Raw genomic sequence first — 57,127 nt, 5'->3', positions numbered from 1 at the left:
GGAGGAAGACGGCCGCGGCCCGTCCATCTGGGACACCTACAGCCACACGCCCGGCAGGACCGACGGCGGCGACACGGGTGACGTCGCCTGCGACCACTACCACCGCTACCCGGAGGACGTGGCGCTGCTCCGCGACCTGGGTGTGGAGTCGTACCGCTTCTCCATCGCCTGGTCCCGGATCCAGGCCACGGGCAGCGGGGCGGTCAATCCCAAGGGGCTGGACTTCTACTCCCGGCTCGTCGACTCGCTCCTGGAGGCGGGCATCGAGCCGGCCGCCACCCTCTACCACTGGGACCTGCCGCAGGCCCTGGAGGACAAGGGCGGCTGGCGCGTACGGGAGACGGCAGAGCGCTTCGGCGAGTACACGGCGATCGTCGCCGAGCACCTGGGCGACCGGGTGCCGCGCTGGATCACCCTCAACGAGCCGTGGTGCAGCGCCTTCCTCGGCTATTCGGTCGGCCGGCACGCGCCGGGCGCCCAGGAGGGCCGCGGGGCGCTGGCCGCCGCGCACCACCTGCTGGTCGGCCACGGGCACGCGATGACCGCGCTGCGCGCTGCCGGTGTCCGCGAGGCGGGCATCACGCTCAACCTGGACCGCAACGTCCCGGCCACGGAGTCGGACGCCGACCTCGCCGCCGTCGTCCGCGCGGACACCCAGCACAACCTGGTGTGGACCGAGCCGCTCCTCGCGGGCCGCTACCCGGCCACCGAGGAGGAGACCTGGGGCGAGCTGATCACCGGCCAGGACTTCCGCCGCGAGGGTGACCTGGAGCTGATCTCCCAGCCGATGGACTTCCTGGGCATCAACTACTACCGGCCGATCGTCGTCGGCGCCGCCCCGCACCGCGAGGCGGACCCGGCGCTCCGTGTGGCCACCGACAACCGGTACGCGGAGGGGACCTATCCGGACGTCCGCAGGACGGCCATGGGCTGGCCGGTCGTCCCGGAGTCGTTCACCGATCTGCTGACCGCGCTGAAGCAGACGTACGGCGACGCGCTGCCGCCGGTCCACATCACGGAGAACGGCTCGGCGGAGTTCGACGGCGTCGAGGCGGACGGCTCGGTCCACGACGCGGACCGGGTGGAGTACCTGCGCACCCATCTGACGGCCCTGCGCGCGGCCATGGACGCCGGTGTCGACGTCCGCGGGTACTACGTGTGGTCGCTGCTGGACAACTTCGAGTGGGCGCTGGGCTATGCGAAGCGGTTCGGGATCATCCGGGTCGACTACGACACCCTGGAGCGCACCCCGAAGGACAGCTACCGCTGGTATCAGCAGCTGATCGCGGCCCACAAGGCCTGACCGGCAGCCCGACTCCCGCCCGGGGGCGTACGCGTGGACTCCGCGCGTACGCCCCCGGTCCGCGTCCGGGGCCGGGAACCCTGCTCGGACGGCCCTCGGGAATGGCTCGATTCCCCTGGTGGACACCACGGGAACGCACCCCCAGGTGTACGTTCATGGCGCCTCGGGGGCGGGCGTGGCGTGCGAGGCCGTCGCCGGCCGTCCCGAGCAGTGGTCGAGTCACGCCTCAACACAAGGAGAACCCCCGTGCCCGTCACCACCGCACTGAAGACCTCGGTCACCCTCACGGCTGCCGCACTCCTCACCGCGGGCCTGTTCGCACAGACGGCGGGCGCCGCCGTCGCCCAGAACCCGTGGGCCGCAGCCGGCACGGTCGCCGACGTGGCCGGCGTACAGGCCACGGGCACCTGGCTCGCCGCCCCCGAGATCCGCACCTACTCCGTCGGTGCGACCGTCAAGGACACCGCGGACGACGGTTACGGCGCCCGCGTGAACATCCGTTCCGAGAGCGGTGACGGCGGCGAGGTCCTCACCAGCGTCAGCGCGTCGGGCAAGGGGGCCGTCACGAAGGAGAGCTTCACGCTCATAGGCAAGGTCAGCGTTCAGGAGTGCCTCACCGACCAAGGCGTCGACGTCGTGTGCGGCGAGCCCTTCCGCATCATCTGACCCTCTCGTCCCGCCGGCGGAACCCGGCCCTCACCGCACGGCGAGTGCGGCCGGGTTGTCCAGCACGTCGTGCACCACCCGGGCCGCCGCACCGCGGGCGGCGTCACCGGAGAGGGACGAGGCCCGCAGCCGGCTGCCGCTCTCGTGCCAGCGGCCGGAGACCACCCGGGCGGTGAGCTGGGCGTCCGCCGGGCCCTCGAGCCACGGCATCAGGCCGCGGTAGATGCCGCCCAGCACGACCGCCTCCGGATCGAAGAGGTTGACCGCACCGGCCAGGACCACGCCCAGCCGGTCCCCCGCCTCGTGCAGCGCGGTGACGGCCCGTTTCTCCCCGGCCGTCGCCCGCTGCTCCAGCTCGGCGATCCCGCGCACGCCCGTCCCGGGGTCGATGCCGGCTGCCCGCAGCAGGGCGGCGCGGCCCGCGTACTGCTCCAGGCAGCCGTGCGCGCCGCACCGGCAGAGCGGGCCCTGCGGGTCGACGACGACGTGGCCGATCTCGCCGGCGAACCCGTGGGCGCCGCGCAGTATCTCGCCGTTCACCACGAGGGCGCCGCCGACGCCGGTCTCACCGGTGAGATAGAGGAAGGTACGCACGTCGCCCAGCCCGCCGAACCACAGCTCGGCCAGGGCCGCCAGGTTGGCCTCGTTGCCGGAGCCGACGGCCAGTGCCCGGCCGGCCGGGCGCAGGGTGCTGAGCGCCTGCCCGAAGATGCCTTCGGCTGCGACTCTGCTCCAGCCGAGGTTGGGGGCCTGCCGGACGACTCCGCCGGAGACGAGTCCGGGAAGCGCCAGTTCGACGCCGACCACGCGCAGTTCCTGTTCCCGGGTGGAGGCGATGACACGGTTGGTGAGGCGTGCGGCATGGGCCAGCACCTCGGCGGGCGGGACGTCGCGGTGGTCGGTGTGCTCGGTGACCCGGACCCGGTCGGTGCCGGTGAGGTCGACGGCGCACACCGACACGTAGTCGATGTTGATCTCCACCCCCAGCCCGGCCGGCCCCGTACGGGACAGCTTGAGCACGGTGCCGGGGCGCCCGGCCGATCCGCTGGAGGTCTTGCCGGACTCGCTGAGGCAGTCCAGCGAGAGCAGTTCCTCGACGAGGGAGGAGACGGCGGCCCTGGTGAGCCCCACGAGGCCCGCAACCCGGGCCCGGGTGACCTCGCCCTCGTCACGGACGGTCCGCAGGACCAGGCTGAGGTTGTGACGCCGCACGGACTCGTGTCCGGCCTTGGCCGCCGGCGAGGTGAGGTTGTTCTTCATCAGACCGTCGAGCCTAACGGCGAAGGGCCGCACCCCCGGGGTGCGGCCCTCGCTCACTTCGCGGTGCGTCAGCTGCGGATCAGGCTGCGGAGCACGTACTGCAGGATGCCGCCGTTGCGGTAGTAGTCCGCCTCGCCGGGGGTGTCGATGCGTACGACGCCGTCGAACTCCACACCGGTGTCGGTGGTGACCTTGACGGTGCGCGGCGTGGTGCCGTCGTTCAGCTCGGTCACGCCGGTGAAGGAGAAGGTCTCCTCGCCGGTGAGGCCGAGGGACTCGGCGGTCCGGCCCTCCGGGAACTGGAGCGGGAGGACGCCCATGCCGATGAGGTTCGAGCGGTGGATGCGCTCGTAGGACTCGGCGATGACGGCCTTGACGCCCAGGAGCGCGGTGCCCTTGGCCGCCCAGTCACGGGACGAGCCGGAGCCGTACTCCTTGCCCGCCAGGATCACGAGCGGGGTGCCCGCGGCCTGGTAGTTCTGGGAGGCGTCGTAGATGAACGACACCGGGGCGTCGTCCTTCGTGAAGTCGCGGGTGAAGCCGCCCTCGGTGCCCGGCGCGATCTGGTTGCGCAGGCGGATGTTGGCGAACGTGCCGCGGATCATGACCTCGTGGTTACCACGGCGCGAGCCGTAGGAGTTGAAGTCACGGCGCTCGATGCCGTGCTCCGTGAGGTACTTGCCCGCCGGGGTGTCGGCCTTGATGGCGCCGGCCGGGGAGATGTGGTCGGTGGTGACCGAGTCGCCGAGCTTGGCGAGCACCCGGGCGCCGGTGATGTCCTCGACCGGGGTCGTCTCCATCGTCATGCCCTCGAAGTACGGGGGCTTGCGCACGTAGGTGGACTCGGAGTCCCACTCGAAGGTGTTGCCGGTCGGGATCGACAGCGCCTGCCACTGGGCGTCGCCTGCGAAGACGTCCTGGTAGGACTTGTTGAACATGTCCTCGCCGATGGAGTTGGCGACGACGTCGTTGACCTCGGCCTCGGTCGGCCAGATGTCCTCGAGGAAGACGGGCTTGCCGTCCTGGTCGACGCCGAGGGCGTCCTTGGTGATGTCGACCTTCATCGAGCCGGCGATGGCGTACGCGACGACCAGCGGCGGGGACGCCAGGTAGTTCATCTTGACGTCGGGGTTGATCCGGCCCTCGAAGTTGCGGTTGCCGGAGAGCACCGAGGTGACGGCCAGGTCGTGGTCGTTGACCGCCTTGGAGACCTCTTCCGGCAGCGGGCCGGAGTTGCCGATGCAGGTGGTGCAGCCGTAACCGACGAGGTTGAAGCCGACCTTGTCGAGGTACGGGGTCAGGCCCGCCTTGTCGAAGTAGTCGGTGACGACCTTCGAGCCCGGGGCGAGGGTGGTCTTGACCCACGGCTTGCGGGTCAGGCCCTTCTCGACGGCCTTCTTCGCCACGAGCGCCGCGGCGACCATGACGTACGGGTTCGAGGTGTTGGTGCAGGAGGTGATCGCGGCGACGGTGACGGCGCCGTGGTCGAGCTCGTACGTCGTGCCGTCGGGGGCGGTGACGGTGACCGGGTTCGACGGGACGCCGTTCGAGGCGGCCGGGGCGTCGGAGGCCGGGAAGGACTCCTTGCCCGCCTCCTCGTCGTCCGCGACGTAGTTGCGCACGTCCTGGGCGAACTGCGCCTTGGCGTTCGCGAGGACGATGCGGTCCTGCGGGCGCTTCGGTCCGGCGATGGAGGGGACGACCGTGGACAGGTCGAGCTCCAGCTTCTCGGAGAAGTCGGGCTCGGCGGCCGGGTCGAGCCAGAGGCCCTGCTCCTTGGCGTACGCCTCGACGAGCGCGACCTGCTGCGCGTCGCGGCCGGTCAGGCGCAGGTACTTCAGCGTCTCGTCGTCGATCGGGAAGATCGCGGCGGTGGAGCCGAACTCGGGCGACATGTTGCCGATGGTGGCGCGGTTCGCGAGGGAGGTGGCGGCGACGCCCTCACCGTAGAACTCGACGAACTTGCCGACGACGCCGTGCTTGCGGAGCATCTCGGTGATGGTCAGCACGAGGTCGGTGGCGGTGGTGCCGGCCGGGAGCTCGCCGGTCAGCTTGAAGCCGACGACGCGCGGGATGAGCATGGAGACCGGCTGGCCGAGCATCGCGGCCTCGGCCTCGATGCCGCCGACGCCCCAGCCCAGCACACCGAGGCCGTTGACCATGGTGGTGTGCGAGTCGGTGCCGACGAGGGTGTCGGGGTACGCCTGGCCGTTGCGGACCATGACCGTGCGGGCCAGGTGCTCGATGTTGACCTGGTGGACGATGCCGGTGCCCGGGGGGACGACCTTGAACTCGTCGAAGGCGGTCTGGCCCCAGCGCAGGAACTGGTAGCGCTCCTTGTTGCGGCCGTACTCCAGCTCGACGTTCTGGCCGAAGGCGTCCTTCGTGCCGAACTTGTCGGCGATGACGGAGTGGTCGATGACCAGCTCGGCCGGGGCCAGCGGGTTGATCTTCGCCGGGTCGCCGCCGAGCTCCTTCACGGCCTCACGCATGGTGGCGAGGTCCACGACGCACGGGACACCCGTGAAGTCCTGCATGATCACGCGAGCCGGCGTGAACTGGATCTCCTGGCTGGGCTGGGCCTGGGAGTCCCATCCGCCCAGCGCCCGGATGTGGTCGGCGGTGATGTTCGCGCCGTCCTCGGTACGGAGCAGGTTCTCCAGCAGCACCTTCAGGCTGTAAGGGAGGCGCGCGGAGCCCTCGACCTTGTCCAGCTTGAAGATCTCGTACGACTCGTCGCCCACCTGCAGCGTGCTGCGGGCGTCGAAGCTGTTCGCCGACACGACAGTCTCCTTCTTCAATGTGCGCGTTCAACCGCGCCGCGCCTCATGTGCGGCCGGCGCCGCCTGCGGCCCCCACGATCCGCTAAGGTAAGGGTTAGTTAGGTAACCCTTACTGAGCGGCGGCTGCGGTGCGCCTCGGCAGATATCTCGATGTCGAGATAACTCTAGTACATCGCCGCCGCGCGGTCATGCCCGGGAGTCCGTGTCCGGCGCCACTCCGCGATGACGCACGGCCACGACCAGGGGCCGGACGGATCCCGTCCGAATCCGACGGGGCCACGTCCTCGGCGGTGCGGGCGGACCGGTGTGCCCGAGCGTGACGAGCGCTCACCGTGCGCAGCACCCCGGCCCCCCGGACAGGCAGCCGCACACTCACGACGACCACCCCCGCCCAGAGAAGGCCGGCATGTTGTTCACCACCACCTCCGAGGCCGTGCGGGCGTGGGTCCACGGCTGGGCCCTCTCGCGCGGCGCCGGCGAACCGGGCGTGAAGCCCTGGGGTTTCACGGTGACGATCGGACTCCCCGGCCACCGCGTGAGCCACGTCCTGCCCGCCGCCGACGAGGCGACCGTACGGGAGCTGACCGCGAGCGCCACCGGCCCGGGCGACAGGCTCAAGGCCTTCGTGCCGGCCGAGTCGCTCGCCACCTGGATCGCCCCGGGCTGGACCCTCACCGGCACGCCCGGCTTCCTCATGTCCACCGCCCTGCGTCACGACGCCGTCCGCACCCCGCCGCCGCTCCCCACCGGCTACCGGCTCCGCACCTGGACCCGCTCCGGCGTCGCCCACGCACGGGTGCACGATCCCGACGGCACCACCGCCGCGCACGGCCAGGTCTCGGTCGACGGCACCACGGCCGTCGTCGACAGGGTGGAGACCCACCCGGCCCACCGGCGCCGCGGGCTCGGCCGGGCGGTCATGAGCACCCTCACCGGAACGGCCGCCGAACGGGGCGCCACGGTGGGCCTTCTGGCGTCGACGACGGCGGGCCGCGCCCTGTACGAGGCGACGGGGTGGCACGTGGCCGCGCCGCTCGCCAACGCCCTGCGGGGACCGGACCCCAGCCGGAGGGGTATCGCCCGCAGCGGCCCGGACGACACCGGCAACCCGCCCTCGGCCGGCATGAGCACCGGCCACCGCGCCTGACGGACCCCCGCTCCGCGGCCGCGTCCGCGTCCGGCGCGTACACGTTCGACGGCCGCGCGGGGCCGGTGCGCGCGATCCACCGGGGGCTGCGGCCGCGATCCCGGGTCGGCGCACACCTGGCGCCCGACGCGCCGGCACCGCTCCCCCGGCACGTCGCCCCTCCGCCCGCGGGGGCCCGAAGGGCCCGAGCAGCCGACCGCGACCGGGCGCCCGCCAAGCCGGGCCGCACCCTCGCAACCGTGCACCTACTCCGGCGTACACATCAACTCGCCCCTCCAGCAGGCGACTTACCGATGCGGCACGCCTCAAAGCCGAACAGCGCAGCGAATGGTGACACTCCACCGCCGCTCCTCCTCCGCGCACACCTCGACGCGCCCGCCCCCGATCGGCGACCGACCAATACGTGAACAGGGGTTGAATCGCGCCATCGTGCGAAGTTAATCTCCACCAGTCGATATCGATGCGGCGGAAAACTCCACCGCACCTCGTCCGTGTCCCCTCCGTTCCCCGGAGACCCGGCCTTCCTCGTCCATGCCCCCCATGCCCCCTGCCCCGACATCTCCCCCAGCGGTGAGTCGCACTCCTCGGAGGTACGTGTTGTCGTCTGTGAGCCCAGCCAGGAAGAAGCCATGGTTCCGGCAGTTGGGCCGGGAGCAGTTGCGCGCGCTTCTGGCCGCGTGGATCGGCTACATGCTCGACGGCTTCGATTTCGTCCTGCTCACCTACGTCCTCAGCGACATCTCGGCCGAGTTCGACGTCTCACTCGCCACCGCCAGCACCCTTCTGGTGGCGACCTTCGGCTCCCGCTGGCTGGGCGGCGCCCTCTTCGGATCCGTCGCGGACCGGTACGGACGTAAATCGGCCATGGTCTGGTCGATCGTGCTCTACTCGGCCGGCACGTTCCTGTGCGGGCTCGCCTGGAGCTTCGCCGCCATCTTCGTCTTCCGCCTGGTCGTCGGCATCGGGATGGCAGGTGAGTACAGCGCGAGCAGCACCTACGCGGTGGAGAGCTGGCCCCGGCACCTCAAGAACAAGGCGAGCGCGTTCCTGATCACGGGCTTCGCCGTGGGGGGCCTCGTCGCCGCCCAGGTGTACGCACCCGTCGTGGAGAACTTCGGCTGGCGCGCCCTCTTCTTCCTCGGCATCCTGCCGGTGTTCGTCGCGGTCTACATCCGCCGGTCGGCGCCGGAATCCCCTGAGTGGGAGGCCGCCACCCGGGAGCCCGGAACGGAGCACAGGTTCTCCGCGCTCGCGCTCTTCGGACGCCGCAGGCTTCCCGTCACCCTGATGCTGATCGTGGTCGTCTTCCTGGCCTTCTGCACCAACTGGCCCGTGTCCGGGCTGATGCCGGCCTATCTCGAGTCCATCGGCTACGACCGCGGGACGACGGGCGACATCATGTTCTACGCCGGGCTCGGCACCGTCATCGGCACCGCGGCCTCCGGCTTCCTCGGCGACCGGTTCGGCACGGCCCGCACCTACGCGGGCACCCTCTTCGTCTCGCTGGCCTTCCTCTTCCCCGTCTTCGCCGTCGGCGCCGACCACACGATCGCGCTCGTGGCCCTCCTCTTCTGCTTCATGGGGACCAACTTCGGCATCTCCGGCCTGCTCCCCAAGTACCTCTACGACTTCTTCGACGCCCGCACCCGTGCCTCAGGCATGGGCACCGTCTACAACATCGGAGCCGTCGGGGGCGGTGTCGCCCCGTGGTTCGGGGCGGTGCTGGGCGACTCCTGGGGCCTCGGCACGGCCATGGCCACGCTCACCGCGATCGGCGTCGTCACCCTGGTTCTGCTGGTCGCGCTCGACGTCCCCGGACGACTCCTCCGGCGCCAGGCGGCGCAGGACGCCCCCGGAGCGCACGAACCGGCCGACACGCCCGCCGTCGTGTCCGCGAGGAAGAGCGTTGATGCACACCACCGCTGAAAGTAATCTCCGCCGCATGAACGACAAGACGTCAGAAAATTCCGTCAACACACCCGGTGGCGAACGCCTGGAGAGCCGCATCCGCGCTCTGCTTCCCAGTCTCAACCCCTCCAGCGTCCGCATCGCGAAGATCCTTCTCGACGACCAGGCCGGAGCGTCACGCCGGACCATGGCGGAACTCGCGGAGATGGCCGGGACCAGCGAGTCCTCGGTCGTGCGCACCACACGGGCACTGGGGTTCCGCGGCTACGCGGAGCTGCGCCTGGCCCTCGCGGCCGAAGCGGCCCGCGGCACGGCCGGCCCCCAGGTCACCGGAGACATCACGCCGGCGGACTCGCTGGCCGATGTGGTCGCGAAGCTCGCCGGCGAGGAGATGCAGGCCATCTCCGACACCGCGGCCCAGCTCGACGTCGACGCGATGCGCAGGATCATCGACCTGATGATCGGCGCACGGCGGATCAACATCTACGGTTCCGGGGCCTCCGGACTCGTGGCCATGGACCTGCACCACAAGCTGGAGCGCATCGGCTTCCCCAGCCACGTCTACTGCGACGTGCACGGCGGGCTCACCAGTGCCGCGCTGCTCGGCACCGAGGACATCGCGGTGGGCATCTCCTTCTCGGGCGAGACCAACGACGTGATCGGGGCCGTGCGCCAAGCCGCGGACGCGGGCGCCGCCACCGTCGCCATCACCAATCATCCGCGCTCACAACTGGCCACACTCGCGGACCACGTCCTGCTCCCGGCCGGGGCCGAGACCGCGTTCCGTCCCGGCGCCCTGGCCAGCAGGATCAGTCAGCTGCTGACGATCGACTGCCTGTTCGTGGGCATCGCCCAGCGCACCTACGACCGGAGCATGCGGGCCCTCTCACTCACGCACGCGGCCCTCCAGAGCCAACGCACCCCGCCCAGGAAGCACCGCACATGACTGATCCGATCACCGGCACACACACGGGGACACAGGGTGACGCCCGCGCGCCGGGCGACTGCGTGGCCGCCGTGGACATCGGAGGGACCGGCGCCCGGGTGCGGCTGAGCGACGGCCGGACGGCCGGCGAGGTCGTCCGGGCGCCGGGACGGACCGTGTCGGCCGCGGGCATCGATTCCGACGCCCTGCTGGCCGGACTCGCCACGGCGCTGGACACCCTGCGCACCGCTCATCCGCACCTCCGGGTCGAAGCGGTGGGAGCCGGCATGAGCGGGCTGCTGGGACTCACCGCGCGGCCCGACGGCCTGCTCGGCCGCCTGTCGGCTCTCTTCCGCGCCCCGCGCGTGGTGCTCGCCTCGGACATGGTCACCTCGTACGTCGGGGCACTCGGCATACGGCCCGGCGCCGTCGTGGCCGCGGGTACCGGTGCCGTCGCCCTCGGGACGGACTTCCGCGACCAGTGGCTGCGCAGCGACGGCTGGGGACATCTCCTGGGCGACGAGGGCAGCGGGGCGTGGATCGGCGCCGCCGGCCTGCGAGCGGCCATGCGGGCGCACGACCGGCGGCCGGGCGGCTCGGCGCCCCTGCTGGAACTCGCGGTGGAGCGGTTCGGGGAACCCGCCGGCCTGCCGGGCCGGCTCTACCCGCACGGCGACGTCGCCGGCCGGATGGCCGCCTTCGCACCGGACGTCGCCCGCGCCGCGCACCGGGGCGACTCCGTCGCCCACGACATCTGGCGGCGCGCTGCCGTACACCTCGCCCGGACGGTGAGTGCGGCCCTGCCCTCGGGTACGGACCCCGTCGTCTCCTGGTGCGGGCAGCTGTTCTCCGCCGGGGACCTGCTCACCGATCCCTTCCTGGAGGCGCTGAGGACAGCCGCGCCCCACGCCCGCCCCGTCCCGCCCGCAGGGTCCTCCCTGGACGGTGCCGCCCACCTGGCGCGGCTGTCCGTGGAGAGACCGGACGAACTCCCGGACACCGCCCCCTACATACGTTCCCTTCCGCCCGCGTCCGGGACATCCCGGACTCCGGGCTCCGTCTGACCATCACTCCCCCGTCACACGCAAGGACTGAACCACCGTGAAGACCCAACGTTTCGCCCTGATCGGCGCCGGCCTCTTCGGCGAGCGGCACGCCCAGGCCTACAGCCGCTCCCCCTACGTCGACTTCGCCGCGGTCTGCGACATGCGTGCCGAGCGCGCCGAGGAGATCGCCACCACCTATGGTGCGGGCAGGGCGACGACCGACTTCCGTGACGTGCTCGCCGATCCCACGATCGACGCGGTCTCCATCGCCACCCCTGACCACCTGCACCGTGAACTGGCCGTGGCCGCGGCGGAGGCCGGCAAGCACATACTCGTCGAGAAGCCACTCGCCACGACCGTGGAGGACGCCGTCGCCATCGACGACGCCGCCCGGGCGAACGGCGTGAAGCTGATGGTCGACTTCCACAACCGGGTCAACCCGATGATGGTCTCCGCGAAGCAGGCCATCGACCGCGGTGACATCGGCTCGCCCGCGTACGTGTACTCGCGCCTGAGCAACACCATGGCGGTCGCCACCGGCATGCTCTCCTGGGCGAGCCACTCGTCGGCGCTGTGGTTCCTCGCCAGCCACACCATCGACGCCGTCCGCTGGATGCTGGACGACGAGGTCGTCCGGGTGTACGCGGTGAGCCGCGACAAGATCCTCCGCGAGCGGGGCGTCCCGACCGCGGACTTCCACGTGGCGACCGTGGAGTTCGCGAGCGGCACCGTCGCGGTCTTCGAGTCGGCGTGGATCCTGCCGGACACGCACTCGACGGTGAAGGACCTCAAGCTGGAGATCCTCGGCGACAAGGGCGCGGTCAACATCGACGGCTCCCACAACCGCACCCTGGAGATCTACACCTCGGAGCGCAGTTTCTTCCCGGACCTGTACGCCCCGCCGACCGGCGAGCACCTGACCGGCTTCGTCCTGGACGCCATCGCCTACTTCGTGGACGCGGTCGTCTTCGACAAGCCGGTCCTGGCGACCGGCGAGGACGGCATCGAGATCACCCGCATCCTGTGCGCCATCGAGGACTCGGTGCGCGCCGGCATGCCGGTCGACCTGAAGCCCCGCACACGGCGGTGACGTGACGGTGCGGGGCGGGCGGCACTGTGCCGCCCGCCCCGCACTCCGCCCTCCCTCACACAGAGAACCGAGATGCTCCCTTCCCACGTATCACCCCTCACGGCCGAGGAACTCAGCTCCCTGGCCACCGAACAGCACCGTCCGGACCGCGCGGACATCGACCTGCTCCCCACCTCGGAACTGGTCCGGCTGATGACCCGGGACGACGCCCGGGTCCCCGAAGCGGTGCACGCCGCAGCGGACGCCATCGCCCGGGCGGCGGACGTCACCGCCGAGCGGCTCGCGGCGGGCGGCAGGCTGGTCTACATGGGCGCCGGCACGGCCGGGCGCATCGGCGTCCTGGACGCAAGCGAGTGCGTCCCCACCTTCAACACCCGCCCCGGTCAGGTGGTCGGGCTGATCGCGGGCGGCCCCTCGGCGGTCACCCTGCCGGTCGAGGGTGCGGAGGACGACGAGGCCATGGCCGTCGAGCACCTGGAGGCCATCGGGCTCACCGCGCGGGACGTCGTGTGCGGGATCGCCGCGAGCGGGCGCACCCCCTACGCGGTCGCCGGAGTGCGCCACGCGCGCGCCCTCGGGGCAGCCACCATCGGCATCTCCTGCAGCCCGGACTCCGCACTCGGACACGCGGCCGACATCGCGGTCGAGGTGGTCGTAGGGCCCGAGTTCATCACGGGCTCCACCCGGCTCAAGGCCGGAACGGCCCAGAAACTCGTGGTCAACGCCCTGTCGACGGCGACGATGGTCCGGCTGGGGAAGACCTACGGGAACCTGATGGTCGATCTCCAGGCGACCAACGAGAAGCTGCGTAAGCGCTCGCACCACATCGTCGCCCTCGCCACGGGCGCGGAGAGCGAGCAGATCGACGCGGCGCTGGAGGCCGCCGGCGACGAGGTCAAGACCGCCGTGCACATCCTTCTCGCCGGTACCACGGCCGAGAAGGCACGCGCTGCCCTGCGAACCCACGGGGGTTCCCTGCGGGACGCGCTCGGAGAGCACGCGGGACGATGAGCCCGCAGCCCCTGCCCGTCTACCGGCGCATCGCGGAGATCCTGCGCCGCGACATCCTCGACGGCCGGCGGCGGGCGGGCTCGCTGCTCCCGTCGGAGCGTGAGCTGTGCCGGCGCTTCTCGGTGGCGCGCGCCACCGTGCGGCACAGCCTGCAGGTCCTGGTGCACGAGGACCTCGCCGTACCGGTCCAGGGTGTCGGCTACGTCGTCGGGACGACCGGCTCCCCGGTGCACTGTCACCTTCCAGTTCTCCGCGGACAGCCCGTGCCCGAACTCCCGGCGGTGCACGTGCCGGTCGCCTTCCTGAACACCGCGATCGAGATGCTGGAGACGGGCGCCCCCGCGACGGCGTCACGTGTCGCGACGCTGTTGCGCGCCGTGGTGCGCGCCCGCTGACCCCACCCGTATCTGCCCTCCGTCCCCTGCCAAGGAGCCCCGTGCCCCCCGCACACGTCCAGCCGTCCACGGACATGTCCCTCGACACGCTCGCCGCGCTCAGATCCTCGCTCACCCAACCGGCGCGGTTCGACACGGGACTGACCCGTCGGGCCGCCGCGCACGACGCGTCCCACTACGCGCTGATGCCCGAGGCGGTGGTCAGCGCGACCTCCGCGGACGAGGTGGCGTCACTCATCGCCGCCTGCCGCTCCACCGGGCGCTCCCTGACCCTGCGGTCCGGTGGGACCAGCCTGTCGGGACAGGCTTCGGGGTCCGGCGTGCTGGTGGACGTCCGGACGCACTGGCGGGACGCCGAGGTCCTGGACGAGGGTCGACGCATCCGCGTACAACCGGGCATGACGTTGCGTCAGGCCAATGCGCGACTGGCCCCCTTCGGACGGCGGCTCGGCCCCGACCCTGCGAGCGAGGGAGCCTGCACCGTGGGCGGGGTCGTGGCCAACAACTCCAGCGGCATGAACTGCGGCACGCAGGACAACTCCTACCGCACCGTGGAATCCCTGCGATTCGTCCTGCCGTCGGGCACGGTCGTGGACTCGGGGACTCCTGACGCCGACGCGCTGCTGCGCAGCCGCGAACCCGCCCTGCACGAGGGCCTCGTGCGCCTGCGGGACCGGGTACGCGACAACACGGCTTCCCGCCGCACCGTCGAGCGGCTGTTCGCCATGAAGAACACCATGGGCTACGCCCTGAACGCCTTCCTCGACCACACCGCCCCCGTCGACATCCTCACGCGCCTCATGATCGGGAGCGAGGGAACACTCGGCTTCATCGCCGAAGCGGTGTTCCGGACCGTACCCGTGCGTCCGCACGCGGCCACCGGCCTCCTCGTGCTCCCGTCCGTCGCCCACGCCACCGACGCCCTGCCGGCCCTTCACGAGTGCGGGGTGCGTACTGCCGAGCTCCTCGACGCGGCCTCCCTCCGGGTCTCCCAGCAGGGGCACCGTCCCGGACCCGCGCTGGAGGGGCTGCGCATCGACCGCCACGCCGCCCTGCTGGTCGAGTTCGCCGAGGACACCGAGGAGGAGCTGGAGACCGTGCTCGCCGCGGCGTCCCCGGTCCTCGGCTCCATGCCCGCCTCCTCCCGCGGCGCCGCGCTGACACGGTCGCCGAAGGACCGCGCGGATCTGTGGAGGCTGCGCAAAGGGCTGTACACCGCCGTGGCGGGCGCCCGTCCCGCGGGCACCACGGCACTTCTCGAGGACATCGTCGTCCCGATGCCGGCACTGACCGCGACCTGCGAGAGCCTCGTCGAGCTCTTCGAGCGGCACGGCTACGAGGACGCCGTGGTCTTCGGCCACGCCCGCGACGCGAACCTGCACTTCATGCTCACGCAGGGCTTCGACGACGACGCCGACGTCGAGCGGTACGCGCGCTTCACCGACGACATGGTCGACCTGGTGCTGGGAGCGGGCGGTTCACTCAAGGCCGAGCACGGCACGGGCCGCGTGATGGCTCCGTATGTGCGCCGCCAGTACGGCGACGAGCTCTTCGCCGTCATGAGGGAGATCAAGAACCTCTGCGACCCTGCCGGAGTCCTCAGCCCGGGGGTCGTCCTGGACGACGACCCCACGGCCCACCTGCGGCACCTCAAGATCGTGCCGCAGGTCGACGCGGACATCGACCGGTGCGTGGACTGCGGGTACTGCGAGCCCGTCTGCCCGAGCGCCGACGCCACGACGAGTCCCCGGCAGCGGATCGCGCTGCTGCGGGAGATGGCGCTCGCCGAGGCGGCGGGCGACGAGACGCTCCGCGCCGCGCTGGCCGCGGACTTCTCGTACGCAGCTGTCGACAGCTGCGCCGCCGACAGTCTGTGTCTCACGGCCTGTCCCGTGGCCATCGACACCGGCGCCGTGATGAAGCGGCTGCGGGCGGAGAGGCACGGCCCGCTCGCCCGGAAGGCCGGGAAAGCCGTGGCCCGTCACTGGGCCGGGACGGCGAGCGGAGTGCGTGCCGGGCTGTCCGTCGCGCACGCTCTGCCGGATCCGCTGGTCCGCGGGGCGGCCGGCGCCGCCCGCAGGCTCGGCGCGTCCGGGCTGGTGCCCTCCTGGCCCTCCGACATGCCACGGCCGGGCGGACCTCGCCCCGGGGCCAGGGCTCCGGAGCAGGCCGAGGCCGTCTTCTTCGCGGCGTGCATCGGTTCGCTCTTCGCAGCCGAGGGGGACACCCCCGGCACCGGGAACGGCGCCGCGGGTGCGTTCCTCTCTCTCTGCGACAGAGCGGGCGTACCGGTCTCCGTCCCACCGGGACTGGACGGCCTGTGCTGCGGCACGCCGTGGCAGTCGAAGGGATTCGTGGACGGCCACAGGGCCATGGCCGAGCGCACACTGGCGGTGCTGTGGGAGGCGACCGACGGCGGCTGCCTGCCGGTCGTCTGCGACGCCTCGTCCTGCACGCACGGCCTGACGCAGCTGCTCGACGCGCTGCCGCCCGAGGAGCGCGGGCGCTACGCGCCGCTGCGGTTCACGGACAGCGTGCAGTTCGCCGTGGACACGCTGCTGCCCCGTCTGCCCCAGCCACGCAGACTGGCGTCCCTGGCTCTTCACCCGACGTGCTCGACGGCGCACCTCGGAAGCGGCGACGCCCTGATCGCACTCGGCCGGGCTGTCGCCGAGCGCGCGGACGTGCCCGACAGCTGGGGCTGCTGCGCCTTCGCCGGCGACCGAGGGCTGCTGCACCCCGAGCTGACCGCATCGGCCACCGCGGCCCAGGCGGCGGAGGTCGTGGCCGGGGAGTACGCGGCTCACGCCTCGTGCAACCGGACCTGCGAGATGGGCATGACCCGGGCGACGGGCCGCCCCTATCGCCATGTACTGGAACTGCTGGAGGAGGCGACACGGCCGGGGGCTTGAGAACAGGGCCCGACAGACACGCATGAGCGGGCGACTTCGGGATACCCGTACTCCTGACAGAGGAGGCGCAGATGCCGCTCACATTCCGCAAGAGCTTCCAGATCCTTCCGGGCGTCCGGCTGAACATCAACCGTCGCTCGTGGTCCGTCACGACCGGTGGACGGCACGGCCCGAAGCGCACCCACAGCAGCACCGGCAGGCGCACCACGTCGATGGACCTGCCCGGGCCCTTCGGATGGCGCAAGACGACCAAGCGCAGTCGGCGCAGCTGACTCACCCGATCGGCGGAACACCGCACGCCGGGCCGCGGGCGGACGCCTGATCCTCGAATCAGGCGTCCGCCCGCGGCCCGGCACAGCGTTGTTACCCGACGCGCACACCCCCGGCACGATCTTCATCTCATATCTGAGATAGCGTGCAGGCATGGAAGACGACTACCTCGCCCGTATCGGCAAGCTCATCCGTGACGCCCGTCAGCACCGTGGCTGGACACAGAGTCAGCTCGCCGAGGCGCTCGCCACGAGCCAGAGCGCCGTCAACCGCATCGAGCGCGGCAACCAGAACATCAGCCTTGAGATGATCGCCCGCATCGGTGAGGCCCTCGACAGCGAGATCGTGTCACTCGGCTACGCCGGACCCATGCACCTCCGTGTGGTCGGCGGCCGTCGGCTCTCGGGCTCCATCGACGTCAAGACGAGCAAGAACGCCTGCGTCGCGCTCCTCTGCGGCTCGCTGCTGAACAAGGGCCGCACCGTGCTGCGCCGGGTCGCCCGCATCGAGGAGGTCTTCCGCCTGCTGGAGGTCCTCAACTCCATCGGCGTGCGCACCCGCTGGATCAACGACGGCGTCGACCTCGAGATCCTGCCGCCCGCCCAGCTGGAGCTGGAGGCGATCGACGCCGACGCCGCGCGCCGGACCCGCTCCATCATCATGTTCCTGGGCCCGCTGCTGCACCGCCTGGACCGTTTCACCCTGCCGTACGCCGGCGGGTGCGACCTCGGCACGCGCACGATCGAACCGCACATGATCGCGCTGCGCCGCTTCGGCCTGGAGATCGCGGCGACCGACGGGCTCTACCACGCGCAGGTCGACCGCGAGGTCCGGCCGGGCCGCCCGATCGTCCTGACGGAACGCGGCGACACGGTGACCGAGAACGCCCTGCTGGCCGCCGCCCGGCACGACGGCACGACGGTCATCCGCAACGCGTCGTCCAACTACATGGTCCAGGACCTGTGCTTCTTCCTGGAGGCGCTCGGCGTACGCGTCGACGGCGTCGGCACGACGACCCTCACGGTGCACGGGGTCCCGGAGATCGACGTGGACGTCGACTACTCCCCCTCCGAGGACCCGGTCGAGGCGATGAGCCTGCTGGCCGCCGCCGTGGTGACGGAGTCCGAGCTGACGATCCGCCGCGTCCCGATCGAGTTCCTGGAGATCGAGCTCGCGGTCCTGGAGGAGATGGGCGTCGACTGCGACCGCACGGCGGAGTACGCCGCCGACAACGGCCGCACACGGCTGGTGGACCTGACGGTCCGCCCCTCCAAACTGGAGGCGCCCATCGACAAGATCCACCCGATGCCCTTCCCCGGGCTGAACATCGACAACGTGCCGTTCTTCGCCGCGATCGCCGCGTCCGCGCACGGCCAGACCCTGATCCACGACTGGGTCTACGACAACCGCGCCATCTACCTCACCGACCTCAACCGCCTCGGCGGCCGGCTCCAGCTCCTGGACCCGCACCGCGTCCTGGTCGAGGGCCCCACCCGCTGGCGCGCCGCCGAGATGATGTGCCCGCCCGCGCTGCGTCCGGCGGTGGTGGTGCTGCTGGCGATGATGGCCGCCGAGGGCACGTCGGTGCTCCGCAACGTGTACGTGATCAACCGCGGTTACGAGGAACTGGCGGAGCGGCTGAACTCGGTGGGGGCGCAGATCGAGATCTTCCGGGACATCTGACGGGCGGGGTGTCGTGCCCCCCTTGGAGCACGGGGCACGACACCCCTGAGTGCCGCACGATCTGCGGTTACACCCTTCCCCTCCTGACTCCCCCGCAGGTCCGTCCCGGTCAGTTCCGGAACGGACCTGCTCGCTTCCGCTCGTTGCACCACCGGTCGAGCCGGAGCACGGCCAGGCGCCGGGCGGGCCTGGCGCCGTGTGGGGAGGAGCTGGATGCTGGGTGAACGTGTAGGAATACGGGCCTTGACCAGCACGTTTCGTTCTCGGCGCTGTCAGGATTTTCCCTGTTCACGCAGCGGGAAGTCCCTGAAATCTCCCTGGGACAGACGTGAAAGTCCCTGAAGAGTCCCTGGGACGCCCTGGCTGCGCTCGCGGGTCACCCCTATCGAGTGTGCATCAGTTCGTAGCCGGTCATCCGCAGCCAGCGAGCAACCGCAAGCTTGCCCTGTGTACGCCACATGGCACCCGGGCCCGGCGCTCGACCGCCAAGGGACCTCAAGAGCCCGCCGCCGTCCGACGGACTGTCCCGCGGAGCCTTCTCCCGCCTCGCGGGTGGTCCCGTGGCCTGAGCGTCGAGCACCGCGGGCTGCGGACCCGTCGGTCGGCGCGGGTCCGGGAAGCCCCGGTTCCCGGACCCGCGTGACCGTCATGCGCCGACGGCTGCGTCGAGGCGGCCGGCCTTGGCCTCCTCGACCAGGGACCCGAACTGGTCCGCGCTCATCTCCACCCGCTGACCGAAGTCGTCGGTGATCACGATCCGGCGTTCGGCCGGAGCATTCTCGTCCACGAACAGCTGCGGGCAACCGCAGTTGCAGGTCCCGCAGAAGGTGGCCAAGGGCTCAGGTGATCCGGTCATCGCTCTCTCCTCCACACGCGTCGGACCCCGGTGGACACGCGCCCGGGTACCGAGGTGATGCCCAGGGCCCAGGTTCCGCACGCTCCGGCGGCCCTCGGCATCGGAGCACGGCGATCCGGCCACACGCCCCCGGTGCTCCCGAAACCGCCGGGTCGACGGGAACTGCGGAGCTCCGCCGTACGACCTCTCTCATGTCGGCGGCGTGTGCGGTCGGGCCACCGGGGCGTCGTGGCGAGGACGAGCACGAGTCGAGGGGGACCTGGCCCCGAGGCACCGGGGGGACAGTGCCAGGATCGGCAAGTATGTCGGTGGGATGGCGGTTTCGGGCCGCACGGTCCGTGCTCTTCGCGGTCGTGTGTGTACCGCTCGCCGCCCTCGGCCATGCCCTCATGTCGGATGCGCCCCTCCCCTGGTGGTCTCTGGGCCTGTGCACGGCAGGAGTCGGCGCCCTGGCCTGGCTCGTCGCCGGACGCGAACGGGGACAGGTCACCGTGGTCGCGCTCACCATCGCCGTTCAGGCGGCCCTGCACGGCGCGTTCACGCTCGTCCGGACGGCGCACACCGCCACCGGAACCTCGGAGGGCTCCGCGCTCGCCAGACGATGGGCCGACGCCCTGCTCTGCGGCCCGCACAGCGACACGGCTGCTGCCGCGCGCGCCTACGGCGTGGCCGAGCGGGCCGGGCTGACCGACGACATGCCGCTGCCGAGACTCGAAGGGGGCTCCTCCGCCATAGCGGCGCTCGGGCACACCGCTCACGGAGCCCACACGGCGGGCGCCCACGCGGCCCAGCCCGCACACGACATGGCGGCGATGACCGGCACCGCCTCCTGGGGCATGATCGCGGCACACGTCGTGGCGGCGCTGCTGTGCGCCCTGTGGCTGGCCAGCGGCGAGCGCGCGGCCTTCCAGATCCTCCGCGCTCTGGCCGACCGCTTCCACCTGCCCCTCTCACTGCTCGACGCACTGCGGCCGCTGCCGTCCGCACCTCCCGCCTCCGCGGTCGACCGCTCCGTCACACGACCGCGCTCACGTCTGCTCGTCCACGCCCTCGTCACCCGGGGACCACCGGTGGGGACCGCTGTCCGCTGACAGCTGGCCCACGTCGGCCGTTCCACCGCCGGCGTGCGTTCGTGCACCTGCCGCACGAACGCGATCCCTCACTTTCCGGACGGGGTGACGCCCCGGGCTCCGCCCTGTCCGGCACCCGGAAGGAACCGCAGTTCCATGCTTCCCGCCCAAAGAAGGACCGGGGTGACGGAGGACGAAGTCACCGCCTGGGCCCTCGGCGCCGCAGCAGGCGACGCCGACGCCCTCGAGCACGTCTTCCGCGCCCTGCACCACGACGTACGCCGCTACGTCACCGCCCTGGCCGACGACTTCCAGGTGGCCGAGGATCTGGTCCAGGAGACGTTCCTGCGCGCCGTGAGCACCGTCCACCTCTTCCGGGGCCGCGGCTCGGCACGGGCCTGGCTGCTGACCATCGCCCGCCGCACCGTCGTCGACAACCTGCGACGCACCGCCTCCCGGCCGCGTCTGGCCGACAGTTCCGACTGGCAACACCTGGCGGAGTGCAGCCAACCGCGTGACCTCCCCGGCTTCGACGAAGGCATCGCCCTGATGGCCCTCGTCGAAGCCCTCCCCGACGACCGCCGCGAGGCGTTCGTCCTGACCCAGCTCCTGGACATGCCCTACGACGACGCGGCCCGTACCAGCTCATGCCCCGTGGGGACCATCAGATCCCGCGTCTCACGAGCCCGGGCATCGCTCTGCGCCATGCTCGACGACAGGACGGAGCCTGCACTGGCCTGCTGATCTCGTGTGAACCCCGTCGCACGGGTCCGCCGCTCCGGTTCTCGTTGTCCTGGGCGGCGGCCCGCCGCGTCGGTTCCCCGGCCGGCACAGCCGTCGGCCTCATGACCGGCACCCGGGTCCCCGGAGGCGTTCCCCACGACGCACCCGACGAGATCGCCCCCGACCACTGGTCGCCGTGCGCCCGGCGCGACCACCCTGCGCGACCACCGCGCGCGCCCGGCGGAGCACACCGCCGGAGCCTGACAGCGTGCCCGCCCGGCCGACGTTTCGGCCGACGGCCGAGGGGCACGCGGCGGTCATGGACAGAAACGGTGAAGTTGTGGAGAGCCTGGGCAACGAACATCACGTGGTGTTGTCGGCGGACACCAACGGGGACGGCAAGGCGGACGTCTGGATGACGGACACCACCGGCGACGGCAAGGCCGACGTCTACCAGTTCGACACCACCGGCGACGGCAAGATCGACGTCACGATGGTCGAGCGCGCTGCGGAGGCCGGTGCGGACCGCGTCGTGGTCGAGGGCGACGGCGGACATCCGGTGGAGCCCTGAGAGCCCGCGCCGTCCGCCGGCATCGGTGTCCGGGACCCGGAAGGGGTCCCGGACACCGGCGTGCTGCGGCAGGTGGCGTACGGCTCCGACGGACCGGGCAGCGCTCCTGCCGCGGACCGCGGGCTTCTCCTACCTCCTAGTAACATCAAGCTCCGTCGCCCCCGGCCGAGTTCCAGGAGTCCCTCATGGCACGCGTCCCGCTCTTCCCGCGCTCGCCCCGGTTGCTCGCGGGGCTGATGGCCGCCGCCGGGGCCGCTCACTTCGCCGCCCCCGCACCGTTCGACGGGACCGTGCCGCGAAGCCTGCCCGGCAGCCCGAGGACCTGGACCCGGGCCAGCGGTGCCGTGGAACTGGCGCTCGCGGCAGGGCTCGTCCTGCCGCGCACCCGGAACCTCAGTGCCCGTGCCACCGCGCTCTTCTTCGTCGGTGTGTTCCCCGCCAACCTCAAGATGGCGTACGACTGGCGTGACCGTCCCGCACCGGCCCGGGCACTCGCCTACGGCAGGCTGCCGCTTCAGCTCCCGCTCTACCTGTGGGCCCGCGCGGCGAGCCGTCCCGCGGCGGACCGGGAGGGCACGCGCCTCGCCGGCCCGGGCCGGCGGCCGTCACGGTGAGGGCCGGCGGCGACCACCGGTCTTCGCGCCGCATGCTCGACGGATCGCCGCGCGACGTGGACTTCGGCGCGACAGTCTGCCGGTGGGGAAGCACACGGACGGTGGCCTAGCGTCACCCGCATGACCCAGTTCACCACCTTCGCCGTGCACATCCCCGACGCCGACCTCGCGCCGGAGCCTCTCGATCCCTCACAGGTCCTCGAAGGGACACCGGAGGTGTCGGGGAAGGTCCTCTGGGAGTCGGAGGACGGCAGGCGGATCCGCGGCATCTGGCAGATCACTACCGGGGTGGTGACCGACACCGAGGCGGACGAGCTCTTCGTCGTCGTCGGCGGTCGCGCCACCATCGAGGTGCACGGCGGCCCGACCCTCACTGTGGGGGCCGGTGACCTCTGCGTCCTGCGCGAGGGCGACCGGACGACGTGGACCGTCCACGAGACCCTGCGCAAGGCGTACGAGATCACCCTGCCCTGAGAGGGCGGGACGGCGGGACACGGGCGGAGCCGACCGCGGCGCTGCCGGCGGTCGGCTCCGCCCGTCACGAGGCCCCCGGGGGCCGGCGTGTACGAGGTGGTGCTCCTGAGGATGACGGTCGGTCAGGAGGCCACGAATCGGGCGATCGCACCCAGGGTGATGGTGTCCGTCAGGTACCCGATGTGGGTCTGGCAGGCCACGTTGTTGTTCGTCGCGCCGTTCAGCTTGGTGCTGGTGTACGGGAGGATGATGCCGTCGCACGCCGAGTACCAGGTGGCGTACCTGGTGTCGCCGGGGGTCTCGTCGCCCGAGGTGATCTGCGAGATGTACGAGGAGCCCGGGTACATCTGCTGGCAGGTCACATAGATCAGACAGGCGCTGGCGTACGTCGTCCCGTGGTTGGCGCCGGCGATCGAGGCGAGGTGGCTGACGCTGGTGTTGCCGCCGAGCACCTTCAGGTAGTACTGGCTGACGAGGCCGCCCATCGAGTGGTTGACGATGGCGACCTTGCTCGCGCCGGTCTGCGACTTCACGTTGTTGACGAAGCTCGCGAGGCCCTGGGCGTTGGTGATGTTGTTCCCGTAGGAGTTGTAGTCGTACGTGAACAGCTTCGAGCTGGACCAGCCGTTGAGCTGGAAGACGCTCTTGGCCGTGACCCAGTTGGACGCGTTGCCGGTGTACCCGTGGACGAAGACGACCGGCGTGCTGGTCGACAGCGCCGCAGCCGTGGACGCGGCCGGTGCGGCCTGGGTGGCGGTGTCGGCCGCGCCGGCCGTCGACGCCGAGGAGAACAGGCTGAAGGCGACCGTGACGGCCGCGAGAACGCCGAGAAGCCGGCGCGGGGAACGACGACGCATGGGGTACTCCTGACGAGGATGCGGGTGCTTGACGCGACCAGACTCGTGGCGCCGGTGCGCGGACGCCATCGGCGAAATCGCCAGTACGTGTGGAGCACACCGGACTCCTCGTCGCCCCGGCTCGGCCCGGCGCCGACGGGTCCGTCAGGCCCCGCGGCCGGCGGACCCCCGGCTCCGTCAGTCCTTGTAGTCCGGGGCGATGCGCTCGACGAGACGCAGCAGCGCCGCCCAGGCCAGGTCGTAGGCGATGTCGTCCTGGAAGTCGGCCGTGGCCTCGCCCGCCAGTTGCCGGGCGGTGTACTCGCAGACCTGCTCCGGCGGCAGCACCAGCGGGGTCCCGGCCGCCTGTGCGGTGACCTGGATCTCGCAGGCCTTCTCCAGGTAGAACATGCGCAGGAACGCCTGGGCGGCGCTCTCGCCGACGGTGAGCAGTCCGTGGTTGCGCAGGATGAGTGCCGGGTGGCCGCCCAGGTCGGCGACCAGGCGCTCCTGCTCGTCGAGGTTGAGGGCGACGCCCTCGTAGTCGTGGTAGCCGACGCGGTTGTGGAACTCCATCGACATCTGGTTGACCGGCAGCAGACCGCCCTGCTGCGCGGCGACCGCGCAGCCGGCCCTGGTGTGGGTGTGCAGCACGCAGTGGGCGTCGGTCCGGGCCTTGTGGATCGCGCTGTGGATCACGAAGCCGGCCGGGTTGACGGGGTGCGGGGTCGGCTCGACGGGATTGCCGTCCAGGTCGATCCTGACCAGGTCGGAGGCGGTGATCTCCTCGAACATCAGCCCGTAGGGGTTGATCAGGAAGTGCTGGTCCGGGCCGGGGAGACGCTGAGAGATGTGGGTGAAGATCAGGTCCGTCATGCGGTAGTGCGCGACGAGGCGGTAGACGGCGGCCAGTTCGCGCCGCAGGCGCAGTTCCTCGGCCGCGGCGTCCTCGGCGGTTGCGGGGGTGGTGAGTGTCTCGGTCACGCGGGTGCTCCTTGCCGGAGGGAGGCGGGCTGGGATCCGTCGGCCCGGGCGTCCGGGACGACGACGGGGGTGTGCGGGCGTCCGGTGGTCCACCAGGCGAGGACGTTGCGGGCGGGTTCGAGGATGTAGGCGCGCAGCGACGTGTCGGTCAGGAACGCGCTGTGCGGCGAGAGTTGCAGGCGGGGATGGGTGCGCAGGCGGTCGCCGGGGGCGGGGGGCTCGACCGGGAAGACGTCGAGGGCGGCACCGGCGAGGTGGCCGCTGTCGAGGGCGTCGAGGAGAGCCCCGGGGTCGACGAGGTCGCCGCGGGAGACGTTCACCAGCAGGCTGCCGGGACGCATGCGGGCGAACAGGGCGGCGTCGGCCATGCCGCGCGTGGCCGGGGTGGACGGGGTGTGGAGGGACAGGATGTCGGCCTGTGCGACGAGTTCGTCCAGTCCGAGCCGTTCGACGCCCCCGGGCTGGTCGTCCGTGTGCGGGTCGTGCGCGGCGATCCTGCCGAAGACGGGGGCCGCGAGGCGGGCGAAGGCGCGCGCGATGCGGCCGAAGCCGACGAGGCCGAGGGTCATCTCGCTCGCGCGTCGGGGCACCTCGGCGAAGTCCTCGTTCCAGCCGCCCGACCGGACCACTGCGTCGGCCTGCGGCAGCCGGCGGGTCAGGGAGAGCGCCGAGGCGAGGGCGTGCACGGCGACGTCCTCGGTGGCCGCGTGCGGCAGGTTCGTGACCCAGATCCCCCGGCGGGCGGCCTCGGCGGTGTCGACCATGTCGTGGCCCGCGGACATGGTCGCGACGATCCGCACGCCGGGCAGACGGTCGAGGAGGGCCGCGTCGACCCGGGCGTAGCCGACGATCAGCGCGTCGGCGTCGTGGGCGGCGGCGGCGATCACCCCGGGGTCGCGGCTGCCGGCCACCCGGACCTCGAAACCGCCGTCGGTCAGGAGCCGGACACCGGGTCCGGGATCCAGCTCCTCCGTGTCGGTGATCACGGCGACAGGTCGCGTCACATCAGCCTCCAGAGATGATTCGATCGTCCACTCGGGCAGAAACCTACGTTTCCGCTGCGCACTTTGTCCAGATCGAACGAGTGGACCGCCTCGGAGGGGATCACTCGACACGCACTCCACCGCCGGAGCACCCGGCCGACTGACCGACAATGAGCGGACGCCCGGCCCTGCCACGGAGGGGCGGAGAGAACCGAACCGCGGAGGGGATCAGCACATGGAGCTCGACGAGACGGACCTGTCGATCGTGCGGGAGCTGCAGACGGACGGACGGCTCACGTACGAGACGCTGGCCCGGCGCGTGGGCCTGTCCCGCCCGGCGACCCGGATGCGCGTCCAGCGGTTGCAGGAGTCGGGGGCCGTCCGGGTGGTGGCCATCGTGCACCCGGCGGTGCGCAGCCTGTCCGCCTCCGCGCACCTGTCCATCAGCACCGAGGGCGCCGCGGCCGAGGTGGCGCGGGCCATCGCCGCACTCCCCCAGGCCCCCTTCGTGACGCTGACGAGCGGGCGCTGGGCGATCATGGCGGAGCTGCGGACCGCGGGGTTCGGCGAGCTGGAGCGCACCATCGAACGCATCCGCGCGACTCCGGGCGTCCGCACCGTGGACCCCCTGGTCGCGACGAGGCACGTCAAGGATCCGTACCTGCTGACGGAGGAGCCGACGGTCACGGCCCTGGACGCCGTCGACCAGCGGATCCTCACCGAGCTGGAGGACGACGGGCGGCTGCCCTTCGCCGAGCTCGCCCAGCGCGTGGGGCTGTCCGCGGGGGCGACCCGGTCGCGGACACTCCGGCTCCTCGACGGCGGCGTGGCAAAGGTGGTGGCACTGGTGCGGCCCGACGTCCTGGGGATGGGCTTCCTCTGCGGCTTCAGCCTCCGGGTGGCCGGGGAGGCGTCCGCGGTCGCCGTGCAGGTGGAGCGGCTCACCCGGGTGACGTTCCTGTCGACCTGCCTGGGCCGCGCCGAGCTGGTCGGCACGATCACCGCGGAGTCGGTCGGCGCGGTACGGGCGGCCCTGGAGGAGATGCGCGCGCTGCCCGCGGTGCGCGAGGTCGAGAGCTGGTTCCACCTGGAGCTGGTCAAGGAGCGCTACGACATCGGCCCGCGGCCCGCCTGACCCGGGAGGACCGCCGGAGCACGCGCCCGGCGGCACAGGAAGAGCAGCACTGACGATACGTAACCCGCGAACCGATTTGGCTTTACAAAAATTGACCTCCTCCCCCTCTGGTCAATCAGTCGTTCGTTTCATATCGTTCAGCGAGCCGAAACGTCTGTCGGCACTCTTCTGCACATCCCGCTCGAAAGCAGCCTCCCCATGCCCCGTCACACCGAGACCCCCGAGCGCACCCTGCTCGTCACGGGTGCCGACGTAGCCGCCGCGGGCACCTCCGTCCGCGCCGAAGCCCTGGCCGTGCGGGGCGACCGCATCGTGCACGTCGGCACGGTCGAGGACGCCCGTGCGGCCCTCGGCCGGGTCGACGAGGAGCTCTCCCTGGAGGGCGGCCTCGTCCACCCGGGCTTCGTCGACGCCCACTGCCACCCGGTCATGTACGGGCAGGCGCTGGCCTGGGTCGACCTCCGCCCCGAGCGCGTACCCGACATCGAGACACTCGTCGAGGTGCTGCGCGAGGCCGGACGCGATCTGCCGGCCGGTGTCCCCGTCCGCGGCTTCGGCTACGAACACCGCAGGCTCGCCGAGCAGCGTCACCCCACGTGCCACGACCTGGACCGGGTCGCCGACGACCGCGAGGTCTACGTGATGAACGCCTCCGGTCACGGCGGCGTCGTCAACTCCCACACCCTGCGCACCTGCGGCATCACCGCCGGCACCCCCTCGCCCGAGGGCGGCAGCATCGGCCGGTCCGAGGACGGTGAGCCCGACGGACAACTGTGGGACGCCGCCTGCGACCTGCTCACCGGACCGGCCGGAGTGAAGATCGGCAACCACGGGCCGAACTTCCACCTCTCCGAGCCCGAAGAGATCATGGCCGACCATCTGCTGCGCGCCCAGGAGGTGTTCCTGGCGGCCGGTGTCACCACCATCGGTGACGCCCAGGTCTCGCGGCGCGAGATGGAGACCTACCTGCGCGCCGCCGACGACGGCAGCCTCCGCATGCGGGTGTCGGCGTACCTGACGTCCGCGCTCCTGGACACCGCCCTGGAACTCGGCGCGGTGCGCGGATTCGGCGACGACCGGTTCCGCGTCCAGGGCGTGAAGTTCTACGCCGACGGCACGCTCGGCGGCTGGACCGCCTACTTCCCCGAGGGATACGCGGCCGACTGCTGCCACCACGGTCAGCTCTACCACTCCGTCGAGGAGTACGCCGACATCGTCCGCCGCGCCCACGCCGCCGGTCTGCAGACGGCCACGCACGCCCAGTCCCCGTACGCCATCGGTATGGTGCTCGACGCTGTCGAGAAGGCGCAGGCCGACCGGGAGCGCCCCGGCATGCGGCACCGCATCGAGCACTGCGGCCTGCCCACCGACGAGCAGATCGACCGCATGGCCACGCTCGGCGTCATCCCCGTCATGCAGCCGCAGCACCACCTGCGCACCGGGGACGGCACGCTCACCGCCGTCGGCGAGCTGGGCCACCGCTACAACCCGGCCGGCCGGTGCGCCGACGCGGACGTCCCGGTCGTCTTCTCCTCCGACGCCCCGGTGGCGCCGCCCGCCCCGCTGGAGGCGGTCGCCGCCGCGGCGACCCGGCGCACCGTGCTGGGCACCGTCCTCGGCGACGCGTCCCTGCGGCTGCCCGTCGAGGCCGGGCTGCACGCCCATACGGCGGCCGCCGCACGGGCACTGCACCGGGAGGACTCGGTCGGGGCGCTCGCTCCCGGCATGCTCGCCGACTTCGTCGTCCTGGACGCGGACCCGCTGACCGTGCCCGCCGAGGAGCTCACCGGCATCCGCGTCCGCGAGACATGGGTGGGCGGACGGCGCGCCTGGGCCGCCCCCGGCCGCTGACCCACCGCGCGGCCCGGCGCACCGCCGGATCCGGTTCTGCCGAGCACACCCTCCGGGGTGCCCCCGCCCGGGTGGCACCCCGCCGTCCCCGTCCCTCATTCCTGCCGGAGGTCCCCATGACGGACCGCACCACCCCGAGCACGTCCCCGAGTCCCTACCGGTCGGCCTTCGCCGCCCTGGCCGGCACGTCCATCGAGTGGTACGACTTCTACGCCTTCGCCACGGCCGCCGCGCTCGTGTTCGACGACGTCTTCTTCCCCGCCGACATGCCGACCTCGCTCAGGACCATCGCGTCGTTCGCGACGTTCGCCGTCGGCTTCCTGCTCCGGCCGCTCGGCGGGATCGTCTTCGGCCACATCGGCGACCGGGTGGGCCGCAAGAAGACGCTGGTCATCACCTTGCTGATGATGGGCGTCGCCTCCTTCACCATCGGCCTGCTGCCGACCTACGGCCAGGTCGGGGCGCTCGCCCCGGTCCTGCTGATCACCCTGCGCCTCGTCCAGGGCATCGCGATCGGCGGCGAGTGGGGCGGGGCCGTGCTCATCGCGGTCGAGAACGCGCCGAAGGGCAGGGCGACCTTCTTCGGCTCCTTCGCCCAGCTCGGCTCGTCGGTCGGCGCACTGCTCTCCACCGGTGCCTTCAGCCTGATGAACCTGTTCGGCAGCGAGGCCTTCCACAGCTGGGGCTGGCGTGTGCCCTTCCTGGCCTCGTCCGTCCTGGTGGTCATCGGCCTGGTGGTCCGCACCAAGCTCGAGGACACCCCGGTGATGGAGGACATCCACGCCGAGCAGTCCCGGAAGCCCGGCACCTCCCGGCTCCCCGTCACCGAAGTGCTGCAGAAGGACTGGAAGACGGTCCTGGTGGGGGTGTTCGCCCTGGCCACGGCCACCGGCGGCTACTACGTCGTGACGAGCTACCTGCTGTCCTACGGCACCGACGAGCTGCACCTGTCCGAGTCCATGCTGCTCAACGGCCTCTCCCTGGCGGCGTTCCTGGAACTCGTCGTCACCCCGTTCCTCGCACTGCTGGGTGACCGTGTCGGGGCGCACCGGGTCGTCGTGGCCGGGCTCGCGGGGGTCGTCCTGCTCTCCCTGCCCCAGTTCATGGTGATGGGCACCGGGAGCGTCGTCCTCATCTACCTGACGATGCTGGCGATGCGGCTCGTGATGTCCGCGCTGTACGGTCCGATCGCGGCCATCCTCGCCGACGGTTTCGCGCCGCACGTGCGCTACACCGGCATCTCGCTCTCCTACCAGGTGTGCAACATGGTCTTCGCCGGGTTCGCCCCGGTGACCGCGGTCTGGCTGTCGTCGCTGGCGGGCGGGGCGTACTGGCCGCCGGCGGTGGCCCTGATGGCGGTCTCCGTCATCGGCATCTGGTGCACCCTGCGGCTGCGGACCTACCACCGGCTCCGGGTCGGCGCCGGGACGCCGCCCGCCGAGCGGGTCACGGTGCCCGCCGGCGCCTGACGGGACCCGGCGCCGAGGGCCCGGCCGCCTGCGCATCGCGCGGTGCGGCCGGGCCCTCGGCGTCACCGGCACAGCCCGGTGACGCCTCGGAGCACGCCGGACTCACACGGCGGTGCGGGCGTGCACGCTGACGGCGTAGCCGCCTCCGTCGTGGTACGGGTCGCCGCTCCAGGTGGCGTACCGGTGCCGCAGGGCGAGTCCGGCGCTGTCGCACCAGTCGTCCATCTCCGCCAGGGTCACCGTCGGTTCCGGCAGCGGCAGGTGCGCCGCGTCCAGTCCCATGCCCGTGACGAGCAGGCCGCCGGGGCGCAGCGCGGCGGCGAGCTGCCCGACGACACCGGGCTCCGTTCCCGGGGCGAGCAGGGGGATGACGTTTCCGGCGGCGAGCACCAGGTCGTACCCCGGCTCCAGGGCGAGGGCGTCCAGGCGGGCCAGGTCGCCGAGAAGCCATTCCTGCGCGGGGGCCTCGCGGCGGGCGACGTCGAGCATGGAGGAGTCGATGTCCACGCCGGTGCAGTGATGGCCCAGCTCGGCGAGGCGGATCGCGATCCGGCCGGTGCCACAGCCCGCGTCGAGCACCCGGGCGGCGGGCTGCAGCAGTGCGGCGCAGAAGGCGGCCTCACCGTGGATGTCGTGACCCGATTCGGCGAGCCGCGCGAAGCGCCGGGCGTACTCCTCGCCCGCCTGCCCGCCGGTCAGTTCCGCCCAACGGTCCTGGTGCCCAGTCATGTACAGCGCGCCTTCCGGTCAGCCTCGCCGCACAGGACGAGGACGGTGTCTTCACACTCCCGCGGACCGGCCGGTCCCAGGCGCCACGGTGGACGGCGCGCGGTCGGCGGCGCCGCGGGGCCCGTCCACCTTCCCACTGCCCGGAGGCGGTGCGCGCACGGAGGGCACCGTGAGCGCAGCCGCCCGGCCCGCGTCGCCGGCCGACGGAGGCGGGCCGTCGGCGGGGACACGGGGCGTGCGCACCGCCGGCCCCTCCTCCGGCCCTGAGCCCTGATGCCCCGTCGGCGGGTGAGGAGCCATCCGGCCCGGTCGCCCTCGAAGCGCGCCTCCCGCCCCGGCCGGCGCGGGAGGCGGGGCGAGGCGTTTTCAGCGCGTGAATTCTTCTCCTGTCGCGGTGCCATCGCTCCAGCTCGGCGGCTCCCTCTATGGTCTAGACCATAGAGGTCACCTGAAAACCCTTTACTTCACAAGCCCGTTCATGGGTCACTCATGACGCGTCCACATCAATCACACCTGACCGTGACGCAGCTGGGCCAGCCTGTACCCCCGTGGCCCGGGACCCCCACCCGCCGCCCTGCACGCCCCGCACGTCCTGCACACCCAGCGGCCGAAACGGCCAGAACGACCACGACCGCTCACCGGCTACGCGGGTAGACCCGCGGACCGACGGCACCCCCGCACCTGTCTTCCGCACTTCCCGACGCGCCTGGAGGCACCGTGTTCTTCCGAATCCGCACCCCCCGCTCCGTCCGCCGGACCGTCATGGCGGCTGCCGCGCTCGCCGTGAGCGCCGTGATCGCCCCGGCGGTGACGGCGGGCTCTGCCGCCGCACAGCCGGCGCCGGAGTCGTCATCGTCGTCGGGCAGCACGATCCCCCTCGGCGCCGGCTACATGGGCATCGGCTACACCGAGGACGGCTCGGCCTTCGCCCCGGACACGAGACAGCTCCGGCTGGAGGCCGACGGCGCCGCCGCACCGCTGGCAACACAGCTGCCGGGCATCGACGTCTCCCACTACCAGGGGACGATCAACTGGGCGTCGGTCAAGGCCGCGGGCATCAAGTTCGCCTACATCAAGGCAACCGAGTCGACCACGTACACGGATCCGCAGTTCAGCGCCAACTACGGGAACGCCCACGCCCGGAGCGTGATCCGGGGCGCCTACCACTTCGCCCGCCCCAACCTCTCCGGCGGCGCGGCCCAGGCCAACTACTTCGTCGCCCACGGCGGGGCCTGGTCCAGGGACAACCTGACGCTCCCCGGGATGCTGGACCTCGAAGGCGGCTGCTACAGCAAGTCGACGTCGGAGATGAGGACGTGGATCCTCGACTTCTACAACGCGTACAAGGCGAAGACGGGCCGCGACGTCGTCATCTACACCAGCCCGAGCTGGTGGAACACCTGCACGGGCAGCTGGACCGGCATGTCCGCCAGGAGCCCTCTGTTCGTGGCCCACTGGACGACCGCGGCCGGCCCGTCGATCCCGGCGGGCTTCCCGTACTGGACCTTCTGGCAGTACAGCTCGACCGGTTCGGTGAGCGGTATCAGCGGCGCGGTGGACCGCGACCGTTTCAGCGGCACCGAGGCCCGGCTCCTGGCCCTGGCCAACAACACTGCCTGACGGTCCAGGGCTCCGTCCGGCCCGCAGGGAGCGGGCCGGACGGAGCCGCACCGAGGACGGCGGGGCCCCGAAGCGCCCGCGCGGTCAGGCGGCCGCGAGGGACACGGCGTCGACGGTCCAGAACCAGTTGTTGCCGCCGGTGTAGCGGAACCGGATCTGCGCGGTGGTGGCACCGGCGGGCACCTGGAGGGTGATGCTCTCGGCCCTCGACGCGACATCGGCGGTGTAGGTCCTCACCACCACGGGAGTTCCGCCGTCGTACGAGACGAGGACCTGGCCCTTCTGCGGGGCCTCCTGACGGTAGTACGTGGTGTACCGCAGGACGGCGGGTGACCCACCGTCGACTTTCCAGGCAGGGCTGACGAGCGTGGAGTCGAAGGTGCCGCTGTAGCTCCTGTCGACCCATTCGTCCCCGTCGGCGACCGCGAAGACGTTACGGGCCCGGATGTTGTTCTCACGGCCCTGGCCCCGCTCGGACGCGGTCCAGAACTCGTCGGTGGTGAAGGCCCAGCCGCGCCATTCGGTGACCCCGCCCGCCCCCATCGCGGTGTTGTCGACGGACCAGCCCGCGGGCGGGGTGTGCGTGAAGCCGACGACGGACGCCCCGGTGCCGGTCTCGTCGACGCGGGTGCCGAGCTGCGGGCGCAGGGCGTCGAAGGCATCCGGGAGGGGCTGCTGGAGGGGCCGTCCGTCGAGGCCCCAGGAAGGGTCGACGGGGACGCCGAGGTGGGTGAGGGCGGAGACGGCGACATCGGGCATCTTGATGTCGTGGCGGGTGGAGCCCGGGGTGATGCCTCCTCCGGCGGCGATGAGGAAGGTCTGCCGTTCCGCCGCGCTCGCACCACCGTGACCGCCCGCGTCGGTGTGGCCGTGGTCGGCGGTGATCATGATCAGCCAGTCCTCCGAGGCGTAGGAGGGCCTGGCCCTGACGGCCGCGACGATCAGGCCGACCTGCGCGTCGGCGTCGTGGACCGCGGTGAGGTACTGGCTGCTGGCCGCGCCGTGGCTGTGGCCGGCGTGGTCGATGTTGTCCAGATGGACGAAGACGGCGTCCCGGCTGCCGTCGCGCAGTTCGGCCACCGCCCGGCCTGTGGTGCCGGTGTCGTACTCGGCGGACGGCGTGGAGACCCTGGTGTCGACCTTCGAGGAGAAGATCGTGGTGGTGACGGGCGCCCAGGAGGCGACCGCGTAGGTCGAGAGCGAGGGCTTCGCGGTCTCGATCCGGGTGAGGAAGTCGGGGTACCGGGCGAAGGCGTGCCCGGTGAAGGCGTTGTCCTTCACCAGATGCTTGTCGGGCCACACGCCGGTGATGACCGTCGACCACCCCGGGCCGGAGAGCGTGGGGGCCAGGGGGTCGGCGTAGAGCGGACTGAGCGAGGTCAGACCGCCCGCCATGAGGGCGTCGAGGTTCGGTGCGTCGGCGTCCTTGATACGGCCGAGCATCGCGCCGTCGAGTCCGATGACCAGGACCTTGGGTGTACGGGCGGCCGCGTACGCGGCGGTGGCCGCGGAGAGCGGAGCGGCGACGGTGACGAAGGCCGCGGCGGCCAGGAGTGAACGGCGGGACATACCTGCGGACACTGAGTGCCTCCATGATGACTGCTGAATACCTCAACTCTCCTTCTATGTTGGGGAGTTGAGGTTGGGTCCAGACCCGTTATCTTTCCGCTACGCGGCACCGGCCGTCCAGGACGCCCCGGTGAACCGTCCGGCAACGGTCAGCTCCCGGTGGCCGACTTCCATGCGTCCACGTAGCTGTCCAGGTTGGTCCCGATGTCCGACCAGTCGGGCTCGAAGATCTCCACGCCCTTCATCAGCGCGGCCAGTTCGGTGGCGTTGGCGTCGGTGGCCTTCACGTCCTTGCGGGCTGCGAAGCCGCCTCCGACCGCGCTGACGTCCTGCTGGGCCTGCTCGGAGAGCATGAAGTCCAGGAGCTTCCTGCCGTTCTCCGAGTGGGGCGCCCGGTCGACCAGGCCTGCCGCATACGGGAGGGCGAAGGTGGTGGGCGCGCCGCCCTTCTTCGCGGGGAACCAGATGCCGAGGTTGGGCATGTCCTTGGACTGGGCGAAGTTCATCTGGACGTCGCCGTTGGCGACGAGGAGTTCACCCTTGTCCACCTTGGGTGCGAGCTTGCCGGTGGACGCGGACGGCCCGACGTTGTTGGCCTGGAGCTTCTCGAGGTACTCCATCGCCGGCTCCTTGCCGCCGAAGTCGTGCATCGCCTTGATGAGCACGGCGGTCCCGTCGCCCGCCACACCCGGGGTGGAGTACTGGACCTTCTCCTTGTACGAGCCGTCGAGCAGGTCCTCCCAGGTCTTCGGCGCGGTGGCCGGCTCCTTCGTGTTGCGGACGAACCCGAAGTAGTTGTTCACGACCGGGGTCCAGGTGGAGTCGGGCGCCTTGTCCGCGGCGTCGACCTGGTCGGACCCGGCCGGCTCGTAGGCGCTCAGCAGCTTCTCGGAGTCGGCCTGCTGGATGAAGGGCGGGAGGGTGACGAGGACGTCCGCCTGGGTGTTGGACCTCTCGCGCAGCGCGCGCTGCACCACCTCCCCCGAGCCCCCCTCGACGTACTCGACCTTGATGCCGGTCTTCTTCTCGAAGTCCTTGAAGACCTTGTCGTACCAGCCGTCACCGTTCTCGCCCTTGAGGCCGTCGGCACTGTAGACGGTGACGACCTTCTCGTCGGAGGCGGCCGAGGAGCCGCCGCAGGCGGAGAGGGCGGCGGCGAGGGCGAGGCAGCCGGTCACGGCGGCCAGGGGCCTGAGGGCGTTCGTACGCATGGGTGTCGTATCTCCAGAAGAGTAGTTCGGTTACGGGGGATGCCGGCGGATCAGCGGTAGGAGGCCCTGGTCCGGATGCGGGAGACGCCCAGCAGGACGAGGAGCGTCGTCGTCATGAGGACCACGGCGACCGCCGCACCGGTGAAGAGCGAGCCGCGGTCGGTGGCGGCGAAGATCCGCACCGGGAGCGGGGTCCAGTCGGGCGGGTAGAGCATCATCGTGGCGCTCAGCTCACCCATGGACAGGGCGAAGCAGAGTCCGGCCGCCGCGGTGAGCGACGGCAGCAGCAGCGGGAGCCTGATCCGCCACAGCACGTAGGCCGGGCGGGCACCGAGTCCGGCCGCCGCCTGTTCGTACACCGGGTCGAGACGCACGAGGGCGGCCGAAACCGACTGGTAGGCAAACGCGGTGACGAGAACGGTGTGCGCGAGGATCACGATCCACCGCGTCCCGTTGAGCAGGACGGGCGGCCGGCTGAAGGCGACCAGCACCGACAGGCCGACGACGACGGACGGAACGGCGACCGGGAGCACGAAGAGCGCGTCCAGGAACCGCTTCCCGCGGCTGCGCAGGGAGGCGGCGGCGAGGGCCGCCCAGGTCCCGAGCGTGAGAGCGATCAGGCTCGCCGCCAGCGCGGTCGTCAGACTGGTCCCCAGGGCCTGGAGGGAGTCGGCATCCGTGGCCGCGGTGTAGTGCACTCCGGTGGGACCGGAGGGGAACGCACCGGACCAGTTCGTGGCGAACGACGCGGCGACGACGACGGCCAGGGGCACCGCGAACAGCGGGACGAAGAGCACGAGGAAGAGGGCGCACGCGGCCCACCTCCCGGCACGGCTATGCACCAGCACGACGGCTCACCCCCCGGTAGACGCCGTAGAGGCCGACGGAGATCACGACGTTGACCACGGCGACGACGCAGGCCGCCGGGTAGTCCGACTCCAGGATGGCCTTGCTGTAGACGAGCATCGGCAGAGTCGTGACGCCCTTCGCTCCGGTGAACAGCACGATCCCGAATTCGTTCAGGCACATCACCAGGACCAGGCTGCCGCCCGCCGCGAGCGCCGGGAGCGCCTCGGGCAGGATCAGCCGGCGCACGATGCGGGCCGGACGTGCGCCGAGCGAGGACGCCGCCTCCAGCTGCGCGGTGTCGATCTGTGAGAAGGCGGCGAGCAGGGGGCGCATCACGAACGGGGTGAAGTAGGTGATCTCGGCGAGCAGGACGCCCCAGGGCGTGGTGAGGAAGTGGAAGGGCCCGTCGGACGCTCCGGTGGCCCCCGTCCAGATGCCGTTGGCCATGCCGGCCGTGCCGTAGACGAACAGCAGGGCGAGCGTGATCAGGAAGGACGGGAAGGAGAGGAAGACGTCGATGAACCTGGCCACCGCCTTCGCCCCGGGGAACGGCACGAAGGCGATGACCAGGGCCAGTACGAAGCCGAGGACGAGGCAGCCCGCGGTGGAACCCAGGGCGAGCCAGACGGTCGTGGCGAGCGCCGACCGGAAGGACTCGGAGGCGAAGACCTCGGAGTAGGGGGCGAGGGAGGCGCCGCCCTCGTCGGGGGTGAACGACTGCTGGACGACGAGGGCCAGCGGGTAGACGAAGGCGAGGGCCATGACGACGACGGGCGGCAGGACCCGGAGGGAGACGGACAGGCGCCGGCCGAACGCGGCACCGTCCTGGACCGGTGGTGTCCCGGCGGGCACGGGGGCGCCGGTGTCCTGGGGTGAGGACGGTCCCGTCGGCACGTCGGACCTGTGGCGGATCGCGGAGGCGCTAGGCATCGGAGCCTCCGGAGGCCCGTGCCGGTCCGGCTGCGGCGGGGACGGCCGGAGCCCCTCCTGTCCCCGCGGGCAGCAGGAACGCGTCCTCCGCGGCGAAGTGCAGGGTGACCTCGTCCCCGATGGCCGGCGCCTCCCGCAGTTCCCGCACGTCCGCCTTCACACGGTGGCCGCCGATGTCGACGTACAGCCGGTGGGTGGAGCCTCGCCACTGGACCTCGGTGAGCGTGCCGGTGAGGGCGTTGGGACCGGAGCCGAGGCCGACCAGGTGGGGCCGCACACAGAGGGTCGCCGCCGCTCCGGCCACGGCGTCGCCGGCGGCGACGGTGAGGGGCCGGCCGGCGAAGTCGGCGCTGCCGGGCAGGGGCCCGGCCGTGACCGGCAGCAGGTTGGCGTTGCCGACGAAGGAAGCGGTGAACTCGGTGCGCGGGCGCCGGTAGAGCTCCTGCGGGGTGCCGCAGTCCTGGAGCCGTGCACGGTCCATGACGGCGATCCGGTCGGCCAGGGTGAGCGCCTCGACCTGGTCGTGCGTGACGTAGAGGATGGAGACGTCCGGCAGTTCGCGGTGCAGACGCGCGAGTTCGGCGAGCATCCCGGACCGGAGCCGGGCGTCCAGCGCGGAGAGCGGCTCGTCGAGCAGCAGCACCGAGGGGCGGATGGCGAGCGCGCGGGCGATGGCGACGCGCTGCTGCTGGCCTCCGGAGAGCTCCCGGGGGTGGCGGTCGGCGTAGGCCGCCATGCCGACGAGTTCGAGGGCCTCGGCGACCCGGTCCGCGATCTCGGCCCTGGCGGCCTTGCGGGCCCGCAGCCCGAAGGCGACGTTCTCCCGGACCCGCATGTGCGGGAAGAGCGCGTACTGCTGGACGACCATGCCGATGCCCCGGCGGTGCGGGGGCAGCGCGGTCACCTCGCGGTCGCCGAGGAACACACGCCCGGCGGCGGGCCGTACGAACCCGGCGACGGCGCGCAGGGCGGTGGTCTTCCCGGAGCCCGAGGGGCCCAGGAGAGCCATGACCTCACCGGGTTCGACGGTGAGGTCGAGCCGGTCCAGGACGACGTTGCCGTCGTAGGCGACCGTGACCCCGTCGAAGCGGATACCGGAGGTCTTGGGGCCGCTCATGCTTCGGCCCGGGCGACGAGGTCCGGCAGTTCCGCCACCGAGCCGAGGACGTGCGTGGCGCCGTTGCGGGCCAGCTGGTCCTTGTCGTGGGCGCCGGTGAGGACGCCCGCGACGATCCCGGCCCCGGACCGTACGCCGCTGAGCATGTCGTACGAGGTGTCCCCCGCCACGGCGATCCGCCGCACGTCGTCCACCGCGCCGGTGCGCAGGAAGGCCGCGAGGACCATGTCCGGGTAGGGGCGGCCACGGCCGCCCGCGTCGGCGGGGCAGAGCGTCAGCGGGACGAGGTCCTGCCATCCCAGGGCACGCAGGATCGCGTCCTGGGTGGTCCGGGCGAACCCGGTGGTCAGCACGACCGTACGGCCCTCGGCGGTGAGGCGCTCCACGGCCTCACGCGCTCCGGGCAGCGCGGCGATGCGGCCTCCGTCGACGAGCGCTCCGTACGCCTCCTCGAAGGCCCCGTTGGCACGCCGGGCCTTCTCCTCGTCGCCGAACAGGTGCCGGAAGACGGATATCTTCGACTCGCCCATGGTGGCGCGTACGTAGGCGAGCTGGGCCGCGTGCTCGGCCGATCCGGGGCGTACGCCGAGGTGTTCGGCAGCGGCGGAGAACGCCTCCTCCACGAGCCCGCCGTCGGCGACCGTCGTGCCGGCCATGTCCAGGACGACGAGGTCCAGCCTGTCGTTGTGCGTCGATGTCACGGGTGTCACCAGCCCAGTTCGTCTGCGGTCGATTCGGCGATGGCGGGCGAGCAGGTCATCCCGCGCCCGCCGGGCCCGGTGACCAGCCAGACGCCCTCGCGCACCTGCTGGCGGTGGACGACGCGGCTGGTGTCGGTGCACTGGGCGTAGACCCCGGCCCACCTGCGGCGTACGCGCGGCAGGGGACGGCCGAGGAAGGACTCGACGACACCGGTGAGGTGCTCGTACGGCTCCTCGACGGTGTCGAAGGCGAAGGGGTGCTCGTACTCGTGGGTGTCGCCGATGGTGAGTCCGCCGTCGCGGCGCTGCACCATGAGCAGCTGCATCCGGTGGGCGGCGGCGGTCGGCGCCTGCGGCTGTCCGGAGTCGAAGGCGTCGAGTGCGCCTCCGGCGTAGGCAGGGTAGTAGCGGAAGCTGTCGGGGTCGGCCACCGAGGTGGTGAGCGGCTCGCCGAGCGGGTCCGTCTGCATCATCTGCAGACGGACGCGGCGTACCGGCAGGCCGGGGCCGGCCAGCTCGCGGACGAGGCCGCCCAGCCAGGCGCCCGTGGCGAGGACGACCGTGTCACCGGTGTGGACGTCGCCGTGGTCGTCGCGCACGGAGGCGGTGCCCGTCACCTCGCGGACCTCCCGCCCGCCGAGGTAGGTGTACTTCCCCGACGCCAGCAGCGCCCGCTTCAGGGCGAGCTGGGCGGTACGCGGCTCGACGGCCGCATCCCGCTCGCACCACAGGGCCGCCTCGAAGGCGCCTCGCAGGGCGGGGTTCACGGCCCGTGCCTCATCTGCGGTGAGCAGCTTGTAGCCGCGGGCCGCCGCGTCGGGCCTCGCCACGGCCGCCTCCGCCACGGCGAGTTCCAGCCCGGTGCGGAGCGGGGTGAGCGATCCGCAGGGCCGGAATCCGAGGTCCGGCACCAGCTCACCGATGGACGCCCACAGCTCCCGGGCCCGCAGTGCGGTCTCCAGCTCCTCGCCGGCCGCCCGGCCGCTCACCCAGATCTGTCCGAAATTGCGGAGGGATGCCCCGCGCGCCTCGCTCTCCCGCTCGATCTGTACGACCTCGTGGCCGCGCTTCACTGCATGCCAGGCGTGCATGGTTCCCACCACGCCGGCTCCTACGACGATGACTCTCACGACGGCAACGCTCCTCGCGGCGGATGGCGCGCACGGGACCGTACGGCGACGGAACGGTGAACTGGACGTCAAGCTTGGACTAGACCCGTTATCTTGTCGTGATGAAACGGGGGCGTCCACCCCGTCACCCCGCCGGACCGGGGCGTCAGTCCTGGCGTCCCGGCCGGACGAGGACGTCGGTCCGGGCGTCCCGGCCGGAACAGGACGTCAGTCCTGGCGTCCCAGCCGGGCCGTGAAGGAGAACCGGTCGCCACGGAAGAGGGTCCGCACTCGCTCCAGCGAACGCCCCCGCGAATCGCGCGAGGAGCGGTGCAGCAGGAGCATCGGAAGCGCGGGCGGCGTCCCGATCAGCAGCGCCTCGCGCGGGGTCGCGAGCACGGTCTCGATGCGTTCGTCGGCGTCACCGAAGGAGACGCCGAGCCGCTCGCTCAGGTAGGTGTAGAAGGAGGAATCGGGGTCGAACTCCACATCGAGGCGCGGGACACGGGCGACGGTGACGTACGTGCTCTCCAGGCCGACCCGCTCCTCGTCGGCGAGCAGGACGCGCTCCATGTGCCACACGGGCTCGCCACGCGGCACCTCGATCTCGGCGGCCAGGGCGCCGGGGCAGGGGAACTGTTCGAGCCCGATGAGATGACGGCCGGGCGTGCGGCCCTGGCGGCGGACACCCTCGGTGTAGCTGGCCAGCGAGAGAGGCTGTTCGAGCTTCGGGCCGGCCACCACGGTGCCGCGCCCCTGCCGGCGCAGCCGGCCCTCCAGCAGCAGTTCGCGCAGGGCCTGCCGCACGGTTTCGCGCGAGACCTCGTAGCGCAGCGCCAGGTCCCGCTCGGTGGGCAGCAGTCCGCCCTCGCCCAACTCGTCCAGGAGGACCGACACCTGCGCCTTGACGGCGTAGTACTTCGGGATGCGGCCGTGCTCCGGGATGCCGGAGCGGATCGGTGCGCCAGGTGCCTGGTCGTTCGGATAGTCCACGGCCCGATGGTGTCAGACGGAGGTGAACGGGCCGCCCCGGTGGGGCGCGGACGGACGGTGGGCGCCCGACCGTGTTCCGCGCGGACGGACAGCGGACGCCCGACCGTGTGCCGCTCGCACGATGCCGCCCGCGGTGGATCCGTCTCAGTCGGTCAGCGCCTCTTCGAAGCGTGCGTACGCCTCCTCGCCGAAGAGCACGAAGCGCACCTCGGCCACCGGGGGAAGGGCCGCTTCCCGCACCGTGCGGACGGCGATCCGGGCCCCGTCGTCCAGCGGCCAGCCGTAGACGCCCGTCGAGATCGCTGGGAAGGCGACCGTGCGGGCGCCCAGTTCCGAGGCGAGCCGCAGGGACTCCCGGTAGCAGGAAGCCAGCAGCGCGGAACGGTCCTCGTCGCGCGACCAGACCGGTCCCACCGTGTGGATGACGTGCTCCGCGTGCAGCCGTCCGGCCGTCGTCGCCACCGCCTGCCCGGTGGCGAGTCCCTTGCCGTGGTGCGAGGCCCGCAGGGCGCGGCAGGCGGCGAGGATCTCGGGCCCGCCCCGCCGATGGATCGCGCCGTCCACCCCGCCGCCTCCGAGGAGGGAGGAGTTGGCGGCGTTGACCAGGGCGTCGGCGCGCTGTTCGGTGATGTCTCCGCGTACGAGGACGATGTGGGGCCGTGTCGTCATGCGGTCATCCTGCCGCAACCCTCCCGGGGCGCTCCCGACAGGACACGGCCGCCGCCCGCCGGTACCGGACCACGAGCTGTCCCCGCCGGCCATGGTCAGGGCGCTCGACCCGGCCCTGGGGTCACGCGTCACCCTCCGGCCGGTGTCGAGGACCCGGCCGCCTACGGAACCGCGTCGCCGGAACGGCCGGACCGGGACCCGGCCGGACGGCTGTCCGGCTCCGCGTCCGGGCCGTCGGCCGTACGGACGCGGCCCCGCACGGTGTCGTGGATCCGCTCGACGGTGCCGTTCTCGTGCCACCAGGTGAAGTACCAGTACACGGTGGGCCAGGGCGGGAAGGACTTGGGCAGCCGGCGCCATGCGCACCCCGTCCGCGCCACGTAGAGAAGCGCGTTCACGATACGTCGGCGCGGGTGCTTCTCCCGCCGCCCGCCCTTCGGGCCGCCCCTCGCCGCCGGCAGCAACGGCTCGACCAGGACCCACTGCTCATCCGTCAGATCCGACGGGTATCCACTCCCGGTGCCACTCACGCAGGGGTCAACGACCTCTGCGATCGCGGGACACGACGGACGGCGGACGCGGACTCGGCGGCACCTGGAACAGGCCGGGTGCGGGAAGGGCCGACGCGCCGTCAGGTGTGCGGCTGAAGGCTCGTCAGTTAGCCGATCTCGGAGATGTCCTGAGCGAGCTCCGCCGGACCGGCCTCGGGGTCCAGCACCGGGACGCTCTCCCGGCGCAGGGCCCGCAGGGCGTGCCACCTCCCTCACGGTGCCCAGACCCACAGGCAGGCAGGCTCACAGGCACTTCGTGGTGGTGGCCCTCGGCGAAGCGCTGTCAGGCTTCAGGCCGCCGGTCGCCGTGGCGTACGGGCTCCCACCCGACGCCTCTGACATCCACCGGCTTCGACCTTCGACCGGGGAAGCGGCGGCAGGTGCCCTCAGGGCCCGCCGCCGCTTCCCCGGTCGTCAGACTCCCGTCAGCAGCGCCTCCAGCGCCGCCGCCGTCTCCGGGTGACGGCCGACGAGCACCGCACCCGAGGGCTCCTGGGCCTCCGCAGCCCAGGTGCCTTCGCACCCCAGCAGCTCGGCCAGGCTGTCGCACGTCTCCGGGTGGGCGGCGAGCAGCGCGGCACGGCCGGCCGCGGCGCCCCCGGTCGCCGCCGGAGCGGCGGCCGCCGTCTCCGGGGCGGCCTCCCACGGCGGGACCCAGGCGTCCAGAGCCGCGAGGCGCCCGGGGAAGACGCGGCCGGCCTCGCGTACGAGCAGCGGGGTGAGGTCGGCGCCCTCCGCCCGCAGAGTGGTGATCAGGGTGGGCAGCCAGGGCAGCAGCACCGGGTCGGGCAGCCGTGCGAACGCCTTCGACACCGCTTCGACGACGAAGCCGGCCAGCTGCGGCACGGGTTCCAGGGCGTGCAGGAAACCGCTGAGGTAGCGCGGATAGGCCGGCACCACCAGGGGGTTGTCCAGCAGTGCGTCGCACCGCTCCCGCAACTCGGCGCGGGAGAGCTGCCCGAGCTGCACCTGGGCCGCCCAGAGCAGCGCCGTCCTGGACGGCTCCCGCGGGTGCGACTGCGCGAAGGCGAGGTCCAGCTGGGTCCGGTCGCAGCCGAGCGAGAGCGCCAGGCTCTCCATGCTGAAGAGGAAGCCCAGCATCGCGGCGACCTGGCGGACGGTCGCGTCCTCGTCGGTGAACGCTGTCGGCAGGAGCGTGCAGTAGTGCGCGTATCCCGTCTTGGCGAAGGACTCGATCCACGACGGCAGCACCGGCCGGGTGATCCGGTAGTACGCCAGGAGCCGGCGCACCCTGCGCAGCACCTCCGGGGCACCGTCGACACTGCGCTCGGTGGCCAGCACCTCCAGGGCGCGCGTGCCCAGCTCGTCCGCGAGACGGCCGCTGCGCAGGTGCAGCACGGCGTCCTCGACCGCGGCCAGGACCTGCGCCGTGGTGGCGTCCGGGGCGTACGCGGCGCGGCGCAGGCGCTGCTCCAGCACCTGCTCGATGCTGACGCCCTCGTAACCGAGTTCGATCAGCGCTCGCTGGTGGGTGCCGAGGGCGAGGTCCCAGGACTCCTGGACCGACTGCTTGCCCAGCTCCCGTTCGCCCATGATCGGCCGTGCGGCGCCGTGCGGCATGAGGTGACGCAGCATCCAGAGGACGTCGGAGCACTGCCGCAGTTCCGGCTGGGACGTCATGTCCAGCAGGGCCCGTTGCACACCGCGCTGCTGGAGCTTGAGGTTCAGCGGGGCGAGGCGGTCGTGCACGTCGCGGGCGAGGGGCGGCAGCGCGTCGTAGCCGACCTGGCCGATCCGGTCGCCACCCATGAGGATCTCGACGAGACGGCGTACGTCCCGCCTGCCCGGCACGGTCTCCTTCTCGATGCAGGTGACCGCCGCGTCCTGGAAGTCGTACGGGGTCGGCCTGGCCCGGTCGCGCATGCCGGCCAGCAGGATCGATGTCTCGAACACGGCGATGGCGTCGGCGGTGGAGGCGAGATAGCCGTTCCTGCGGGCGGAGCGCACGATCTCCACCGACCAGCCGAGGAGCTCCGCCTCGTCCAGCCGGTCGAGGGCGGGCGGGCTCTTCAGGAAGCCGGACAGCTTGTCGGAGGGAGCCTCCGGCGCCACGGGGACGGCTGCGGCAGCCGTCCTGCGAGGCTTCGCCGCCTTCCTGGTGCCTGCCTGACCCGTGAGACGGAACGGCTGCACCCGGGTGCGCTTGAGGTTCTTCGCCCATTGGGTGGCTGCGATCGACACGGACCCGGCGGCGAGGCCGAACTGCGCCTCGATCGCCGTGTGGCTCGACGGGATCAGGCCGTGCTGCCAGGTGCTCCCGCTCGGCGGGCTGATCTCGAAGGTGTCGCTGCCGTGCACGCCGAACTCCTCGACACGGCTGGACGCGTGGAACGCGCCGCAGACGTAGAGGCAGTCCTCGGGGTCGGTGCCCGTCGCGGCCAGGTGCTCGCGCATCCGGGTCCACATGTGGCGCTCCCGGTCCTCGTCCACCCGTACGCGGTCGGTGTCCCCGGGCGCCAGACGGCGGAAGAGGCTGCCGATCAGGAGCATGACCTGACGGTAGGTGTCGTGGTCGCTGTCGCCGAGCGGCAGCTCGACGTACTGGTGCCACCACTCCGACCAGTGCCGCACGCGGCCGTGGTGCAGGAGGTGCTCCTCCAGCTCGGCGAACCGGGGACGGAGGTCACCGATCTCCACCCCCACCGCGTCGCCGTGCAGCGCCGCCTCATCCTCCGCGGGCGGTGCGTCCGGGGCGTCCGCGCCGGCGGGCTCGGACGCCCCGGCCTGCCACTGGAACACGTGGTCCGAGGACCGGTCGACGAGGACCAGTTCGACACCCGGGGTGTCCAGCGCGTAGGCGATGGCCTGGTACTCGGCCGACGCCTCCGTGATCGGGGCGATCACCGAGAGCGGTGCCCACTCCGCGGGGAAGCCCCTGACCTCGCTCGCGAACGCCTGGACGGCCACCGGCAGCCGGCAGTTCCTCAGCTCCGGCAGGAGCGGCGCCATGTCCTCGCACAGCTCCAGGTACACGACCTTCGGCTGCTTCTCCCGCAGCCGCCGTGCCATCGCGACCGCCGAGGCGGGCGAGTGGTGACAGACGGGGAAGATCTCCAGCGGCTCGCGCACGGCGCGGTCCACGTCGTCGACGATGCCCAGGAGAATGCCCTGGAGTGCGTCCGGACCGTCGGCGAACTCTGTCGCGGCCGCCTGCAGTTGTCCTCGGAGCGCCTCGAAGGGCGTCCCTTCGCCGGGGGCGCTCACGACAGGGTGGCGATCGCGTCGCGGCCGCCCTCCAGGAACTCCGGCCAGGAGCCGCCCTGTTCCTTGCTGCGGGGTTCGACGATGCCGTGCAGGTACTTGTTGAGGATGGCCAGGTCCTCGGGTTCGCGCCGGGCCAGCGAGCCGACGAGTGAGGAGGCGAGGGTGCGGGCGGTCAGTTCGCGTTCGCCGAAGAAGTTGCTGTGCAGGATCGCGTCCTCCAGTACGCCGATCTGCTCGGCGCTCGACAGCGCGGACTCCAGCTTCTCGTCGTCGCTGCCCGCCGCGGCGGAGGAGGCACGCAGGTCGGCGAAGCTCTGCAGCAGCACGTCGAGCAGGGTCGGCGGCACGTCCAGCTCGATCCGGTGGCGGCGCAGCAGCTCCTCGGTGCGGAAGCGGACGATCTCCGCCTCGCTCTTCTTGTTCGTCACCACCGGGATGCGGACGAAGTTGAAGCGGCGCTTGAGCGCGGACGACAGGTCGTTGACGCCGCGGTCGCGGCTGTTGGCCGTGGCGATGACGGAGAACCCCGGCTTGGCGAAGACGATGTTGTCGCTGTCCATCTCGGGGACGGAGATGTACTTCTCCGACAGGATCGAGATCAGCGCGTCCTGGACGTCGCTGGTGGAGCGGGTGAGCTCCTCGAAGCGGCCGATCGCCCCGGTCTCCATCGCGGTCATGATCGGTGAGGGGATCATCGACTCCCGCGACTGCCCCTTGGAGATCACCATGGACACGTTCCAGGAGTACTTGATGTGGTCCTCGGTGGTGCCGGCCGTGCCCTGCACCACGAGGGTGGAGTTGCGGGAGATGGCCGCCGAGAGCAGCTCGGCCAGCCAGCTCTTGCCCGTGCCCGGATCGCCGATGAGCAGCAGCCCGCGGTCGGACGCCAGGGTGACGATGGACCGCTCGACGAAGCTGCGGTCGCCGTACCACTTCTGGGAGATCTCGCGGTCGAGGCCGTCGGAGCGCTCGGATCCCAGGATGAACAGGCGGACCATCTTGGGCGAGAGCCGCCAGGAGAAGGGCTTGGGGCCGTCGTCGACCGACTCCAGCCAGTCCAGCTCATCGGCGTACTTGATCTCGGCGGGCGCGCGCAACAGGTCGGACATGTGTGTGCCTTTCTAAGATTTCGGGTTCGGCTGCACCGGGCCGCGAAGGCCTCAGGTGAGGAAGGTCTTGAGCTCGTGGACGAGCTTGCGTATGTGGCCGGAGAGCACCGGCGTCCCCTGGTCCTTGAAGCGTTCCCGGAACCACGGGTTCACGCTGGCGCGGCCGGAACTGGTCACCGATCCGACGGGGATGAACTTGGCTCCGGAGCGGTGGATGGCGGCCATGCTCTCGAACAGCGGCTCGGTCTGCCATTCGTAGAAGTCGGAGATCCAGACCACGACGGTGTTGCGGGGTTCGGCGATCTTGGGCTGGGCGAGCGCCATGGCGACGGTGCCGTCGGTGCCGCCGCCGAGGTTGGTCCTCAGCAGGGTCTCGAACGGGTCGTGCACCCATGGGGTGAGGTCGAGCGCCTGGGTGTCGTACGCGATGAGGTGGACGTCCACCTTGGGCAGGCCCGCGAAGATCGAGGCCAGGATGGTGCAGTTGACCATCGAGTCCACCATCGAGCCGGACTGGTCGACGACCACGATCAGCCTCTGCGGTGTCGTCCTGCGCGCCGTGTGGCGGTAGAAGAGGCGGTCGACGTAGAGCCGTTCCTCCTCGGGGCTCCAGTTGGTGAGGTTCTTCCAGATCGTGCGGTCCAGGTCCAGGTTGCGGAACACCCTCTTGGGCGGCACCGAACGGTCCAGGGCGCCGACGGTCGACTTCTCCACCTGGGTGCGGAGCACCTCGGCGACCTCGTCGACGAAGCGCCGGATCAGTGCTTTGGCGTTGGCCAGGGCGACACCGGACAGGTTGTCCTTGTCGCGCAGCAGTTGTTCGATCAGGGACATGCTCGGCGTCAGCTGCTGGGCGAGGTGGGGGTCGGCGAGGACTTCGCGCAACCGCATGCGCTTGACGAGTCCTGCCTCGATGGAGCCGAGTTCCGGACCGATCTCGGGGATCAGACGGCTCAGGTCAGGCGTCCTGCCGCCGCCGCCCGTGCCGGTCGGAGCGGCGGCCCTGCCTCCGGATCGCCCGCCGCGCAGCTCGCCCGGCTTGCAGCCGAGCGCACGCTCCAGCCAGCCCGCGTCGGACTGCCACCGGGACAGCCGGCCCGCGGAGACGGCGCCGGGCGGCGAGTGGAAGACGTTGAGCAGCACCTTCGACACGAGCGCGGCACGCCGCACCTCGGCGGCCCGGTCACGGCTGTCGCCGTCCACCTCCGGGTCGCCGACCGTGTCAGTGGTGGTGCCGGTGTCCGTGTCGCCGTCGGAGTCGTCTTCCGTCTCCGCCGTCGGCACCATGAGGTCCTCGAACTCGGAGGCGAGCCCGGGGTGGCGCTGCACCACCGAGTCGACGGAGGCGCGCGGGTCCAGCAGTGCGGCCGGCAGGCCGATGTCCTTGACCACGGCGAGGCTCGCCGACTCCAGGGCCGCGTGCTCCTCGGGGTCGAAGAGCTGGGCGAGCAGGCGCCAGTACATGACCTGGCGGCGGTTGTCGTGCGCGCTGTCCCCGGTCACCCCGGGGTCCGGCTGTCCGGTCATTTCCGCAGCAGCCTTCCCGCACGCTCGCTCAGCACCTTCGCGGCGTCGGTGGCGGCTTTCTCGGCCCTCACCCCTGCCTTGTCGGCCGTCCCCCCGGCCCACGCGCCCGCGTGCACCGAGGTGACCTTCTTCCGCACCGTGGTCTCGACGGCCAGCGGCTGTACGGCGAACTCCCCCGCGTCCCAGCGGATCAGGGCCACACAGGCGCCGGACCCGGCCACCGTCCCGGGAGTGAGCGGCCCGGCGGCCGGTATGCGGTCGGTGTCGACGCGCAGGTCGACCCCGGCGACGGTGAAGGTCAGCACGCCGTCGTCGTCCGTGCGGGCGGTGTAGCCCTCGAGGAAGACGGGTACGGCGATGCGCGCCGGGTGCCGGTCCAGGGGCGCCGTCGCCGGGGCGGTCGCGGTGGGCAGGGCCACACGGGCCGTGGCGAAGACCTCGGCGGGCTCTCCGGGGCGGGCGTGCTCGTCGCTCCAGACGAGGTCGCCCTCGGCGGTGACGGGCATACCGGTCAGGTCCATCGAACGGCCCTCGCCCGCGGCCGCGAGGAGCGACATGTGCGGGCGCATCAGCTGCCAGATCCCGGCTCCGACGACGGTGTCGGGTTTCGGCACCGACACGCTGGCGCGCACGAGGCGGGACGGTGATCCGTCCGCGGGCTCGAACACCGCGTGCACCTGTGCCTGTGCGGCGGTCGCGTGCTCCTGTACGTCGATGCCGAGGGGGAGCAGCCGTCCGTCGGCGGTCCCGGTGACCGGCGTCGCGGCGGCGCCGGGCACCGTCAGCAGCATCCCCCGCGACCAGAGGTCGGCCCAGCGGCGCACCGGGAGGCGCTCCATGGACGAGCCGGGGCAGGACGCGGCGAGTTCCGCGGCGAAGCCGTCGAGGAGGGAGGCGAGCCGGCGCAGGGACGGGTCGGGCAGCATCGCGGTGACGACCTCCGCCGCCCCGGACACCACCTCGTGGTCGATCCCCTGCCACCCGCAGCGCGCCAGGTCGGAGAGCCAGGCACGGGCCGCCGCCAGCAGGTTGGCCTCCGGCCGGACCCCTGCCTCCGACGCGGCCGCCCGGCCGCGCGTCCGGCCCGCGGCCTCCTCGACACGGTCCAGCAGGGCGTCGTGGACGGAGCCGAGCAGCGCGGTGCGCGCGGCGGCCAGGGCCACGAAGTGGTCCTCGCCCGCCGCTCCGGCGGCGGCCTTCGCCGTCGCCTCGGCGACCCTGGCGGCCAGCGGTGTACCGGTCACGGCGTCGGCGAGCAGCGTCGGGCCGGCGGTCCCGGACGGCTGGGGACGGAGCAGGCCGGCGACGAGGGCCAGGTCGAAGGCGTCGACGGCCGCGAGTGCTTCGTCCAGCCCGTCGACGGGCCCGGTGAGGAGATCGGCGCGCATCACGCCACCGCCCTGGTCGGCGGGAAGAAGTGCATCTCGGGCAACGGCACGGTGACCGGGGTGTGTTCGAGATAGGCCAGGTGGCGCAGGAACCTGCTGAACACGGAGGCGGCGGCCTTGGTCGCGTCCGCCTGGGGGCGGGTGCTCCGCATCGCGGAGGCGAGCACCGCTCCGTCCGCGTCCCCTTCCGGGACCTCGATCTTCAGGTAGCGGACGACTCGCCCGGCGCCGTACTGGAGGACCGCCTCGTTGACGAGGGCTCCGATGTGGTTGCAGAACGAGCCGCGCGCACCGCCGCAGGGCCGGTTGTTGTTGGTGCTGCAGGCGAACGCGTACGTCCCGGCCGCGACGGACGAGACGTAGACCCGCCCGATGTCCGAGCCGCTGGACACCACGCCCTGCAGGCGTCCGTCGGCCAGCTCGACGAACGGAACCTTGGCGAGCTTGCGCGGCCTCGCGGGTGGTGTCACCCGGGCCGTGCTCGACCTCTCCCAATCCGACAACGCGCCATCTCCAATGCACAGCTGAGGGGGTGTTCCCGCCCGACCGGCGGAACACCACTGAACTTACTGGCGCCCACTGACAACGCCGTCGTCACGGATGGGAGGAGGCCGGGCCGTCGGAGAGACCGGTGACCCGCATCGTGATGTTCAGCCGCCCGGAGTTCAGTCCGGTGGCCGGGTCGCCGGTGCCCTCGTGGACCCTCGGCACCCCGTGGTAGGCGAAGCGCGAGGGGCCGCCGAGGACGAACAGGTCGCCCGAGGCGAGCTCGATGTCGGTGTACGGCCTCGTCCGGGTCTCGGTGTTGCCGACGCGGAACACGCAGGTGTCGCCGATGGAGAGGGAGACGACAGGGGCGGAGGACCTCTCGTCCTTGTCCTGGTGCATGCCCATCCGGGCCTGCCCGTCGTAGAAGTTGATCAGCGCGGTGTCCGGGGTGTACCCCTCGGCGTCCGTGTCGTCGCCGTACGCCGCCAGGAGTGCCTGACGGCCGAGCCGCACCATCCAGTCGGGGAACGCCGCGACCCGCCGGCCGTTCACGTCGTCCGCGGTGCGCGTGTACCGGTAGGGCTGCCAGTGCCAGCCGACGCACACCGTCCGTACGGACATGACGCCGCCACGCGGCAGCCGGGTGTGCCGGATGGGGACGGGCCCGGTCGCCCAGGCCCGGCACGCCGTGACGAGGTCGCGCTGCCGGGCGGGCGGGAGCCAGTCGGGTACGTGCCAGGCTCCGGGGGCGACCTCCAGCGCGGGGCGCGGGATCAGGGCGCTCATGACGCCTCCCGCCCCGGCGGCTGCGCGGTGATCCGGCCGCTGCGTACCTCCCGGGTGCTCCGGGCGGTGGCGCCGCGCGGCCCGTGCGCGGCTGCGCCGGGGCCGGCGAGCGCCGGGAGCCGGGGGCCCCGGAGGGAGGCGAAGGCCCGGGGGCGGACCGGACCCCACGCGGCGCCGTCCCTGTCGCCGGCCGGCGGTGACTTCGTGCAGGGCAGCATCGGTGCGCCTTCCTCGCGGTCCCGGAGGTACGTTCGCGCGCCTCCGGAGGGCGGCCGTCAGGCCGTTCGGTGGGGGTTTTCCAGGTCCAGCAGCTGCCGCTTGCGGTCGAGGCCGCCCGCGTAGCCGGTGAGGGCGCCGGTCGCGCCGATCACACGGTGGCAGGGGCGCACGACCAGCAGCGGGTTGGCTCCGATCGCGGTGCCGACCGCACGGACCGCCGCGCGCGACGCGCCGATCCGTGCGGCGATCTCCCCGTAACTGAGGGTGGTGCCGTACGGGATGTCGTCCAGGGCCTCCCAGACGCGCCGCTGGAAGTCGGTGCCCCGGCCGGCCGCGTACTCGATGTCGAAGCCGTCCCTGCTCCCTGCGAAGTACGCACGCAGTTCGCCGGTGATCGCGGTGAACGCCTCCGCGTCCCGCGTCCAGCCGTCCTGGACCGTCGCGCCGCCCTTCTGGCCCGGCACCGAGAGGGAGACGAGGGCGGTGCCGCCCGTGGCGGTGGGCGACTCCTCGCCCACCAGCAGCAGTTCGCCGAGCGGGCTGTCGGTCGTGGTGTAGAGCGTCATGGTCGCGGTCCTTCCGGTTCTCTTGCGTATACGTCTGCCGTGCGGCGTCCGGCGCGCTCGGACCGGCGGGATTCGGACGTCGGGCTGCGGGCGTCCGGCACCGTCATGCCGCGACCGCGCGGCGCCGGTCCGTGGCGGCGCCCCAGAAGTGGTGCATGGCGTACGTCCGCCAGGGACGCCATGCCCCGGACCGAGCCGGGTCCGCCCCCGTGTGCCGCATTCCGGCCAGGGCGGCCACGTCGCCGGTGAGCAGCACGTCGGGGTCGCCGAGCGCCCGCATGCGGATGTAGCCGGCCGTCCGGGGACCGACACCCCGCAGGCCGAGGAGTTCCCTCTCCGCCTGGTCCCGGTCGGCCCCCGGGTCGAGCCCGATCCGCCCGTCGGCCAGGGCGGCGGCGACGGAGCGCAGGGTGTCGCGCCGCGCGGCGGGGACGCCCAGCTCGTCGAGGCCGGCCCCGGCCAGGTCACCGGCGTCGGGGAAGGTGCGGGTGAGGGTTCCGCTGGGCACCTGGAGGGGTGCGCCGTGGGCCTGCACCAGGGCGCTGCCCAGCCGGCGTCCGGCGGCCACGGAGACCTGCTGGCCGAGGACGGCCCGGACGGCAAGTTCGTGGACATCTGCGGTTCCGGGGGCGCGCAGCCCCGGTGTACGGGCGACGAGCGGGGCGAGCGCGGGTACGGCGCCGAGGCGCTCGGCGACGGCGTGGGGGTCGGCGTCCAGGTCGAAGAGGCGGCGCATCCGCTGGGTGGCGGTCGTCAGGTCGCGCAGGTCACCCAGGTGGAGACGGCACTCCAGCCAGCCGTCGCCGGTCCGCTCGCGGACCTCGGCGATGCCGGTGCCGTGCGGCAGACGCAGGGTGCGCCGGTAGGTGCGCCCGCCGTGCTCGCCGGTCATCTCCTCGATGCCGGTGAGGGCACGGGCCGCGAGGTGGTCGAAGATCCGGTCCGCTGCGTACGGTCCCCGGTGGGCGAGCCTCAGCGGCACTCCCCCGGCCCCGTCGGCCGTGCCGACGGAGCCGAAGCGGGAGGACCGTCCGGGCGGGGCGGCGCGCAGCTCGCCGGGGGTGAGGGCGTAGATCTCCCGGACCGTGTCGTTGAACTGCCGCACGCTGGCGAAGCCCGAGGCGAAGGCGATCTCGGCGGCCTGGAGGGTGGTGGTCTGGAGCAGGACCCGTGCGGTGTGGGCGCGCTGGGCGCGGGCGAGGGCGATGGGTCCGGCCCCGACCTCCGCGTTCAGCTGGCGCTGCACCTGGCGGGCGCTGTATCCGAGGCGGGCGGCCAGCCCGGCGACGCCTTCCCGGTCGACGACTCCGTCGCCGATCAGCCGCATCGCGCGGCCGACCAGGTCGGCACGGGCGTTCCAGTCGGCGGAGCCGGGCACCGCGTCGGGGCGGCAGCGCCGGCAGGCACGGAAGCCGCCTCCCTGGGCGGCGGCCGCGGTGGGGAAGAACGTCACGTTCCGCCGCTTGGGCGTGGTGGCCGGACAGCTGGGGCGGCAGTAGATCCCCGTCGTGGACACGGCGAAGAAGAACTCGCCGTCGAACCGGGCGTCGCGGCTGCTCACCGCCTCGTACCTGCTGTCGTCACTGGTCATGCCTCAAGGGTGCGGCATGACCGGCACCCGTGCTGGCGGAAATCGGACACGGCGGTCGGCGGCACGACACACTTCAGTTCTCTTACGTGTCTATGATTGGAATCATTCCAGAAAAGTGATTGACTGCGTGGATGATCGAAGCCGAGACCAGGACGCTCCTCCGCGGAGCGTCGTTGCGGGTGACCCGATGCCGGGTCACCGCGCTCCCGGCCGTCCACGCGGCCCCGCCCGCCGATGTCCGTACCCGCCTCATCCGGGTGCACACACGCATCGGCGCGGTCCCGGCCCGAGCCGTCCAGGACGTGCTCACGACGCTCGTCGACGCCGGACCGGCGCGGCGGATCGACCTGTCGAATTCACCGGCACGGCACGAAGCGCGGTCCCCGGACGAAGGGCAGTCCCCGGCCGCCACCGGGCGAGCCCCTCAGGGGCCGGAGCCGGTGCACGGAAGTCTTCACACGGAGGAGCAGAACCATTTCTGACAACACGAAGCCGCTGACCACTGCCGCCGGCGCGCCGGTCGCGAACAACGAGAACGCCGTCACCGCCGGTCCGCGCGGCCCGATGCTGCTCCAGGACGTCTGGTTCCTGGAGAAGCTGGCGCACTTCAGCCGTGAGGTCATCCCGGAGCGTCGTATGCACGCCAAGGGATCGGGCGCCTTCGGCACCTTCAAGGTGACGCAGGACATCACCCGTTACTCCAGGGCCGCGCTCTTCTCCGAGGTCGGCAAGGAGACCGAGCTCTTCGCCCGCTTCTCGACCGTCGCCGGTGAGCGCGGGGCGGCGGACGCCGAGCGCGACATCCGCGGTTTCGCCCTCCGCTTCTACACGGAGGAGGGCAACTGGGACGTGGTCGGCAACAACACGCCGGTCTTCTTCCACCGCGACCCCCACCACTTCCCGGACCTGAACCGCGCCGTCAAGCGCGACCCGCGCACCAACCTGCGCTCGGCCGAGAACAACTGGGACTTCTGGACGAGCCTCCCCGAGGCCCTGCACCAGATCACCATCGTGATGTCCGACCGAGGCATCCCGGACGGCTACCGCCACATGCACGGGTTCGGCTCGCACACCTACTCGTTCATCAACGAGAGCAACGAGCGCTTCTGGGTGAAGTTCCACTTCCGCACCCAGCAGGGCATCAAGAACCTCACCGACGCCGAGGCCGCGGCGGTCGTCGCCGACGACCGCGAGTCCTCCCAGGCGGACCTGTTCGACGCCATCGAGCGCGGCGACAACCCGAAGTGGACCTTCTTCATCCAGGTCATGCCGGAGGCGGACGCGGCGACGTACCGCTACCACCCCTTCGACCTGACCAAGGTCTGGTCCAAGAAGGACTACCCGCTCATCGAGGTCGGCGAGTTCGAGCTCAACCGCAACCCGGAGAACTACTTCGCCGACGTGGAGCAGGCCGCGTTCACCCCGGCGAACCTCGTGCCCGGCGTGGGCGCCTCGCCCGACCGCATGCTGCAGGGCCGGCTGTTCTCCTACGGTGACGCCGCCCGCTACCGCGTCGGTGTCAACCACCACCAGATCCCGGTGAACCAGCCCCGCGGCGCGAAGAACGTCAACACCTACCACCGCGACGGCCAGCTGCGCGTGGACGGCAACCAGGGCGCGGTCCCCGGCTACACCCCGAACAGCTACGGCCGTTGGGCGGAGCAGCCGCAGTTCGCCGAGCCCGGCCTGGCGCTCGACGGTGCCGCCGCCGACCGGTTCGACTACCGCGAGGACGACGACAACTACTTCGAGCAGCCCGGCAACCTGTTCCGGGCGATGACCCCGGACGAGCAGGACGCCCTGTTCGGGAACACCGCCCGGGCCATCGACGGCGCCTCGCAGGCCGTCGTCGAGCGTCACATCAGCCACTGCACGCAGGCCGACCCGGCCTACGGCGAGGGTGTGCGCAAGGCGATCGAGGCCCTGAAGGCCTCCAAGTAGGACCAGCCGGCCGCCGTACGCGAGGGGCCCCGGGCGACGCACGGTCGCCCGGGGCCCCTCGTGCCGTCGGCGCTACGCCAGCAGCGCCGTCCTCCCGAACATCTCGGCCGTGGCGCGCGCACTGGGGGTTCCCGCGTCGAGGTCGGCTCCCGCCTCGACCAGCGCCCCCACGATCGCGTCCTCACCCTTGAAGAGGGCCCCCGCCACCGGCGACTGGTCCCGGCCGTTGCGCAGATCGACGTCGGCGCCACGCCCGATGAGCGCGCGCACGGTCGCCGTGTGCCCGTGGTACGCGGCGAGCATGAGCGCCGTGTTGCCCCCGGCGTCCTGCACGTCGACCGGCAGGCCGTGGTCGAAGAACTCCAGGAGGTCTTCCGTACGCCCCTGCCTGGCCAGATCCGTCACGATCGAGACGAGTTGGTCGGTCTGTTCCTCGGAAAGCGGTTCCATGGCCCTATTTTAGGCGCGTCCCGGGAAACCCGCCGGAGCGGGCGACGCGGATCACATCGCCCACCGTGTCTGAACTTCACGAGAACTCCAGCGAAATGGCACGTGTGTGGATATCGTGCACGAGCGAGGGCGCATCCGTCAGTCCATGGGATCGGCGGATGCGCCCCGTTTGTGGGGATGCAACTGTGGCTGGGGGGTTCATGGGGCATGTCGAAATACCTGAATCGGATATATCCGGGCCCGTCGGGCTCGCGGGAGCACCACGACCGCGTACCGCCGGGTCCAGGAACCGCACGATGGCTCACACGCAGGTGTGGAGAGCCCCGACGACCGTCGGGCACGATCACGCGGAGCGACCGCGGACGAGGACGTCGTCCGTTCCGCGTGTGCCCTTCCTCGTCCTGACCGATCTGCTGGGCCTGGGGATTCCCGCCTGGCTCGTGCTGCGGGCCGGCGACCGACCGGGCCCGCTGACGGCCGCGGCGTCGGCGGCCCTGGTGTGGACCGGCGTGCGCGCGATGCGCGGCCGGTACGGGCACCGGCTGCCGGGAGAGGCTCCGGAGGCGCCTCACGCGCCCTTCGGCGACTGGCTGGCGCTCATCGGGGCGCTCGCCCTGCTCCTGGCCGTGACGGGCGGTGGCCTCGACCCGGCGACCGCCGTCGCGGCGCTGGTGCCGGGGCTGGCCCTGGCCCTCCTCGCCGGAGCCGTGGTCCGCCGGCGTTCGGGGGCGGGGGCGCGTGGGGGGCACCGTGTCCTCGTGGTGGGTGAGGCGGCCGGCCTGGACCGGGCGGTGAATCTGCTCAACTCCCGTACGGATCACCCGTACACGGCGGTGGCCGTGGTCCCGGTGGGCACGGAGGCCCTGGACTGCGGGACGCCCGTCCCGGGGCGGCTGGCGCCCCAACCGGCCGACGACGACGTGTCCACGGTGCTCGGCGGGGCCTTCGCCCATGACGCGGACCTCGTCCTCGTCGTGCCGGGCCCGCAGCTCGACGACGACCGGCTCCGCCGGCTGGCCTGGGGCCTGCACGACGGCGGACTGGCCCTCTGCGTCCTCTCGGACCTCTCGGGGATCGCCGCCGCCCGGGTGCGGCCCGCCTCCGCCGCCGGGCTGACGCTGCTGCACGTGACGCCTCCGCTGCGACGCGGTCCGCAGACCGTGCTCAAGACCGTGGTGGACCGGGCGGGTGCCGCGTTCGGGCTGCTGGCGCTCGCGCCGCTGTTCTTCGGGGTGGCCCTGGCGGTACGGCTCTCGTCGCCCGGCCCGGTGTTCCACCGCCAGACCCGGCACGGCCGGCACAACAGGCCGTTCACCATGTGGAAGTTCCGCACGATGGTGGCCGACGCGGAGGCCCGCAGGGAGCAGCTCTCGACGGCCAACGAGAGCGAGGGGCCGATGTTCAAGATGCGCCGCGATCCGCGGGTGACCCGGATCGGCCACGCCCTGCGCCGGACCTCCGTGGACGAGCTCCCGCAGCTCCTCAACGTGCTGCGGGGTGACATGTCCCTGGTAGGACCGCGTCCGCCGCTCCCCGAGGAGGTGTCGCGCTACGACGAACGGGAGCTGCGCCGCCTGGCGGTCCGTCCCGGCCTGACCGGCCTCTGGCAGGTCAGCGGCAGGTCGGACCTGTCCTGGCAGGAGACGGTGTCGCTGGACCTCTGGTACGTCGACAACTGGTCGGTGGCCACGGACATGGGCCTGCTGGCGCGGACGGTGCGCGCCGTCACCGACGGCCGCGGGGCGTACTGAGACGTGGTGGGGGGACACGAGGGGGGCCGTGTGCACGGGTTCAGGGCGTACCGCGGCCGCCCGGCCGGCCGG

49 protein-coding genes and 1 pseudogene (1 of these 50 cut by a window edge) are annotated in these 57,127 nt (G+C 72.0%); 24 read left to right on the top strand and 26 right to left on the bottom strand.

What is annotated here, in order from left to right:
- Positions 1-1,303 carry the 3' portion of a GH1 family beta-glucosidase gene (locus tag ACFC51_RS33525; protein ID WP_376532529.1) on the top strand. It extends 77 nt beyond the left edge of the window, so the window shows 1,303 of its 1,380 coding nt (coding positions 78-1,380); its start codon lies beyond the left edge, outside the window; the stop codon is at positions 1,301-1,303.
- A gap of 246 nt (positions 1,304-1,549) precedes the next feature.
- On the top strand, positions 1,550-1,969 hold the full coding sequence (locus tag ACFC51_RS33520; RefSeq protein WP_376380206.1) for a hypothetical protein: 420 nt from the start codon (positions 1,550-1,552) through the stop codon (positions 1,967-1,969).
- Between the two features lie 30 nt (positions 1,970-1,999).
- Here ACFC51_RS33520 and ACFC51_RS33515 read toward each other — a convergent pair whose 3' ends face one another.
- Positions 2,000-3,229, bottom strand: a complete 1,230-nt coding sequence (locus ACFC51_RS33515; RefSeq protein WP_376380204.1) for an ROK family protein — start codon at positions 3,227-3,229, stop codon at positions 2,000-2,002.
- 68 nt (positions 3,230-3,297) lie between these two features.
- Positions 3,298-6,012, bottom strand: a complete 2,715-nt coding sequence (gene acnA / locus ACFC51_RS33510; RefSeq protein ID WP_376532527.1) for an aconitate hydratase AcnA — start codon at positions 6,010-6,012, stop codon at positions 3,298-3,300.
- A gap of 406 nt (positions 6,013-6,418) precedes the next feature.
- On the opposite strand from acnA, the gene ACFC51_RS33505 reads away from it, so the two are divergent.
- The 10 genes from ACFC51_RS33505 to ACFC51_RS33460 all read left to right on the top strand — a co-directional run bounded on the left by ACFC51_RS33505 (position 6,419) and on the right by ACFC51_RS33460 (position 18,399).
- Positions 6,419-7,159 carry a GNAT family N-acetyltransferase gene (locus tag ACFC51_RS33505; RefSeq protein WP_376380198.1) on the top strand — a complete coding sequence of 247 codons (741 nt, stop codon included), beginning with the start codon at positions 6,419-6,421 and terminating at the stop codon, positions 7,157-7,159.
- 606 nt (positions 7,160-7,765) lie between these two features.
- Complete coding sequence (locus ACFC51_RS33500; protein WP_376380195.1) at positions 7,766-9,085, top strand: MFS transporter; 1,320 nt, start codon at positions 7,766-7,768, stop codon at positions 9,083-9,085.
- Positions 9,086-9,101: 16 nt separating this feature from the next.
- Positions 9,102-10,013, top strand: coding sequence for a MurR/RpiR family transcriptional regulator (locus ACFC51_RS33495; protein ID WP_376380192.1), 912 nt, complete (start codon positions 9,102-9,104; stop codon positions 10,011-10,013).
- Positions 10,010-11,056, top strand: coding sequence for an N-acetylglucosamine kinase (locus ACFC51_RS33490; protein WP_376380189.1), 1,047 nt, complete (start codon positions 10,010-10,012; stop codon positions 11,054-11,056). The genes ACFC51_RS33495 and ACFC51_RS33490 overlap by 4 nt, the downstream gene beginning before the upstream one ends.
- A gap of 37 nt (positions 11,057-11,093) precedes the next feature.
- Complete coding sequence (locus ACFC51_RS33485) at positions 11,094-12,128, top strand: Gfo/Idh/MocA family protein (RefSeq protein ID WP_376532525.1); 1,035 nt, start codon at positions 11,094-11,096, stop codon at positions 12,126-12,128.
- Between the two features lie 72 nt (positions 12,129-12,200).
- Positions 12,201-13,139, top strand: a complete 939-nt coding sequence (gene murQ, locus ACFC51_RS33480) for an N-acetylmuramic acid 6-phosphate etherase (RefSeq protein ID WP_376532523.1) — start codon at positions 12,201-12,203, stop codon at positions 13,137-13,139.
- The gene (locus ACFC51_RS33475) at positions 13,136-13,534 is read left to right on the top strand and encodes a GntR family transcriptional regulator (protein WP_376381273.1); all 399 of its coding nucleotides are present in this window, start codon (positions 13,136-13,138) and stop codon (positions 13,532-13,534) included. The genes murQ and ACFC51_RS33475 overlap by 4 nt, the downstream gene beginning before the upstream one ends.
- Before the next feature lie 41 nt (positions 13,535-13,575).
- Complete coding sequence (locus ACFC51_RS33470; protein ID WP_376532521.1) at positions 13,576-16,446, top strand: FAD-binding and (Fe-S)-binding domain-containing protein; 2,871 nt, start codon at positions 13,576-13,578, stop codon at positions 16,444-16,446.
- A 71-nt stretch (positions 16,447-16,517) separates the two neighbouring features.
- Positions 16,518-16,718 carry a DUF4236 domain-containing protein gene (locus tag ACFC51_RS33465; RefSeq protein WP_327113347.1) on the top strand — a complete coding sequence of 67 codons (201 nt, stop codon included), beginning with the start codon at positions 16,518-16,520 and terminating at the stop codon, positions 16,716-16,718.
- A gap of 151 nt (positions 16,719-16,869) precedes the next feature.
- Positions 16,870-18,399 (top strand): helix-turn-helix domain-containing protein, encoded by a 1,530-nt coding sequence (locus ACFC51_RS33460; protein ID WP_376380143.1) that lies wholly within the window; start codon positions 16,870-16,872, stop codon positions 18,397-18,399.
- Positions 18,400-19,045: 646 nt separating this feature from the next.
- On the opposite strand, the gene ACFC51_RS33455 is transcribed toward ACFC51_RS33460, so the two are convergent.
- The gene (locus ACFC51_RS33455; RefSeq protein ID WP_376532519.1) at positions 19,046-19,255 is read right to left on the bottom strand and encodes a hypothetical protein; all 210 of its coding nucleotides are present in this window, start codon (positions 19,253-19,255) and stop codon (positions 19,046-19,048) included.
- A gap of 389 nt (positions 19,256-19,644) precedes the next feature.
- Between ACFC51_RS33455 and ACFC51_RS33450 the strand changes: the two genes are divergently transcribed.
- The 5 genes from ACFC51_RS33450 to ACFC51_RS33430 all read left to right on the top strand — a co-directional run bounded on the left by ACFC51_RS33450 (position 19,645) and on the right by ACFC51_RS33430 (position 22,707).
- Complete coding sequence (locus ACFC51_RS33450) at positions 19,645-20,346, top strand: hypothetical protein (RefSeq protein WP_376532517.1); 702 nt, start codon at positions 19,645-19,647, stop codon at positions 20,344-20,346.
- Between the two features lie 135 nt (positions 20,347-20,481).
- Positions 20,482-21,069, top strand: coding sequence for a sigma-70 family RNA polymerase sigma factor (locus ACFC51_RS33445; protein WP_376380151.1), 588 nt, complete (start codon positions 20,482-20,484; stop codon positions 21,067-21,069).
- A 298-nt stretch (positions 21,070-21,367) separates the two neighbouring features.
- Complete coding sequence (locus tag ACFC51_RS33440; protein ID WP_376380154.1) at positions 21,368-21,619, top strand: hypothetical protein; 252 nt, start codon at positions 21,368-21,370, stop codon at positions 21,617-21,619.
- Between the two features lie 185 nt (positions 21,620-21,804).
- Positions 21,805-22,233 (top strand): DoxX family protein, encoded by a 429-nt coding sequence (locus tag ACFC51_RS33435; RefSeq protein WP_376380157.1) that lies wholly within the window; start codon positions 21,805-21,807, stop codon positions 22,231-22,233.
- A gap of 120 nt (positions 22,234-22,353) precedes the next feature.
- Positions 22,354-22,707, top strand: coding sequence for a cupin domain-containing protein (locus ACFC51_RS33430; protein WP_376380160.1), 354 nt, complete (start codon positions 22,354-22,356; stop codon positions 22,705-22,707).
- A gap of 122 nt (positions 22,708-22,829) precedes the next feature.
- Here ACFC51_RS33430 and ACFC51_RS33425 read toward each other — a convergent pair whose 3' ends face one another.
- From ACFC51_RS33425 to ACFC51_RS33415, 3 genes are all read right to left on the bottom strand, one after another.
- Positions 22,830-23,564, bottom strand: a complete 735-nt coding sequence (locus ACFC51_RS33425; RefSeq protein WP_376380163.1) for an esterase/lipase family protein — start codon at positions 23,562-23,564, stop codon at positions 22,830-22,832.
- 177 nt (positions 23,565-23,741) lie between these two features.
- The gene (locus ACFC51_RS33420) at positions 23,742-24,527 is read right to left on the bottom strand and encodes a class II aldolase/adducin family protein (protein ID WP_376380166.1); all 786 of its coding nucleotides are present in this window, start codon (positions 24,525-24,527) and stop codon (positions 23,742-23,744) included.
- Entirely contained in the window at positions 24,524-25,531 is a 1,008-nt protein-coding gene (locus ACFC51_RS33415; protein WP_376380169.1) for a C-terminal binding protein, read from the bottom strand. Before ACFC51_RS33415 ends, ACFC51_RS33420 begins: the two co-directional genes overlap by 4 nt.
- Before the next feature lie 214 nt (positions 25,532-25,745).
- Here ACFC51_RS33415 and ACFC51_RS33410 point away from each other — a divergent pair, with 214 nt between their 5' ends.
- The 3 genes from ACFC51_RS33410 (at position 25,746) to ACFC51_RS33400 (ending at position 29,965) form a co-directional block, all read left to right on the top strand.
- Complete coding sequence (locus tag ACFC51_RS33410; protein ID WP_376380172.1) at positions 25,746-26,645, top strand: Lrp/AsnC family transcriptional regulator; 900 nt, start codon at positions 25,746-25,748, stop codon at positions 26,643-26,645.
- 198 nt (positions 26,646-26,843) lie between these two features.
- Positions 26,844-28,496: an amidohydrolase gene (locus tag ACFC51_RS33405; protein WP_376380174.1), complete on the top strand. Its 1,653-nt coding sequence runs from the start codon at positions 26,844-26,846 to the stop codon at positions 28,494-28,496.
- Between the two features lie 116 nt (positions 28,497-28,612).
- A complete protein-coding gene (locus ACFC51_RS33400; protein ID WP_376532515.1) occupies positions 28,613-29,965 on the top strand; it encodes an MFS transporter in 1,353 nt (450 codons plus the stop codon).
- 102 nt (positions 29,966-30,067) lie between these two features.
- Here the strand turns inward: ACFC51_RS33400 and ACFC51_RS33395 are convergent, their stop codons facing one another.
- Positions 30,068-30,694 (bottom strand): class I SAM-dependent methyltransferase, encoded by a 627-nt coding sequence (locus ACFC51_RS33395; RefSeq protein WP_376380180.1) that lies wholly within the window; start codon positions 30,692-30,694, stop codon positions 30,068-30,070.
- 762 nt (positions 30,695-31,456) lie between these two features.
- Between ACFC51_RS33395 and ACFC51_RS33390 the strand changes: the two genes are divergently transcribed.
- Entirely contained in the window at positions 31,457-32,314 is an 858-nt protein-coding gene (locus ACFC51_RS33390; protein ID WP_376380183.1) for a GH25 family lysozyme, read from the top strand.
- A gap of 84 nt (positions 32,315-32,398) precedes the next feature.
- Here the strand turns inward: ACFC51_RS33390 and ACFC51_RS33385 are convergent, their stop codons facing one another.
- The 18 genes and pseudogenes from ACFC51_RS33385 to ACFC51_RS33300 form a co-directional block, all read right to left on the bottom strand.
- Positions 32,399-33,883, bottom strand: coding sequence for an alkaline phosphatase family protein (locus tag ACFC51_RS33385; RefSeq protein ID WP_376380820.1), 1,485 nt, complete (start codon positions 33,881-33,883; stop codon positions 32,399-32,401).
- Positions 33,884-34,032: 149 nt separating this feature from the next.
- Positions 34,033-35,094, bottom strand: coding sequence for a 2-aminoethylphosphonate ABC transporter substrate-binding protein (locus ACFC51_RS33380; RefSeq protein ID WP_376380823.1), 1,062 nt, complete (start codon positions 35,092-35,094; stop codon positions 34,033-34,035).
- Positions 35,095-35,144: 50 nt separating this feature from the next.
- Entirely contained in the window at positions 35,145-35,942 is a 798-nt protein-coding gene (locus tag ACFC51_RS33375) for an ABC transporter permease (protein WP_376380826.1), read from the bottom strand.
- The gene (locus tag ACFC51_RS33370) at positions 35,929-36,873 is read right to left on the bottom strand and encodes a 2-aminoethylphosphonate ABC transporter permease subunit (protein ID WP_376532513.1); all 945 of its coding nucleotides are present in this window, start codon (positions 36,871-36,873) and stop codon (positions 35,929-35,931) included. Before ACFC51_RS33370 ends, ACFC51_RS33375 begins: the two co-directional genes overlap by 14 nt.
- Positions 36,866-37,990, bottom strand: coding sequence for an ABC transporter ATP-binding protein (locus ACFC51_RS33365; protein WP_376380829.1), 1,125 nt, complete (start codon positions 37,988-37,990; stop codon positions 36,866-36,868). Before ACFC51_RS33365 ends, ACFC51_RS33370 begins: the two co-directional genes overlap by 8 nt.
- Positions 37,987-38,691 (bottom strand): phosphonatase-like hydrolase, encoded by a 705-nt coding sequence (locus ACFC51_RS33360; protein ID WP_376532511.1) that lies wholly within the window; start codon positions 38,689-38,691, stop codon positions 37,987-37,989. Before ACFC51_RS33360 ends, ACFC51_RS33365 begins: the two co-directional genes overlap by 4 nt.
- Before the next feature lie 5 nt (positions 38,692-38,696).
- The gene (locus ACFC51_RS33355; RefSeq protein ID WP_376532509.1) at positions 38,697-39,821 is read right to left on the bottom strand and encodes a TIGR03364 family FAD-dependent oxidoreductase; all 1,125 of its coding nucleotides are present in this window, start codon (positions 39,819-39,821) and stop codon (positions 38,697-38,699) included.
- Between the two features lie 207 nt (positions 39,822-40,028).
- Positions 40,029-40,793 carry a GntR family transcriptional regulator gene (locus ACFC51_RS33350; RefSeq protein WP_376380838.1) on the bottom strand — a complete coding sequence of 255 codons (765 nt, stop codon included), beginning with the start codon at positions 40,791-40,793 and terminating at the stop codon, positions 40,029-40,031.
- A gap of 144 nt (positions 40,794-40,937) precedes the next feature.
- On the bottom strand, positions 40,938-41,462 hold the full coding sequence (locus tag ACFC51_RS33345; RefSeq protein ID WP_376380841.1) for an O-acetyl-ADP-ribose deacetylase: 525 nt from the start codon (positions 41,460-41,462) through the stop codon (positions 40,938-40,940).
- A 316-nt stretch (positions 41,463-41,778) separates the two neighbouring features.
- Positions 41,779-41,992, bottom strand: a pseudogene (locus tag ACFC51_RS33340) (transposase); the annotation flags it as partial.
- Between the two features lie 435 nt (positions 41,993-42,427).
- Positions 42,428-45,238, bottom strand: a complete 2,811-nt coding sequence (locus tag ACFC51_RS33335; protein WP_376532507.1) for a hypothetical protein — start codon at positions 45,236-45,238, stop codon at positions 42,428-42,430.
- Positions 45,235-46,347 carry an AAA family ATPase gene (locus tag ACFC51_RS33330; protein ID WP_376367671.1) on the bottom strand — a complete coding sequence of 371 codons (1,113 nt, stop codon included), beginning with the start codon at positions 46,345-46,347 and terminating at the stop codon, positions 45,235-45,237. The genes ACFC51_RS33335 and ACFC51_RS33330 overlap by 4 nt, the downstream gene beginning before the upstream one ends.
- A 51-nt stretch (positions 46,348-46,398) precedes the next feature.
- Positions 46,399-47,874, bottom strand: a complete 1,476-nt coding sequence (locus ACFC51_RS33325; protein ID WP_376532505.1) for a VWA domain-containing protein — start codon at positions 47,872-47,874, stop codon at positions 46,399-46,401.
- Complete coding sequence (locus ACFC51_RS33320) at positions 47,871-49,262, bottom strand: hypothetical protein (protein WP_376532503.1); 1,392 nt, start codon at positions 49,260-49,262, stop codon at positions 47,871-47,873. Before ACFC51_RS33320 ends, ACFC51_RS33325 begins: the two co-directional genes overlap by 4 nt.
- Positions 49,262-49,765, bottom strand: coding sequence for a hypothetical protein (locus ACFC51_RS33315; RefSeq protein ID WP_376367665.1), 504 nt, complete (start codon positions 49,763-49,765; stop codon positions 49,262-49,264). Before ACFC51_RS33315 ends, ACFC51_RS33320 begins: the two co-directional genes overlap by 1 nt.
- A gap of 91 nt (positions 49,766-49,856) precedes the next feature.
- A complete protein-coding gene (locus ACFC51_RS33310) occupies positions 49,857-50,537 on the bottom strand; it encodes an alpha-ketoglutarate-dependent dioxygenase AlkB (protein WP_376367663.1) in 681 nt (226 codons plus the stop codon).
- Between the two features lie 275 nt (positions 50,538-50,812).
- The gene (locus tag ACFC51_RS33305) at positions 50,813-51,322 is read right to left on the bottom strand and encodes a methylated-DNA--[protein]-cysteine S-methyltransferase (RefSeq protein ID WP_376367661.1); all 510 of its coding nucleotides are present in this window, start codon (positions 51,320-51,322) and stop codon (positions 50,813-50,815) included.
- Positions 51,323-51,425: 103 nt separating this feature from the next.
- Positions 51,426-52,913, bottom strand: coding sequence for an AlkA N-terminal domain-containing protein (locus tag ACFC51_RS33300; RefSeq protein WP_376367660.1), 1,488 nt, complete (start codon positions 52,911-52,913; stop codon positions 51,426-51,428).
- Positions 52,914-53,044: 131 nt separating this feature from the next.
- Here ACFC51_RS33300 and ACFC51_RS33295 point away from each other — a divergent pair, with 131 nt between their 5' ends.
- Positions 53,045-53,395 (top strand): transcriptional repressor, encoded by a 351-nt coding sequence (locus tag ACFC51_RS33295; RefSeq protein ID WP_376532501.1) that lies wholly within the window; start codon positions 53,045-53,047, stop codon positions 53,393-53,395.
- Positions 53,388-54,854, top strand: a complete 1,467-nt coding sequence (locus tag ACFC51_RS33290; protein ID WP_376367680.1) for a catalase — start codon at positions 53,388-53,390, stop codon at positions 54,852-54,854. Before ACFC51_RS33295 ends, ACFC51_RS33290 begins: the two co-directional genes overlap by 8 nt.
- Positions 54,855-54,926: 72 nt before the next feature.
- On the opposite strand, the gene ACFC51_RS33285 is transcribed toward ACFC51_RS33290, so the two are convergent.
- Positions 54,927-55,304 carry an ankyrin repeat domain-containing protein gene (locus ACFC51_RS33285; RefSeq protein ID WP_376367656.1) on the bottom strand — a complete coding sequence of 126 codons (378 nt, stop codon included), beginning with the start codon at positions 55,302-55,304 and terminating at the stop codon, positions 54,927-54,929.
- Positions 55,305-55,600: 296 nt separating this feature from the next.
- Between ACFC51_RS33285 and ACFC51_RS33280 the strand changes: the two genes are divergently transcribed.
- Entirely contained in the window at positions 55,601-57,055 is a 1,455-nt protein-coding gene (locus tag ACFC51_RS33280) for a sugar transferase (protein ID WP_376532499.1), read from the top strand.
- Positions 57,056-57,127 lie beyond the last annotated feature (72 nt).

This window comes from Streptomyces sp. NPDC055962 (genome assembly GCF_042270185.1).
Taxonomy (GTDB): Bacteria; Actinomycetota; Actinomycetes; order Streptomycetales; family Streptomycetaceae; genus Streptomyces.
Note: the sequence above shows the minus strand (reverse complement) of the source record. Positions and strands in the feature narration are given on the sequence as shown.

Excerpts from the sequence above, each read along its gene's own strand:
- ACFC51_RS33515 (WP_376380204.1), bottom strand. The coding sequence starts at position 3,229 with ATGAAGAACAACCTCACCTCGCCGGCGGCCAAGGCCGGACACGAGTCC.
- ACFC51_RS33505 (WP_376380198.1), top strand. The coding sequence starts at position 6,419 with ATGTTGTTCACCACCACCTCCGAGGCCGTGCGGGCGTGGGTCCACGGC.
- ACFC51_RS33495 (WP_376380192.1), top strand. The coding sequence starts at position 9,102 with ATGAACGACAAGACGTCAGAAAATTCCGTCAACACACCCGGTGGCGAA.
- ACFC51_RS33490 (WP_376380189.1), top strand. The coding sequence starts at position 10,010 with ATGACTGATCCGATCACCGGCACACACACGGGGACACAGGGTGACGCC.
- murQ (WP_376532523.1), top strand. The coding sequence starts at position 12,201 with ATGCTCCCTTCCCACGTATCACCCCTCACGGCCGAGGAACTCAGCTCC.
- ACFC51_RS33475 (WP_376381273.1), top strand. The coding sequence starts at position 13,136 with ATGAGCCCGCAGCCCCTGCCCGTCTACCGGCGCATCGCGGAGATCCTG.
- ACFC51_RS33465 (WP_327113347.1), top strand. The coding sequence starts at position 16,518 with ATGCCGCTCACATTCCGCAAGAGCTTCCAGATCCTTCCGGGCGTCCGG.
- ACFC51_RS33460 (WP_376380143.1), top strand. The coding sequence starts at position 16,870 with ATGGAAGACGACTACCTCGCCCGTATCGGCAAGCTCATCCGTGACGCC.
- ACFC51_RS33455 (WP_376532519.1), bottom strand. The coding sequence starts at position 19,255 with ATGACCGGATCACCTGAGCCCTTGGCCACCTTCTGCGGGACCTGCAAC.
- ACFC51_RS33450 (WP_376532517.1), top strand. The coding sequence starts at position 19,645 with ATGTCGGATGCGCCCCTCCCCTGGTGGTCTCTGGGCCTGTGCACGGCA.
- ACFC51_RS33445 (WP_376380151.1), top strand. The coding sequence starts at position 20,482 with ATGCTTCCCGCCCAAAGAAGGACCGGGGTGACGGAGGACGAAGTCACC.
- ACFC51_RS33440 (WP_376380154.1), top strand. The coding sequence starts at position 21,368 with ATGGACAGAAACGGTGAAGTTGTGGAGAGCCTGGGCAACGAACATCAC.
- ACFC51_RS33435 (WP_376380157.1), top strand. The coding sequence starts at position 21,805 with ATGGCACGCGTCCCGCTCTTCCCGCGCTCGCCCCGGTTGCTCGCGGGG.
- ACFC51_RS33430 (WP_376380160.1), top strand. The coding sequence starts at position 22,354 with ATGACCCAGTTCACCACCTTCGCCGTGCACATCCCCGACGCCGACCTC.
- ACFC51_RS33425 (WP_376380163.1), bottom strand. The coding sequence starts at position 23,564 with ATGCGTCGTCGTTCCCCGCGCCGGCTTCTCGGCGTTCTCGCGGCCGTC.
- ACFC51_RS33410 (WP_376380172.1), top strand. The coding sequence starts at position 25,746 with ATGGAGCTCGACGAGACGGACCTGTCGATCGTGCGGGAGCTGCAGACG.
- ACFC51_RS33405 (WP_376380174.1), top strand. The coding sequence starts at position 26,844 with ATGCCCCGTCACACCGAGACCCCCGAGCGCACCCTGCTCGTCACGGGT.
- ACFC51_RS33400 (WP_376532515.1), top strand. The coding sequence starts at position 28,613 with ATGACGGACCGCACCACCCCGAGCACGTCCCCGAGTCCCTACCGGTCG.
- ACFC51_RS33395 (WP_376380180.1), bottom strand. The coding sequence starts at position 30,694 with ATGACTGGGCACCAGGACCGTTGGGCGGAACTGACCGGCGGGCAGGCG.
- ACFC51_RS33390 (WP_376380183.1), top strand. The coding sequence starts at position 31,457 with ATGGCGGCTGCCGCGCTCGCCGTGAGCGCCGTGATCGCCCCGGCGGTG.
- ACFC51_RS33385 (WP_376380820.1), bottom strand. The coding sequence starts at position 33,883 with ATGTCCCGCCGTTCACTCCTGGCCGCCGCGGCCTTCGTCACCGTCGCC.
- ACFC51_RS33380 (WP_376380823.1), bottom strand. The coding sequence starts at position 35,094 with ATGCGTACGAACGCCCTCAGGCCCCTGGCCGCCGTGACCGGCTGCCTC.
- ACFC51_RS33370 (WP_376532513.1), bottom strand. The coding sequence starts at position 36,873 with ATGCCTAGCGCCTCCGCGATCCGCCACAGGTCCGACGTGCCGACGGGA.
- ACFC51_RS33365 (WP_376380829.1), bottom strand. The coding sequence starts at position 37,990 with ATGAGCGGCCCCAAGACCTCCGGTATCCGCTTCGACGGGGTCACGGTC.
- ACFC51_RS33345 (WP_376380841.1), bottom strand. The coding sequence starts at position 41,462 with ATGACGACACGGCCCCACATCGTCCTCGTACGCGGAGACATCACCGAA.
- ACFC51_RS33330 (WP_376367671.1), bottom strand. The coding sequence starts at position 46,347 with ATGTCCGACCTGTTGCGCGCGCCCGCCGAGATCAAGTACGCCGATGAG.
- ACFC51_RS33325 (WP_376532505.1), bottom strand. The coding sequence starts at position 47,874 with ATGACCGGACAGCCGGACCCCGGGGTGACCGGGGACAGCGCGCACGAC.
- ACFC51_RS33320 (WP_376532503.1), bottom strand. The coding sequence starts at position 49,262 with ATGCGCGCCGATCTCCTCACCGGGCCCGTCGACGGGCTGGACGAAGCA.
- ACFC51_RS33310 (WP_376367663.1), bottom strand. The coding sequence starts at position 50,537 with ATGAGCGCCCTGATCCCGCGCCCCGCGCTGGAGGTCGCCCCCGGAGCC.
- ACFC51_RS33305 (WP_376367661.1), bottom strand. The coding sequence starts at position 51,322 with ATGACGCTCTACACCACGACCGACAGCCCGCTCGGCGAACTGCTGCTG.
- ACFC51_RS33300 (WP_376367660.1), bottom strand. The coding sequence starts at position 52,913 with ATGACCAGTGACGACAGCAGGTACGAGGCGGTGAGCAGCCGCGACGCC.
- ACFC51_RS33295 (WP_376532501.1), top strand. The coding sequence starts at position 53,045 with ATGATCGAAGCCGAGACCAGGACGCTCCTCCGCGGAGCGTCGTTGCGG.
- ACFC51_RS33285 (WP_376367656.1), bottom strand. The coding sequence starts at position 55,304 with ATGGAACCGCTTTCCGAGGAACAGACCGACCAACTCGTCTCGATCGTG.
- ACFC51_RS33280 (WP_376532499.1), top strand. The coding sequence starts at position 55,601 with ATGGCTCACACGCAGGTGTGGAGAGCCCCGACGACCGTCGGGCACGAT.